Here is a 57,671-nt window from a genome sequence, read left to right as displayed (position 1 = left end):
GTTGTTGCGCGTTTATCTCACCTAAAATCATTAGGTTTTCTGATTTCAGTCGACGATTATGGTATTGGTCAATCTTCATTAGCTAAGTTAAAAAGTTTACCTGTCGATGAATTGAAAATTGACAAAACCTTCATTTTAAAGTTAGAACAATGCCAGAAAGATCAAGATATTGTTGCCTCAACTATCTCTCTTGGTCATAAGCTTGGGCTGAGTGTGGTAGCTGAAGGTGTTGAAAACAAAGAAAGCTTAATGTTATTAAATGACTTTCATTGTGACTATGCACAAGGTTACTATTTATCAAGACCTGTTAGCGCTGAAAAATTTATAGAATGGTATAAAACTTATGAATCGCCTCTTTAGCCTTATATTACTTCTTTTACCTATGACTAGCTTCGCTAATGGTAAAATATTAGCAACCCCTGGTGTTTCTCAAGTCGAGGGCTCAGGAGGCGGTGGTTTAGTGCCTTGGGCGCAATTAGCGGGTTATGCAACGGAAGACGAAATAGCCTTTTCTGCCTTTTGTTCGCAGGCTAACTTGAAAGACTTTCAATTAAATAGCTGCGGAGGCCAAATTAATTTTTATGACCGTGTCGAGTTTTCATTTGCTAAGCAAAATTTTCAGGTCGACCCATTATCATTAACCTTATCTCAAAAAATTTTAGGTCTTAAAGTACGCTTGTACGGTGATTTGGTTTATAGCACTTGGCCACAATTATCTGTAGGTATACAGCACAAATCACTATCAACTGCCGATGTTGCTTTTTCATTAGGCGCGAAAGATGACACAGGTACCGATATTTATTTAGCAGCAAGCAAGCTTCATTTAGGTTTGTTGGCCGGCTATAACGTGTTATGGAATGCCACTGCTCGTTACACAAAAGCAAATGAAATGGGGTTACTCGGTTTTAGTGGCCCAAAAGGTAATGGTGCATTACAAACCGAAATGTCAGTAGCCGTATTAATGAATAAACACTTGGCGATTGGCACTGAATATCGCCATAAACCAGACAATTTAGGTCTTGGAGAAGACGACTGGCAAGATGTTTTTGTTGCTTGGTTCCCAAACAAACATTTGAACGTTACCCTCGCCTATCTTAATTTAGGCACTATAGCTGCATTAGCCGATCAAAAGGGTTGGTATTTATCTTTGTCGGGATCTTATTAATGATTAAATATGTTAGCGGTTTTTTTATTGTCCTAGTCCTGCAACTTTGCCTTGGCTGTAGTAGTAAGAATTTAATACCAAGTGATGAACTTTATCAAGATATTGGCGGTCATCAAGGGATAGAACAACTTGTTGATGCTTTTGTAAAAAGAATTGTCAAGGATAAAGCAATACTGCCTTATTTTGCCAAATCGAGCGTCAAACATTTCAAGCACGGTTTTATCAACCATCTGTGTGGTTTGGTTAATGGTCCCTGTAAGTATAATGGCGATAGCATGATTGATATTCATACCGGTATGAATATCAATGAAGCTGATTTTAATCGTGTGGTAGAGTTGTTAATAGAGGCGATGGAAGATGTTGATATCTCTTATCAGTCCCAAAATAAAATATTGGTTAAATTAGCTGTTTTGAGACCAGAGATAATAAAAATCTAAAGTCGGCAACTGTTTCTATCTGTTGCTTAAGTTAGCCCTAACAACATTATTTGCGTTTAGTTTTAATCGATTACCCCTATACCTTAATATAAACGAAAAATAAGCAAACATAATGATGTTAATTATGTAATAGCGAAGGTAAAATTGCGCCAATTGTGTCAACAGTCATTTTTATGTTGTCTTGCTAAAGGTAGTTGAAATTTTATGGATTATTTTGAACAGTTAGGCGTGAGTAGGGTGTCAACCACCATCGAAATTAAAAAAGCTTATCGAAAACTTGCCAATAAATATCACCCAGATAGAAATGATAATGTTGAAGCCAAAGAACAGTTTCAACTTATTCAAAAAGCATATGATGTTATTTCTGATCCAAAAAAACGGTCATTATATTTAAAAAGTAACTATACGGTGATAACCGATCCGCGAGAAATTGCTGATTCTTTTTGGCAAAGTGCCTTTAATCAAGCGCAGAATTAGCCTTTTTACTAGGAGATTTGTATGCAATCCCAAACTAACTTACCCGAATATTTAACGGATGATTTCTCTATGTATTTAGAGAATATGAATTCATTATCGGATCCAGAAAATCCTGATCTATTATCAAATTATTTATCAAATTTGTTTGAACAATTAAAGCAAATGCCTTTATTATTTAATGGCATGGTTGATCAATTGGCGATGGCTATCTCAACTAAGGTAAGAATCGATAGTAAAAATTTATCGACAATCGAGCTTAACGATGAACCAGAGTGGGCTGACGTTAAGCCTTTTGTCGGCGTTCATGCTGATGCTCGAGCATGTATTACTGAAATAATGGCGCATGCTGAAGACGACTTGAAAAAAGCTATTTTGCTGATTCATTTCTATAATGGTTATGATGCAACGCCCTTAAAAGCCGAAGAAGATTATTACGCTCAAGTCGATGATGACGATGAATCTAATGATTATGATGAGAACTACTAAGCTTAATCAATAAGAGTGTAATTAAGTTTAACTCACCATTAAAAACCGAAATAATCGACAAATAAATATAAGTTTTAAGGAATCAACTTGACAAAAAATGCATTAATTCTAGCTAGCGATATTATAGAACAAGCACAACACAGCGGTAGACGTGCAGGCACTTCATTAGAGGCGATTGCCTCTGAGCACGGCGACGAAAAAATGCTGGCAGTGTTAACCGAGATGGATATTTTAACGGTAGCAAAAATTGTCAGAGAGCACGATGCCACCATTCCCTCTATTGCCACATGGTTAATGGATGCTGAGTCAATAAAACAACTCTTAAATGTTGAACCATCTTACTGGCAAAATATTGATGAAGACCACGTCTTTTGTGCACAAACAGAAGCGCATAGTTTGTTAACGCAAATATTTCTTTCTTCTGATGATGAAGAAAAACAACGAGAAGTATTAACGGCGATAGTTGAAGACGACTTTGGTCTTTTATACTTGTCTTTACCATTCATCGGCCATGATTTTTCAGAAATTGAAGAAGATGAAGAGCAAACCTCTGGTAGTATTGAAGAATTATTAATGAAAATAAAATCCTTAAGCGAAGAAGCTTATCGTGAAGTAATGACGGTTAGTACCAATGGCACACTCGATAATATAGAGAATGCATTAAAGCAAAATGCAAATAAACAAAGAGTGACTGCTGTAGAAATGGATACCGACGATATGTTTGCGCCTCTTTAACGCTAAACCGCCACCGTATTTATTTAGCTTATAATCACCGCTTTAATTGATTGGAATTCATCAATGAACATTGCAGAGTTAAGAAATTATCCGTTTTTACTTTTAGTATTAAGAGACGGGGAAAGTGAAGGTTTTTTTACGCCTGAATTTATGCATAAAACTAAACAACAGTTATCTGATATGTCTTTGAGAATAGCGTCTGATAATCTATCAATAATTTATGCTGATCAAATTAAAAAAGGCTGTGAAATTGTTCTGGGAATGAGCAATTTAGGTTTGTTAGACCTTTGTGATAACGATACATATAAGGCAAAAGAAATCTTAAAAAGCCAAGGTGTTGTTTATTGCTTTCGGGCAGGCTGGGCAAAGTATGCCCAGTTAAAAACAATATCCCCTTCATACTTCGAAGAAATATCTATTCGCCGTTATGCTTTAGCCATCAATGATGCAACTGATATCAGAGTTATGCATACAGCGTTAGTTAATGAAGGCTATAAAAGTGCCAAGTTATTACAAGTTTATAAAAGCATTGCCGCAGATTATTGTGCAACCACTTTACTTGTTGACGATGATGAAGAGGTATTGTTGTTTGAATTACAAAAATTTCTAAACACTGCCATTGCCTTATTACTTATCGATAGTGATAAAAAAGTTTTTACTACGAGTTTGTACGAGCAGTTGAATACTTATCTGACCAAAACAGATAAACAGGCCCTACTGACTAAAGTCAATACGTGTATTGCCAGTTTTACTGAACAATTATCAGTTTTAACTAAAGGTTACCTGCAAGATATAAAGTTATTAACGTTCACAGAACTTAAGGGCATTATTGATCAACAAGAAAATCTCTCTATTTATATTCAGGAGATATTAGAACTGCCTATCACTGTTGCTAATGAGCTCAATGGCGACTTTGACGGTGGCTATGACTTTCATGCTGACGATGAAGATGATTTGGCTTATTTAAGACCTGAAGGGCAATAATAAAAGTATTAAGAAATACTTAAAAGTAAGCGATAACTTGTTAAATACCGTGCACTAGTGCGGTTATTTCTCTGTGATAACTCAACCCCAGATAAAATTTTCAATGCTATTCATTATTAGCGCTTTTTTTTAGTTTTTGTTAATACAATTAAACCTTCCCTTTATTAAGTTTAGACCTGTCGGTTGAAATATTACTTTCTGTGTTGATAAAATATATCTAAGGCAATTACTTGTACAGATTGGTTGACGTAAAGTTTAGGTTTAAGCTACCTTACTCATCATATTATTATTTTTGGACAAAGGGTTATGGATGAATAGAATAAAGAGGCGTTTTTTACCTGTTGTTTGTTGGGTTGCTGGTAGTGTAATAGTGAGTGCTTGTTCTTCTTTACCTGTTTATCTGAACTTGTCTAGTGACGCGATAGTGGTTAATGCTAAAAAGAACAGCCCTGAGTTAGCCGATGAATTTACAGTAGACATAGGTGATAACTTATTAACTAAAGTGTCAGGTAGCTACTTAGAACAAAAAACGCAGTCTGTTAGTTTACTTACTCATATTAAGTTTATTTACGATGAACACCCAGGATTAAGCAAAGGAAAAACCACCTTGTTAGGCATGAGTCGCTCAGGAGGCAATGCCGCTTGTTTTAATGACGCTGAGTATGATGATGGTTTGGTTAAATTTTGTTTATTTGATGAAAACAAAGATGGGTATTTTGAATTGGGAACTTTTGCTGGCGATGAAAGTGTTACTTTAAATATCCCTTATAATATTTTTAGCGATAAAAGTAAGACACCTGAGAAAGGCTATTTCAGAAAAACACTCTCTTATAAAGGATTATCAAACGGTAAAATTAACTTTAACTATGCTGAATACTCAGCAAACATGGCTAAAGCGACTTTTAGCCAAGATTTTTCTATAGAAAATAAACAAGGCGCGCATATCCTATTTAATTTCAAAGGCGCTGAAATAAAAATCAAGCAAGCGACGTTGTTAAATGTTACCTATGAAGTCATCCAATACTTTAAGTAATTATTTTAGTTCCCATTCTCCCCAATAAAAAAGCCTGATAAGTCAATTATCAGGCTTTTTTCATAAAAATTATAATGGCATTAAAAGATTAGAAACCACATTGCTTGCCTTTGTTCTTCTCTTTTAACCAGACTTGTAAAGGAGCAAAGTAATCGAGTACTGCGGTTGCGTCCATTTGTTTACTCCCAGTCAATACTTTATAAGCTTCTTGCCAAGGCTGACTAGAGCCCATTTCTAACATGGTATTAAGTGCTTTACCGGCAGTCTTAGAGTTGTAAATTGAACAGCGATGAATGGGATCGGTATTACCTGATATTTCACAAAGCGCTTTATGAAACTCAAATTGTTGAATATGCGCTAAGAAATATCGACTGTAAGGTACGCCACCAGGCACATGGTATTTCGCACCGGGGTCAAATGCATCAACTTCACGAGCTACGGGTGCAGCAATGCCTTGATACTTTTGACGTAATTCCCACCAAGCTGTATTGTAATTCTCTGGTGTAATTTCTCCTGAATAGACTTTCCAACGCCATTGATCAACCATTAAGCCAAAGGGGATAAAGGCTATTTTCTCTAACGCCATTTTCATTAATAAACCAATATCTTTTGATTCGTCAGGGATAGTGTCGATTAAGCCAATTTCTTTCAAGTATTTAGGTGTTACTGAAAGTGCAATGGTGTCACCAATCGCTTCATGAAAACCATCGTTGGCACTATTTTGAAAATAAACGGGTTGATCTTGGTAAGCGCGCTGATAGAAATTATGACCAAGTTCGTGGTGAATAACGTTGAACTCTTCGCCGGTTTTTTGAATACACATTTTAATGCGAATATCATCTTTTGCATCAAGATCCCAAGCGGAAGCATGACAAACAACATCGCGGTCTGCTGGTTTAGTAAATAATGATCGCGTCCAGAATGTTTCAGGTAATGCTTCGAACCCTAAAGATGTAAAAAAGGTTTCAGCCCCTGCAACCATTTTAATTTCGTCATAGTTATTTGCAGCTAACTGCTCGGTAACATCATAACCTGGATCTGCATTCTCAGGAGCCACTAACTCATAGATATTCCCCCATGATTGCGCCCACATATTACCCAACAAATGAGCGGGAATGGGTTGGTCTTGTGCTACTTTGTCTTCTCCATAGGTTTTGCCTAGTTCACTGCGAACATAGCAATGAAGGTCATCGTACAAGGGTTTTACTTGTCCCCATAAACGGTCAAGTTCTTTAGCGAAATCGTCAGCAGGCATATCGTAGTTTGAACGCCACATGGCGCCTAAGTCTTTGTAGCCTAGCCCTTGTGCACCCTCATTGCCTAATTCAGATTGACGAACAAATAAAGGTTTCATCTCTGGACTAATTGTTCGCCAGCCTTGCCACATTTCTAGCAATTCGTCGTAATCACGTGATGTTGCCATCGTCGAAGTCATTTCACCTAAGCTCAATGTTTTTCCAGCTTGGGTCGTGTATGTTCCTTTACCGTACATGCCGCCAAGTTCAGAGCCAATTTTTGCCAGTTCAGCTGACTTTTCAGAATCTTGTGGCGCCGGCATAACTAAGCTTTGCTTTAAGGTATTTAATTTTCTACGTTGAGTCTCTGTAACATCGACATCGTCAAATTTAGCTGCTGCCATAGCGAAACGAACGCCAGCTTCTGTCGATTTTTGGTTTGCTGCCGCTGATAGGGCAGCGGTATCATCGGTAATAAAATTTGAATAAATCCATTCGGCGCGGCTCCCCTCAATACCCAGAGCGATTAATTCTTTTTCGGTAGCGTTAAGAAATACATTCGCATCTTTTGCCGTTAATGCTGGAGCTACTTGCGTTTGTGCTTGTTGAGTTTGTGTAGCATTTTCACCATTACATGCAGTAAGTGAGGCCAATACACACAAGGCTACGCTTGTTTGTTTGAATAGTTTTATCATAAAAGTCTTATATTTTTATTATTGATAGATAATGAGTCACCAGTATATAAAATTGTCTAGTCCGCTTAAAGCTTTGACCGCAAAAACTGATCAAACTTTCACAATACTCTGTGATTAAGTAGATTTGACTCATTATCTTACTAGATAACTAACGGGTAAATGTTCATGCGGTTAATGCTAAATAAAGTTAGGATTTAACATCTCCTATGTAGATTAAATCAGATAAGCCAATAGGGAAGTAACAAAGTATCTAAACGTTTTAGTTGTTTCGATAAAAAAGCACCAAACGCTTTTACGTTTAATGCTTTTTTATCGCCATATGATGCGCTTTACTTTCAGTGTGTAAACTTAAACTTAACCTTAGCGAATGTGACTAAAGTCAAATTAGGCTTATAAAGGGAGAATTTAATGCTAGGGTTTAACTTTTATTCATGGGCTGAACTGAAAGCCATCTCCAGTACATTGTTTGCTTCAACATTCGCTTCAATAAAACGTAAAGATCTACATTGCGGTTGTTGCGAATATAACAACGTTTGCTCTGTATTGTGAACGCTGCGATATTCATCTGGCTGTGAATAGGTTAATAGAGGAGGTAGTCATACCAAAAATCAAGCTATCTCATTGAATTAAAATGAAAATAGATTGATCTGTATATTCATTGTTGCGTTATTTCAAACGCTTGTTTAAACTAGGCTTAATTAATGATGAATATTTTCATTTAGGGCGCAGGTAAGAGGTACCGTTGGCACATGAGTACAAAAAACAAAATTTTAGATGCAGCAGAAAAATTATTTGCGACGCAAGGTTTTAATGGCACATCATTAAGAGAAATTACTAGCCAAGCAGAAGTTAATTTAGCCGCGGTTAATTACCATTTCGGCTCTAAAAAAGAGTTAATAAAATCAGTAATGTCTCGTTATATGAACGAGCTTTCACCCCGTTTAGAATTATCGCTAGTGAATATATGCGAACAAGATGATTTAACCTTACTTGAAGTGTTTTCAGCTTTTATTGAACCCTTGTTATCATTAAATGAATTTAAAGAAAATGGTACCAGTAATTTTTTACAATTATTAGGACGAGGTTATAGCGATAGCCAAGGCTTTTTGCGCTGGTTCTTAACGACACAATACCCAGGCGTTATTAATAACTTTGTTAAAGCGGTGCAAAAAGCTTATCCAGAGCTTACTGCTGAGGAAATGTTTTGGCGTTTGCACTTCACTATGGGCACAGTGGTTTTTACCATGTCTTCGAGTGATGCTTTAATTGATATCGCTAAAAGTGATTTTGATCGTAATATGGATATTGCCGGCGTGATTAAACAAGTTATCCCTTATGTCGCCGCAGGTGTTGCTGCTCCTTTACTTTAATCTGACTCTTTTATCATTTTGATATGATATATCCGTGATACTTCAATCTGTCAGCGATAATTTTCAGGTATCACCGTTATATATCAATATCAGCCTTTGTAATTACTATTGATTTAGGTAAAGTAGCAACATCAAAAACTTATCATCTTCAAAGTGTGTATATGGGTCCTATTATGCTGGATGTGCTTGGCACATCTTTAACGGCAGAAGACAAAGAGCTTCTGCAACATCCTCTTGTTGGCGGGTTAATTTTATTTACTCGTAATTATGAATCTCCTGAACAAATTGCTGAATTAACTGCTGACATCCACCGTGCCGCTAAAAAGCCATTGATTATTGCCGTTGACCATGAAGGTGGTCGAGTTCAGCGATTTCGTGATGGCTTCTCTCTTATTCCGGCAATGGGTAAAATTTGGCACTTTGCCGAAGAAAATATTAGTGTGGCGCAAGAGCTGGCTAAACAAAGTGCAATATTAATGGCATTAGAAGTTCAAGCCGTCGGTATTGATATCAGTTTTGCACCTATTCTTGATATAAACGATATTAGTGCTGTTATTGGCGATAGAGCTTTTCATAAAAATCCAGAAATTGTTTGTCAACTCGCCAGTGCTTTTGTCGATGGCTTACATTTGGTTGGCATGAAGGCTACGGGGAAGCATTTTCCTGGTCATGGCAGTGTTGAAGCAGATTCACACCTTGCGTTACCTATTGACTCTCGTTCACGTGATGAAATATTTGCTGTTGATATGTTACCTTTTAAAACGTTAATTAATAACAATAAAGTCGATGCATTAATGCCTGCCCACGTTATTTTTCCTGACGTTGACCCCGAAGCAGTCGGTTTTTCTCCTTACTGGCTCAAAGATATTTTGCGTAAGCAACTTGGCTTTAGTGGTGTTATTTTCAGTGATGATTTATCGATGGAAGGTGCTGCATGTGTTGGTGGGTATGTTGAACGTGCTGAAGCAGCCCAACAAGCAGGTTGCGACATGCTATTACTGTGTAATAACCGAGATAGCTGTATAGATGTCATTGACCATGCCAATATTATTATTGATGAAGAAAGTAATCAGCGCTTATTACGTTTATTGAAAACGTCTACGACTGGGCTCAATGAGTTAAAGGCAAATACTCATTGGCAACATGCTCGACAAGCATTAGCCGAATACTTATAAAATAACCTTATCGTCCTCTTAAAATAATAAAAATAGAGAGTTAAATGAAGTTAACTAAACAAAGTTTTATTGTCTTAGCACCCGCGCTAGCCTTTGGTTTTTACTTTTTGCTACTTTGGTTAGGCTTAGCAGAAAAACCCGCAACTGCGGCGGCAATAACATTACTCACCGTTATTTGGTGGGTCAGTGAAGCGATACCCATTCCTGCTACATCTTTAGTCCCTTTTGCTTTGCTGCCACTACTGGGGGTTGTTGATCATAAAACAGTAGCTTCATCATTAGGTAGTCACGTTATTTTATTGTTAATGGGCGCATTTATGCTCTCTAAAGCGATAGAGAAAAGTGGAGCACACCAAAGACTTGCTGTTTACATGGTTAAGTTAGTCGGCGTTTCAAGTGGGCGGCGATTAGTCTTTGGTTTTATGTTAGCGTCTGCTTTATTAAGTATGTGGATTTCAAATACCGCAACGACGTTGATTATGCTGCCGATTGCATTAGCTATACTTACTCATGTAGATAACAAAGAACTTAAAGTCGCTTTAATTTTAGGTATTGCCTATGCTGCGTCGGTTGGCGGTATTGGTACCCCGATTGGTACGCCACCCAATGTTATTTTTATGGGCATATATGAAGAAAATACGGGCCGAGAATTTGGGTTTTTATCATGGATGAAAATAGGCGTTCCGATAGTGTTAATCGCTTTACCTATTATGGCATTCTGGCTAACAAGAAAGGTAAAACTCGACCATGAAATAAAGTTACCCGCGCAAGGCGAATGGCGAAGTGAAGAAAAAAGAACGCTTTGGGTTTTTGGCCTTACAGCACTCGCATGGATCACTCGCTCAGAGCCCTTTGGTGGATGGAGTGACCTATTAAATGTTCAAATTGCGGGTGACAGTACCGTCGCTTTATTCGCCGTTGTGTTAATGTTTTTAATCCCTAATGGTAAGGGCTCGCGCCTGCTTGATTGGGACACTGCTAAATCAATACCGTGGGGAATGTTGTTGTTATTTGCTGGTGGTATTGCCATTGCTAAAGGGTTTGTTGAATCAGGTTTAAGCCAGATACTAGGCGAATGGCTGTCTTCGTTGGCTAATTTACCGGTAATTGTGATGGTACTGACAATTTGTTTAGTGGTTACTTACCTTACAGAAATTACCAGTAATACCGCGACAGCAACTTTGCTTATGCCTATTTTGGCTGTAGTTGCCACCTCTGCTGGTTACGACCCCATGGTATTAATGGTGCCCGCGGCTATGTGCGCGAGTTGCGCTTTTATGCTGCCTGTTGCTACTGCGCCTAATGCAATTGCTTATGGTACGGGTGAACTTGAAATTAAAGATATGGTGAAAGAAGGGGCAATATTAAGTTTTATCTTGTCTTGTTTAATAGCAATGGTTTGCTATTTATTTTTGTTATAACAAAAATAAGGGGCTAAACTTTAGCCCCTTTATCTTCATTACCTAGCATAAATGTAATGGTAAATTATGGTTCTATTATAATGCCATTATGATTTATGTTGCTGTTAACATTAGCCCTAACATGCCGAGAGTAAAGCCTAACACAGCGCCCATTGGTGGAGCCCAATGATTTTCTAATTTCACTTGTGGTGCCAAGTCTTGAAATATTGAATAAAGAATTCCGCCAGAAGCGAAAAGCATAACCGCGCCAATAATTTTGGGGGACTCCGATAGCCATAAATAGCCAGAAATTGCTGCGATAGGCCCAAGTATTGCCATTAAAGCAAAGACCATGATAATTTTTTGCGGTTTATAAGTTGAAGAAGCACTTAACTCACGATAAGCGCTAAATCCTTCTGGTAAGTTTTGTAAGGCAATTAAACCAGCTAGCAAATATGCACTACTACTTCCTGTTGCGAATGCTGCGCCAAGTGCGATTGATTCTGGAATAAAATCAGCAAGCATTGCTGCTAGTTGACTAGCAGGTGTATCTATTTTTTTAAGATAAATATCTAGTGCCATAAAGCTAAACCCACCAACAATAAACCAAATGCATGCGGGTAATATATCAAGGCTTTCTATACCTTCGGGTACCAAAACTAAGGCAACTGCTGACAACAGCGCTCCGCCACCAAAAGCCATAACGCTATGTCTGAGCTCTTGCTCAAGCCAGTCATTGCCAATTTTTTCTACGTAGGCTAGAACAGCACCTAGTGGCATAGCTAAACCGGCAAGGAATGTTGATACGATAACAGTGAGTAATATAGACATGTTTTTATCACTTAAGCAGCAATGGCCCCATTGTGAGACTATACTTAATATAATTAGAGTAGTTAGGTTGTTGAAGGCCAATAAAGGCCTTATAAAGTGACTACTCTGTTCTGTGACCCTTCATTAAAGCAGCGATTAATTCGACATTTTAAATGATCACAGGGATTTTTTATTAATCAGTTGAGCTAATAGAATAACCACTAGCGCAGCAGTAAAACTACCAAAAACAACAATCATCATTTGTGGCATCGTATAGCCGAAGAATTGCCAATTAATATCACCACAATCTCCCGTTGCTTCAAATAACGAAGGTAACCATTCGTGTAATGGGGCCCAACTTGGAAAGTTAGGTACAAACTCACAACTATAGAGAAATGATAATGTAGCTGATTGAATTTCAACGTGCTCAATGGCAATTAATAACCCCCATATAGCGGCACCCCCCCAGAGTGTAAATGCGACTGATCGTAAGACAATATTTTTATTGCCCATGCTACCAACTATGCCAGCAAAGAATATTCCCCATAATGCTGTTCTTTGGTAAATACACATAATGCAAGGAGCTAATCCCATTACGTATTGAAAATAAAGAGCCAATAATTCTAATCCAAAAACGGTTAGGCTAAGTAATTGCCAAGCGCGAGTGTTTACCGATAAATCACTTAAAAATTTCAAAAGTTTTCCTTAATCATGTTCAATGTTGCTATTTTAGATTGTCGTTTAGTTAACTAAAGCTGGGTCACATATTGACACATCCAATTGATGTAATCGTGACATTAGCGTGATAGTTGCTAGTACTTATTTTTGTTTGGTACAAAAATGATTTTTATCATTAGCATCAATAAAGCGCCAAAAGGGCGCTTTATTGATAAAAGTTAACAGTAAAACTACTAAATGTTAACTTTAGTGCCCTTGTGAAGAAGAAGTCCCACCTTTAGTTGTGTGATGCTTAATTAAACCCGAGTCATAAAAATCTTGTGTCGATTGCTCTAAATGACCTGAAGAAATAGCAAGTAAACCAACAATGGTCAATACGATAGTATAAGGGAAAGCCATAATAACCATACGGCCATATGACAATCTAACTAAGGGAGCAAGCGCTGAAGTTAATAGGAATAAAAACGCAGCTTGACCATTTGGTGTCGCAACACTTGGCAAGTTAGTGCCTGTGTTAATAGCAACCGCAAGTAAATCAAATTGGTCACGGTTTATTATTCCTGAAGACAGTGCTTTTTCAATTTCAGTAATGTATACCGTGCCAACAAATACGTTATCACTGACCATAGATAATAGGCCATTAGCTAAATAAAACATGACTAATTGCATGTTACCTTCAAAAGTTAATACCCAAGTGATGACTGGCGTAAATAATTGTTGGTCAACAATAACGGCAACGATGGACAAAAACACCACTAATAGCGCGGTAAAAGGTAATGCTTCTTCAAAGGCATGGCCAATTTGATGTTCTTCAGTTACACCTGTAAAAACGGTTGCAAGTATAATAACGGATAAACCAATTAAGCCAACTGGTGCTAAATGTAATGCTAAACCAACAATCAACCAAACGGCGATTAACCCTTGTACGACTAATTTTACATTATCACTTTTATTGCGTTTTTTACTTTCTTCAATGTCGAAGTCACCTAATATTTGATAAACATTTTCTGGCAGGGCAAAACCATAACCAAACCATTTGAACTTCTCTAATAAAGCACATGTGATTAAACCGGAAACAAATACAGGAATAGTAACGGGCGACATCCGAATGGTGAATTCAATGAAATCCCAACCGGCTTGCTGACCAATAATCAAGTTTTGTGGCTCGCCCACGATAGTACATACACCACCTAAAGCGGTACCAACACCCGCGTGCATTAATAGGTTACGTAAATACCCTCTAAAGCTTTGTAAATCACTTTTTATATCATCATCATCGGGATTGTCATGGGGATGGTCTTCACCTATAGAGGCAGCTTTATGATAGACAGAATAAAAACCTAGGCCAACGCTGATAATTACCGCAATGACGGTTAGTGCATCTAAAAAGGCTGATAAAAAGGCCCCTGAAAAACAGAATAATAATGACACCACTATTTTTGAACGGATCTTAGTGACTATTTTCGTGAACAAAAAGAGCAATAAACTCTTCATAAAATATATTCCAGCAACCATAAAAATCAGCAGTAGAATTACTTCGAAGTTAATCATTAATTCATGTTTTACATGAGCCGGTGAAGTCATACCTATGGCAATAGCTTCAATCGCCAATAAACCGCCGGGTTGCAGCGGGTAACATTTTAATGCCATTGCTAAAGTGAATATAAACTCTATGACTAATGCCCAACCTGCAACATAGGGGTCAACATAGAAGAAGAGGATAGGGTTAATCACTAAGAATGAAATAATTGCCAGTTTGTACCACTCTGGCGAGTTGCCAAGAAAGTTTTTATAAAATGCACTCATGAAGGATTGTTGCATAATTGGCCTGTTTGTTTTAAGAATATGACGATTTTTTGTCGTCTTGAATGGAACTATTTTTTATTATATTGGTAAAAAATGCATAGTAGTTTAAGTGCAATTGAAAAGCTTGTAAATAATCTATCTTTATATAGCGTAATCGTGTCCTTTTCTTCTGATAATATCAGGCATAAGCCCTTTATATTATTTAATAACTTAGCAGCAGTGATATTTATTGAATTGCTGTTTTGCTTAACATGCTTCGACCTTGCAGTATTAAATATTGCCTTTACAAATACACACTTTAACCCTGCGTTAAACATCATCGATTGAACTATAAATTCAGAATTAGTATGCTAATTATAGATTTCTCGTACGACTTCGCAGAATATAGCATGTTGATATTGCTAAATTATTGAGTTAGTCGATGTTTCTGCATAAAAAGTGCTTAATAAGAGAAAAATTTCACTAGGGGGTGTTTTCTTGACTTAATTCATCGCTTCTTATCAGGCATTAGCTTTGAATATTAATAGTTTGTTAGACATTAGTTCAGTATTGACTTAAAAACTAAATACTAAATTGCATTTTGACTTACTGACTTTATCTACAAATGAAACTATTTATTATTCATAAATTATAGGCTTATCTCTCTGCAGCCGATAATAAATAGGGTTTAGCTCTGTTGTTTTTCACAAAATATAGCGTGAGGTTGCCACTAAAAAGCCACATAAGTGATCGAAGTTAGCAGTAACGTCGAATTTATCCGCTTGTACCAAATAGATGTTCTGGTACAATCAGTTAAAATTTTAAGATTAAGATATTGTGTGGAGCAGTATGGTTATCAAAGCACATAGCCCAGCAGGGTTTGCAGAGCAATATATTGTTGAGTCTATTTGGAACGGTGGTTTCCCCCCCGGTTCTATACTTCCGGCTGAACGAGAGTTATCTGAACTCATTGGCGTTACACGTACCACGTTACGTGAAGTTTTACAGCGCTTAGCACGAGATGGCTGGTTGACTATTAAGCACGGTAAACCCACTAAAGTGAATAACTTTTGGGAAACCTCTAGTTTAAATATTCTTGAAACCTTGGCTCAACTTGATCAAGAAGGCATACCTGATCTAGTTGACAATTTAATGTCAGCTCGGACAAATATCAGTGCCATTTACATTCGTGGCGCGATTAAAAATAATCCTGAAAAGGCTATTGAGCTCATTAAAGCCTATGAAGACGTTGAAGATAACGGTGAAGCCTTTGCTGAATTTGATTACCGATTAAATAAAGAGTTAGTGGTTGCTTCTGGAAACTCTATATATCTACTGATTTTAAATGGTTTTAGAGGCTTGTACTCTCGTTTAGGGACTCTATATTTTGCGCATCCTAAAGGTCGTGAAATTTCACGCGACTATTATAAAAAATTAATTGAACTAGCCAGCGAAAATAAATTTGATGAATCTATATTTGCCGTACGTAAATATGGTATTGAGTCAGGGAAACTTTGGCTAGAACTTAAAGATGACGTATTAAAAGAGTTATCAGAATAAATTATCTATAGTGATTAAAGGCAAGGGTTAACTTGCCTTTAATTATCTTCATTGCTCTCTCATTCTGGATATTGTGCAATAACTTCTTCATCCCCCTCTTCATTGTTCTGCACTAACTGCACGTTAAATTGCCATAAGGTGTATAAATGTTTCATTACTTCATCTTTTGAATCATCTAGCGGAACATTTTGGTGTGGTGTATATTTTAATGTTAGCGATCGGTCACCATCAATGTCAGCATTTGTTACCTGAATATTAACCTCTAGATTACTCAAATTATACTGTTCAGATAACGCGCTTCTTACTTTTTTGTAGCCACTTTCATTGTGAATAGCCGCCACGTCAATAAAATTTTCTTTTTCATCATCGTGTAAATAAAACAGCTTGAAATCGCGCATTAGTTTTGGTGATAAATACTGACTAATGAAGCTTTCATCTTTGAAATTTTCCATGGCAAAATGTAAAGTATCTAGCCAATTACTGTTGGCTATTTCTGGAAACCATCGTTTATCTTCTTCTGTTGGGTGTTCACATATTCTTCTAATATCTATAAACATATTAAAGCCTAACGCATAAGGATTAATGCCAGAATAATGAGGACTGTTGTAATTGGGTTGTGCGACAACATTGGTATGGTTATGTAAAAATTCCATCATGAACTTATCGGTGACTAGACCTTCATCATATAAATGGTTTAACAGTGTGTAATGCCAAAAACAGGCCCAGCCCTCGTTCATGACTTGTGTTTGTTTTTGTGGATAAAAGTATTGTGAGATTTTTCGAACAATGCGTACAATTTCTCTTTGCCATGGTTTTAGTAACGGCGCATATTTTTCAATGAAATATAAAATATTTTCTTGCGGTTCATTTGGAAATGTCGGTTTCTTATTCTTAGCATCACCTTTGTTTTTCGGTAATGTTCGCCACAATGTATTCACCTGCGATTGTAAATATGCTTCACGGTCCTTTTGACGTTGTAACTCTTCCTCTAATGATATTTTTTGTGGACGTTTATAGCGGTCAACTCCGTGATTCATTAATGCATGACAAGCATCTAAGCATGATTCAACCTCACTAATGCCAAATTTTTGTTCACATTCGCTAATGTAGTTTTTAGCAAACAATAAGTAGTCAATTATTGAGCTCGCATCAGTCCAGGTTTGGAATAAATAATTACCTTTAAAAAAAGAATTATGTCCGTAACAAGCATGTGCTATGACGAGTGCTTGCATGGTCATAGAATTCTCTTCCATTAAATATGAAATACAAGGATCAGAATTGATAACAATTTCGTAGGCTAAGCCCATTTGACCACGTTTATAGTTTTGCTCTGTTTGAATAAATTTTTTACCAAATGTCCAATGGTTATATCCAATAGGCATACCGACACTAGCGTATGCATCCATCATTTGCTCTGCGGTGATCACTTCAATTTGGTTGGTGTAAGTAGTCAATCGATAATGCTTTGCAACCCGTGCAATTTCAGTTTGATATTGATCAAGTAAGTCAAAATTCCAGTCACATTGGTCACTTAAGGGTTTACGTTTGTCCATTATTTGCCTCCTTTGCCATTATTTACTTAGGCTGCGCTACTCTGTTTTTTCTTGAAAAGCTCTCTAAAAACAGGATAAATATCTTCAACGCTTTTAATATGTTGTATTGCAAAATATTCTGTATAGGCTGCAATTTCTTGGTATTGCTGCCAAAGTGTTTGATGAGGTCGTTGTGATATTTCAATGTAACTAAAGTAGCGTGCTTTAGGTAGAATATGTTCAGTGAGTAACTTTTGACAACGAGGAGAGTCATCGGCCCAGTTATCACCATCAGAGGCCTGCGCTGCGTAAATATTCCATTCGTTTTCCTTATAACGCTCATCCATTATTTTAATCATTAAATCTAATGCACTTGAAGCAATAGTGCCGCCAGTTTCTTGCGAATAAAAAAACTCTTCTTCATCAACCTCTTTTGCTTGTGTGTGGTGTCGAATATAGACCACATCAATTGTTTTATAGGTGCGGGTGAGAAACAAATACAATAAGAGATAAAAACGTTTGGCAATGTCTTTAGTGGCTTGGTCCATAGATCCTGAAACATCCATTAAACAGAACATCACCGCCTTTGATGTAGGTAGGGCTTGTTTTGCATAGTTTCTAAAACGTAAATCAAAGGTGTCAATAAAAGGGACTTTACTGATTTTACCTTTAAGCATATCGATCTGATTGTTTAGGTCTTTAATTTTTTGGACATGATCATGTTTATCAGCCATTAATGCTGCTAAGGCAAGTTCAAGGACTTTCAACTCTTTACGCTTGGTTGATGTCATGGCAATACGTCTTGCTATTGATCCCTGTAGCGATTTTACAATATCTATATTTGAAGGGACGCCTTCAGCACAATAACCAGAGCGAACAGTCTTATAATCAATTAACGTATCTAATTGGTTCATTTTTAAATTTGGCAATTCAAGATCTTCAAAAAGTAAGTTCAAATATTCATCTTTAGAAATAGAAAAAATAAAATCATCATCTCCCTGACCAGTGTTACTGGCATCACATTCACCGCTACCTTGTCCTTGCTGCGGAGGAGGGCGTTTGATTTGATCGCCAGTTGAAAATTGGTCATTACCCGGGTGAACTCTATCTTTAACACCCCCTCTGCCCTGGTGAAAAACAGGTTCAGATAAATCTTTTTTGGTGATGGTAATGTCCTGACCACGATCAACATCAGTAACACTGCGTTTATTAATCGCTTGTTCAACGGATTTCTTTATTTGGCTTTTATAGCGTTTAATAAAACGCTGGCGATTAACCGTGCTTTTGTTTTTGCTATTTAAGCGTCTATCAATAAAATTCGCCATATTTTCCTCCTACTTTATTGGCTTTTTAAAACAATAAAGTACAAGTTAAGAAGATTTTCTTACGCGTAAATACCACTCTGACAGTAACCGCACTTGTTTTTTTGTATAACCTTTACTCATCATGCGTTCTATAAAATCGTCATGTTTTTGCTGGTCGTCATTCGATGTTTTGGTGTTAAAGGAAATAACGGGTAATAAATCTTCAGTATTCGAGAACATTTTTTTCTCAATAACCGTGCGGAGTTTTTCGTAACTTGCCCAGTTGGGGTTCTTACCGTTGTTATTCGCTTTAGCACGTAATACAAAATTGACAATTTCATTACGAAAATCTTTAGGGTTACTAATGCCTGCAGGTTTTTCAACTTTTTCTAATTCATTATTTAAGGCTTCTCGGTCGAAAAGCTGTCCAGTTTCAGCATCGCGATACTCTTGGTCTTGTATCCAAAAATCAGCATAAGTGACATAGCGATCAAAGATGTTTTGTCCATATTCAGAATAAGACTCTAGATAAGCCGTTTGAATTTCCTTGCCAATAAATTCTATGTATTGGGCTGACAAGTAACCTTTAATGAATTCTAAATACCGTTCGGCTGCTTCTTGGGGTAATTGATCTCGTTCAATTTGTTGCTCGAGTACATAAAATAAATGTACTGGGTTTGCGGCAACTTCTAAATGATCAAAGTTAAAAACGCGTGATAATATTTTAAAAGCAAAACGTGTTGATAGCCCAGACATACCCTCATCCATCCCCGCATAATCACGGTATTCTTGATACGATTTAGCTTTTGGGTCGGTGTCTTTTAAACTCTCGCCGTCATAAACGCGCATTTTAGAATAAATACTAGAGTTCTCAGGATTTTTTAAACGTGATAGTACCGAAAACTTTGCTAAGGTTTCTAACGTATCTGGCGCACAATGTGCATTTTTTAATTCACTGTTTTCGAGTAATTTTTTATAAATTTTTACTTCTTCAGAAACCCGCATGCAGTAAGGGACTTTGACCATATAAACGCGGTCTAAAAAGGCTTCGTTGTTTTTGTTATTTCTAAAGGTTTGCCATTCTGACTCATTAGAGTGCGCAAGCAAAATGCCATTAAAGGGCAGGGCTGATAAGCCTTCTGTTGGATTATAATTACCTTCTTGTGTTGCTGTTAACAACGGATGCAATACTTTAATGGGGGCTTTGAACATTTCGACAAATTCCATCATGCCTTGATTCGCTCGACACAATGCGCCTGAATAACTGTAGGCATCAGGGTCATTTTGTGAAAAGTGCTCTAATTGTCGAATATCAACTTTACCAACAAGGGCTGAAATATCTTGATTGTTATCGTCACCAGGCTCTGTTTTTGCAATGGCTATTTGATCAAGAATTGAAGGATATAACTTAACCACCTCAAATTTTGCAATATCACCTTGATATTCATGTAGCCTTTTAGCCACCCATGGCGACATAATGGTCTTTAAATAACGTTCTGGTATTTTATATTCTTTCTTTAATATCTTACCATCTGCATTTGCGTCGAATAAACAAAAGGGGTGGTCATTTACTGGGCTTCTTATGCCATTAGCACTGAGCACATAGATAGGCTCTTGCTGCATTAATGCTTTTAATTTTTCAGCTAATGATGATTTCCCTCCCCCCACAGGCCCTAATAAATAAAGAATTTGTTTCTGTTCTTCCAATCCTTGCGAAGCATGTTTAAGGTAGGCAACAATCTGCTCTATAGCGTCTTCCATGCCATAAAAGTCCTTAAAGGCAGGATAGCGAGCAATTACCCTATTAGAAAATATACGGCTTAAGGTAGGTTCATTTGAGGTGTCTATCATTTCAGGATCGCCGATGGCCTTTAATAAGCGCTCAGAAGCGGTGGCGTAAGCAAGTTTGTCTTTTTGACAAATAGCTAAAAACTCTTGAATACTAAAGTTCTCTTCTTTAGCTTCATCGTAACGTGATTGATAATGCTGAAAAATACTCATAACTGCCTCCATAAGGGAAAAAATTTGCAGATGAGTAAAAACTTACCGTAGTACAAAGTCGATATTGTTTAACTCATTCAAATAAGACCAAGAAACTATCGATAATCGCTTCAACAAGACACTAAACTTTGCATTGAAACGAGTATGTCTACCATTAAGTCTAGACGGTATTTTTTAAGGGAGAGAATAATTAGAGGTTTTTTTTGTAAGCAAAGAGGAAATTATAGAAATCTTTTATATTGAATTAAAAAAAAGGACACTTTTATTGAATTTTATGCATAAAAAAACCAAAGTAGATACTCTGGTTTTTAATAAAATTATTCATTAAAGGTTAATAAATCAATCTTTAATGAATATAAATTATGCGAAGTTTGCCACAGCAAAATCCCAGTTAGCTAATGCCCAAAAACCAGCCATGTAGCTTGGACGAAGATTACGGTAATCAATGTAGTAAGCATGTTCCCATAAATCTACTGTTAATAACGGTGTAACGCTCTCATCAGTTAATGGTGTTGCAGCATTTGAAGTGTTAACGATAGCAAGGCTACCATCTGCTTTTTTCACTAACCATGTCCAGCTTGAACCAAAGTTGTTGATTGCACTTTCAGTAAATTTTGTTTTAAATTCAGCGAAAGAACCAAAGCTTGCATTGATCGCATCAGCTAAAGCGCCTGTTGGTTCACCGCCGCCGTTAGGGCTTAAGCTGTTCCAGTAGAATGTGTGATTCCAAATTTGTGCTGCATTATTGAAAATGCCTGCTGATGAAGTCTTTACGATGTCTTCTAAAGACTTGCCTTCAAAATCAGTACCTTCAATTAATCCATTAAGCTTTACAACATAAGTGTTGTGATGCTTACCGTAGTGAAACTCAAGTGTCTCAGCTGAAATATGTGGTACAAGTGCATCTTGTGCATAGGGTAATGCGGGTAATTCAATAGCCATTAGTTTCTCCAGAAATGGGTTATACAAATTTATTTTTGCGCAAAAATAAAGAAGTTGTGTGCTTTTATTTAAAAACCAGTTAAAACCTAGTAAACTAGTCAGGTATTATTAAAGCCTGACTAGTGTACCCATTTATATAGGTTTTGCCAGTGTAAATATCAAGCCTGTTATTGTTTATTCTACTAAATAAGTGCTTTTTAGTCTTTATTACCTTGATTATTTTAGTGTCAGACTCCATTAATCAAAGTAATAAACACTAAATTTTATATTGTAAAGATCGAGGTTTTTTCGGTCGTAATTAGAGGTATCCCATGGAAACTATTGAACGTATCAAAGAACAACTTTCTGAAAACACTATTTTGCTTTATATGAAAGGTTCTCCTAAATTGCCTAGCTGTGGCTTTTCTTCACAAGCATCACAAGCACTAATGCAGTGTGGTGAAAAATTTGCTTATGTTGATATTTTACAAAACCCTGATATTCGTGCCGAATTGCCAAAGTATGCTGATTGGCCAACATTCCCACAATTATGGGTTGACGGTGAATTAGTCGGTGGTTGTGACATCATTATGGAAATGTTCCAACAAGGTGAATTACAAACCTTGATCAAAGAAGCTGCAGAAAAAAATAATTCTGAAGAAAAAGCTTAATATCATTTTAGAAACTGACGTTAGCTAAATTTTTTATTAAAAAAGATGAAAAGTAAGTTGAAAATCACCTTATCGTCTCAATAATAGATGTACGTCAGTTTTATGATTTAAATCAATTTAATAAAAATATTGGAGAAAAAAATGAGTGTATTAGTTGGCCGTGCAGCACCAGATTTTACTGCAGCAGCAGTTTTAGGTAGTGGCGAAATTGTTGATAGCTTTACGTTATCGACAGCAATTAAAGGTAAAAAAGCCGTAGTGTTTTTCTACCCTCTAGATTTTACTTTTGTTTGTCCGTCTGAGTTATTAGCTTTTGATCACCGTATGGAAGAATTCAAAAGCCGTGGTGTTGAAGTTATTGGTGTTTCTATCGATTCACAATTTTCTCATAACGCATGGCGTAACACTCCAGTAAACGAAGGCGGTATTGGCCCGGTACAATATACTTTGGTTGCTGATACAAAGCATGAAATCTGTAAAGCCTACGATGTTGAACATCCTGAAGACGGTGTTGCATTTCGTGGTTCTTTCTTAATTGATGAAGAAGGTAATGTACGTCATCAAGTGATTAACGATTTACCATTAGGTCGTGACGTTGATGAAATGATCCGTATGGTTGACGCATTACAATTCCACCAAGATCACGGCGAAGTTTGTCCAGCTGGCTGGAATAAAGGTGATAAAGGTATGACTGCTTCTCCTGAAGGCGTTGCATCTTACTTAGCAAACAATGCTGACAAGCTTTAAGATAAAAGCTTAGGCTTTAGTTAGCCGATGTAATCATTAAAAGTAATAAAAAAACCGCTTAATTGCGGTTTTTTTATGTTCAGGAAGAACGGTATGTCACGGTGCCAAGGATGGCAAAGAGTGAAGATGTTCAGGAAGAACGGTATGTCACGGTGCCAAGGATGGCAAAGAGTGAAGATGTTCAGGAAGAACGGTATGTCACGGTGCCAAGGATGACAAAGAGTGACGATGTTCAATCCCGTCATACTGAATTTATTTCAGTATCTGTTTTTTGTTTTTTCAAAGACGAGAACCTCAAACAAGTTCAGGATGACGGTGCTTTTTGTGAGTTTTTTTTAAGTATATAAATTACTGGCTCCTGATCCCGTCATGCTGAATTTATTTCAGTATCTGTTTTGTTTTGTCAACGACGAGATCCTGAAACAAGTTCAGGATGACAGTGTCTTTGTGAGTTGTATTTAAGTATATAAATTACTGGCTCTTGAGGTCGTCATGCTGAATTTATTTCAGTATCTTTTTTTTGTTTTGTCAACGACGAGATCCTGAAACAAGTTCAGGATGACGGTGTCTTTGTGAGTTGTATTTAAGTATATAAATTACTGGCTCTTGAGGTCGTCATGCTGAATTTATTTCAGTATCTGGTTTTGTTTTGTCAACGGCGAGATCCTGAAACAAGTTCAGGATGACGGTGTTTGTTGCGAGTTTATTTCAGTATTAGGGTAACGGTGGCTTTATTAAAGAGGATAAATAATAGAAAGTGACAGTGTTTAAAATTAAGCTAATCAAAAGTTGAAAATCAACCTACACTTAATTTATCACCTTATTGATTTCTGGAATCGTTTTGTTTGTACCTAAGACGCTTTATGAGAACTTACCGTTCGCGTATTTTATTGTGAGTGGTTATTTACTTGCCTTTAATATGACATTGCCTATGCTTATTTCTGCGGGACTATTCTACAGTGCTGCTTGTGTTACATTAGTTACTCGTTCGGCTCGTCGAAGACTCGATAAACAAAAAAAACTCGGCATAAAAAATAAAACACCTGAACTCTTCTATGAATATTTACCCTATATTTACAACGTTATTGGGGTATTTACTCTGATGGTCACCAAAAATTCACTCTTTCAATTTTTTGCATTCACTTTGATAGTTTTAGCGGTTAGAAATCTATTGTGCCGACATAATAACCGCAGTAGCTCAGCTAAATTATTTTAATCGCATGTCGTTGTATCACTATCTTGTTGTTCTTCATCGGCTATTGCTAGGGGCCACCCCCCCATTTTTTGCCATTTATTAACAATAAAACAAAAAAGCTCAGCGGTTTTTTCGGTATCGTATAATGCCGAATGAGCCTCACTGTTATTGAAGTCTAACCCTGCGGCTAAACAGGCTTTTGCAAGAACAGTTTGTCCAAGCGCTAAACCAGATAATGTTGTGGTATCAAAGCTAACAAAAGGATGAAAGGGTGATCGCTTTATTAAACAACGTTCAACGGCTGCATTGACAAACCCCAAATCAAAAGCGGAATTATGAGCAACCATAACGGCACGCTGGCAGCCGGCAATTTTCATCTTTTTTCTAATTAACTTAAAAATTTCTGTTAACGCTTTGTTTTCATCAACAGCACCACGTAATGGGTTTGTTGGGTCTATGCCAGTGAACTCTAATGCCGCTTGCTCTAAGTTGGCGCCTTCAAAAGGTTCTACGTTAAAGTGAATTGTTTCATCAAGAGAGAATTGACCTGTACTTTCATCTAGCGATAAAGTTGTTGCTGCTATTTCCAATAAAGCATCAGTTTGTGAATTGAAACCTGCTGTTTCAACATCGATGACTACTGGGAAATAACCTCTAAAGCGCTGTGCAAAAGCACTTTTAATATTTTTATCAGCAGAACTCTTATTTTTAGTATCAGGATTTATACTCATGTTTACATCTTTTTTAAGTTAGCATTCAATTTCAAGGCGTAAATTATCGCAGAAAAAAAATATAAACTCTATGCGAACACTATGATGAAGCTTGAAAGTTATGAAAATATTGCTGATAACTGCTAAAGTTATAGAATATTGGGTCGATAACAGATAAGTGGCAAGATAAAAGATAAATATTTTATGAAAAAAACTATCATCACATTATTATTATGCGTATTTGTTAGCCAAGCTAATGCTGGTATTCGTCAGTATGGTGCTGACTTAGAACACGCTAATTGGCAGTTAACTAATAACTCTAGGCTAGAGTGCACTTTATCACACCAAATACCTAATTATGGTGAAGCAAAATTCTATAGTACGGCAAGCCGTAAAATGAATATGGAATTTGAACTCGATATGATGCGTTTACCCGATACTTATTCATTAGCAGAAGTTCGTTCTGTTGCGCCTAATTGGCGCCCTGGAAAAAATGGTCGAACTATTGCCAATATGAAACTTCATAAGCAGTTTGCGCCAAGTCTACCGAAAAAGGTTGCTTGGAATATGCTTAATGAATTAGAGCAGGGCATGAACCCAACGTTTTACTATAACGATTGGTATAGCGACAACGACCTTATATCTGTTGGTATATCAACGGCAAAATTTAATCGTGCCTATCAAGAATTTATTGGTTGTGTCAGTAACTTACTTAATTACAATTTTGATGACATTTCTTACACAGTATTAAATTATCAATTTGGTGGTGAAAGCTTAACTAAATCATCTAAAAAGCGTTTATCGATGATCGCAGAGTACCTTACTTTAGATCAAAACTTAGAGTTGGTGCTTATTGACGGTTATACTGACAGTTATGGTGGCAGAAACGATAACTTGAAAATATCGAACCGCCGAGCAAACACGATTCGTGAGCATTTTGTTAAAAATGGTATTGACCCTAGTCGAATTGAAGCAAAAGGTTATGGCGAAAAACGTCACATTGCTGCCAACAATACCGTTATTGGTCGTGCACAAAACAGACGTGTTGTTATTAGAATGGAACAACCGTAAAGACGAATGTACTGCAAAAAAATTATTTTATAAAGAATCAGTTGAATAGGCTTGTTGGTTATCTTAACCTATCAACCTATTTTTTTATTGGATCTTCCATAATGCGACCATTGTTTAAGTCTTTATTTGCACTATTGGTTTTATCGAGCTTTACAAGTTTGGCAAAAACCAATGATGCATACACCTATGCTAATTACGACCAAGTAAAAACAACCCATATCTATTTAGATCTAGCGGTTAATTTTGATGAAAAATCACTCGCTGGTTTTGCAGAATTATCGTTAGAGTGGTTAAGTAAAACTTCGCAGCCTATTATTCTCGATACCCGAGATTTAATCATTGACCGCGTTATGGCTCAAACTGAAGCAGGACAATGGCGTGGGGTAAGTTTCACCCTTGCTAATCGTGATAATGTGTTAGGTTCAAAACTCACCATAAACAATACTTTTAAAGCACAAAAAATTCGTGTTTATTACCAATCAACTGAAAAAGCGTCAGGTTTGCAATGGTTGTCAGCTGAACAAACAGCAGGTAAAAAGCATCCTTTCTTATTTAGTCAAAATCAAGCGATTCACGCACGTTCATGGATCCCGGTGCAAGACACACCTAGTGTTCGCGCAACTTATAATGCTCGTATTACTACGCCTGATAATTTATTAGCGGTAATGAGTGCTAATAACGAACCTAATACCACTCGTGACGGCGATTATTTTTTTAGTATGCCGCAAGCAATCCCTGCTTATTTAATTGCAATTAGTGTCGGCGATTTAGAATTTAAAGTGATGAGTAAGCAAACGGGGATTTATGCTGAAGCCAGCATTTTAGAGGCAGCGGTTAGTGAGTTTGACGATACACAAGCGATGATTGATGAGTCAGAAAAAATCTTTGGTCCTTATCGTTGGGGGCGCTATGACTTACTGATATTACCGCCTAGTTTTCCTTTTGGTGGTATGGAAAACCCACGTTTGTCTTTTATTACCCCAACAGTTATTGCTGGTGATAAAAGCTTAGTCAATTTAATTGCTCATGAACTCGCTCATTCTTGGTCGGGTAACTTAGTGACTAATGAAAGTTGGCGTGACTTATGGTTAAACGAAGGTTTTACCAGTTATGTTGAAAATCGTATTATGGAAGCGGTATTTGGTGAAGACCGAGCCGTTATGGAACAAGCGCTTGGTGCACAAAGTTTAAATTATGAAATTGCTGAATTAGCGCCGGGTGATACTCAGCTTTATATCGACCTTAAAGGGCGTGACCCTGATGACGCATTCTCAGGTGTTCCCTATGTCAAAGGTCAGTTGTTTTTAATGTTTTTAGAGGCTAAGTTTGGTCGAGATAAATTTGATACTTTTATTTTAGATTACTTCAACAGCCATGCCTTTGAAAGCTTAGGTACTGCCAATTTTGTTATTTATTTGAAAAAGAATCTTACTGATAAATATCCAAATATTGTCAGCGATAAAGAAGTTAATGAATGGATTTATGAACAAGGATTACCTAGTTACGCGCCGCAGCCTACATCAAGTGCATTTACCACTATCGATAGTCAAATTAATAGTCTGTTAAGTGATAAAATAACGTTAGAGCAATTACCAACTAAAGCATGGACCTTGCATGAATGGCTGCATTTTATAAATAACTTGCCGGTAACATTACCGACTGAGCGGATGAGTGCACTCGATAAAGCGTTTAACCTTACCGCTAGTACTAATGCTGAAATTGCGCATGCTTGGTACTTATTAGCCTTAAGAACCGGTTACGATACTGTTTACCCTGCGATGTCAAAATATCTCATTGCTATCGGTCGTCGTAAGTTAATAGTACCGCTTTATAAAGCGTTAGCTGAGACACCTGCAGGTAAAGCTTGGGCACTTAATGTCTATGAAAAAGCGCGCCCTGGTTATCATGGTTTAGCGCAAGGCACTATTGACGATGTCTTAAAAGCTAAATAACATTCAACTAAAATGACAAAATAAAAACGCCATGTTAACATTTATTAACGTGGCGTTTTTTATGTGATTTGTGATGTTTATATTATTTATTGCTGCTTTCTTCAACGATCACATCAACTTGTCGTAGCTGGTTTTGCTGTGAAATAACAACTCTGATGCTATGTTGTTTTTGGTTAAAGTTTACTGTTAAACGGCCACGTTTTCTTTTTTGGCTTAACGCTTGCCCATATTCTTTTAGATAAAACTGGATAACTTCCTCTTCAGTACTTTTTGTAAAATAGTTGATAACTGCAGGTGTCTCATCGGTAAATTCAGCAAAAACTCGCGCATCACTCATGGCCGCTATGGTCACCATTGCTGTTTCTTCTGCAATAGCAAAGTTGACGTTTATCAACATAAAAGCGACTAATAATGTTCTGAAGGAACAAGCTAATCGACTTGATAAATTTACGGTACTTAGGTTAAACATAATATTTGATCCTTTAACGGGCTTAGCTAAATCTAGTGTGTTGCTAGGTAATTATCAAGAATATTGTTAATAATCTAATCATTACCGCGATATAAGGTATTGTTTAAATAACAAATTATAATAGCGGTAATAAGTACCTAATCGTATAAATAACGCTAACTAACTGATTAATAATTAATTAACATGAACGGTCAACAAAATCATCTCGAAAGTTCATTAGGTATCAACAAAGTCATTTCTGTAATGATCAACCCATAGCGCGGTTGCACCACATATAGCGACAGGCATGACCACTAGATTAATAATAGGGATCATTGAAAATACTGCCGTTGTGATACCAAAGCTATAACTTAATCCTTGCTTTTGTTTGAGTGCGTAACGCATTTCATTAAAGTCAATTTTATGATTATCAAATGGATAGTCTTTATATTGAACGGCCATCATCCAAGCTAAAAATAAAAACCAAAATATTTGTCCTATAACTGGCAGTATCCAATAAAGAATAAAAAAACCAATAGCGCGCGGTAAATAATAACGTAATTTACACCATTCTCTTGATAACGTGCGAGGTACATCTTTTATAACATCTAGGATTGAAGCGGGTGGTATTGTTTTACCACAGAGTAATAATTCCATCTTTTCTGATAGCAAACCATTAAAAGGTGCGGCAATCCAGTTGGCGACTGAACTAAATATAAAAGAAAACATCACTAACAAAAATAATAAAGCGACTGGCCATAAGAAAGCACTTAACCAAGACAGCCAACCAGGAAGCCAGTTATCGAGCATGGTCATATAGGTATCAAGTTCTAAAAATAGACCATAAAAGGCGACACTAAATAAGACTAAATTAACCACTAGGGGTATAAATACAAAACGGCGAATACCTTTTTCTCTGATTAATTCAAAGCCCTTAATAAAATATCCAGCACCACTGTTAGCTAACGGTTGATTAATAATTGTATTCATTGGCTGATTTTTATCCTTACATGCTGTTTTAACTGTGATTATAAAATAAATTGATAAATTGAACAGATGTTTCATGTTACAAAATATAGATAACTCTGATAAAATTTTACTGCCGAGTATTATCAAAGTATAACAATAAAAGGTTTCTGTGTTTTATGCGTTTAAAGCATATAAAACTTGCTGGTTTTAAATCGTTTGTTGACCCGACCAAAGTGCCATTTGAACAAAGAATGACAGCTATTGTTGGGCCAAACGGTTGTGGAAAATCGAATATCATTGACGCTGTTCGTTGGGTACTTGGTGAAAGTTCAGCGAAAAATTTGCGTGGTGATGCTATGACCGATGTCATTTTTAATGGCGCAGCAACACGCAAGCCGGTCGGACAAGCATCTGTTGAATTGTTATTCGATAATATTGATGGTCGCATACAAGGCAACATGGCCGATCGTAATCAAGTTTCTATTCGACGCGTTATAAATCGTGATAGCCAAAATACATATTATTTAAACGGTAGTAAATGCCGCCGTCGAGATATCACCGATATTTTCCTGGGTACCGGTCTTGGTCCTCGCAGTTATGCGATTATTGAGCAAGGTACTATCTCAAAACTTATTGAATCTAAGCCGCAAGAGTTACGTGTTTTTATTGAAGAAGCTGCGGGTATTTCTAAATATAAAGAACGCCGCAGAGACACTGAAAATAGGATCAGACATACGCGTGAAAACCTTGAACGCTTAAACGATATACGTGTTGAGCTTGGTTTACAAATTGATAAACTGCATCAACAGGCAGAAGCCGCTAAACGTTTTAAAACGTTAAAAACTAGAGAGCGTAAATATAGAGCTGAGTTGACTGTTTTAAAATGGCAAAAATTTGATCAACAAGCTAACGAGCAAAAACAACAAGTAAGTCAATATCAAACAGAAATAGAAGCTTTGATTGTTGAACAGAAAAAAATCGATATCCAATTGTTTGATGCGAAACAAAAAGTGACCATAGGCGGAGAGTCTAGCGGTGAGCTCCATCAACAAAAATTACTATTAAGTAATGATATTGCTCGTGCAGAACAAAACATCAAACATTTAAAGCAACAAAAACAGAAAGCTCAACACGATAACAGTGTTACCCAGCAACAGCTGATTAATGCACAACAATTGGTACTAGCCGAGCAAGAACAGCTCCAAAAAAGCACTTTAAAAATAACAGAACACGTACCTGAACTTGAACTCATAGAGCAGCAACTGCTTGAGAGTCAAATTCAGTTAGAAGGCTATATTGAACAGCAGCGAAATGAGCATAAGCAATGGCAAGCTTTACAGCGCCAACACCAAGATACAAATGATCAACAGCTGAGTGTTAATCAGCGAATCTCTCAGTTAAGTGAGCAGATAAGTCAGCAGCAGCAGCGCCAACAATCATTAACACATTTATTAGTCAGTTTAACCAAAGAGAGTATCAGCGAAAATGTCGAGAGTACTGTTGAGCTTAGCAACAAGCTACTTAAGCAAGAAAAACACCAGCAATCTTTACTAAAACAATATAAAGATAATGAATCAAAGCAACTCGTACTTGTTACCCAAATCAGCCTAGCCTCGAAGCAGCAAGCACAGTACAGTGGTGAAATAGCAGCATTAAAGCTTTATTTACAGCAGTTACTGATACAACAAAATCAACAAGCAGGTTGGCGCATTAAACAAAAAGAATGGTTAAGTGTGCGCGGGCAAAAAGTGCTTGGCGCTGTTTTTCAATTATTAACCGTAGAAACAACCTGGCAGGCAAGTGTCGAATTAGTGCTACATCATTGGTTACAAGGCGAGTTGGTTGAATATTTCCCCACAGAAGTCACCATTGAACCACTATTTTTAGTGCTAGATCAACAAATAAACAAGACTAGTGCGACTCGTTCAGTGAAAGCAACAAGCGGTACCTTGGCTGAAAAAGTTAAAGGTTTACCGGCAATAACGGCCTTGCTAAATAATATTTTTATTGCCCAAGATTACCAACAAGCGCAACAGATAATGTTAACGCTTGCTGATCACCAGTCAGTCATTTGCAAAGATAGTACTTGGTTAAGTCGGTATTTTCTGCGAAAAGGAAGCGCTGAAAATTTTGATGCCTTGCTACAGTTAACGGATAATATCAGCCAGACCTCAGAAAAAGTGACTGAGTTAACATTTAGTATTCAAGCATGCCAGGATAAAGAAAGTCAGCTGATAAAAAGCAAAGAACAACTTGTGAGTGACGCTAAGATACTTAAAACGGCAATCGAACAATCTACTTATCAAGTTCAGGCTTTACAGCAAAAAATTGCTTTGGCTAAACAAGCCTCAGAGCAACGCGATAAACAAAGCAGCCTTTATCAACAAGAGCTAACAACGCTAGAAAGTTTACTGAGCCAAAACAAAAAATTATTATCAGTACAAGAAGATGCGCTTACAAAACTACCAAAGCATGATGCCGAACAGCTTATGCATATCAGCAGTGCACAAGAGAGTTTACAAAGAAAAATTCAAGACAGTCAAGAAAGTACCCAAAGGTTTCATCAACAAAAACATCAGCAAGCGTTAATGATTGAAAAATTGAATCATGAGCAAACTCAAGGCCAATTATCATTGGTTCGTGCGCAAGAAAGTATTCAACAACTCACCAAACAACAACGCATGCATCAAGAAATCGTTGAAGAGTGTGCATCGCCGTTGCAAGTTGATGAGCAAAAGTTACAAGCATGGCTAATCGACGTTGCGGAACTTAATGAAAAAATAGCAAAGATACAGCACGATACAACAGACTCTAAAACACTGATTAGTGATGCAGAATCAAAAGTTCAGCAACTCACTAGAAATATTAACAGTAAGAAAGAGCAAATTAATGCTGTTCATTTAACTGCAGAAAGTTATCGTTTACGTGCTGATGCGGCACTCGAGCAACTTAATGAAATGCAACAGAATTTATTGGCGGTGCAAACCGCTATGCCAGATCAGGCAAAAGAGCCTTTATGGCAGGCTCATATTGTTAATTTAGGTAAAGATATTAATCGTTTAGGGGCAATAAATCTTGCAGCAATTAATGAATATCAAATACAATTTGAGCGAAAGACCTATCTTGATCAACAAGATGAAGATTTAATCCAAGCGATTAATACGTTAGAATTAGCTATTGCTAAGATAGATAAAGAAAGCCGTCACAAATTTAAAAATACCTTTGAAAAAATTAATAGTGATCTTAAAGCATTATTTCCTAAGGTTTTTGGTGGTGGTAGTGCCTATTTAGCCTTAACAGATGATGATATGCTTGAAACGGGTGTTACTATTATGGCTAGACCGCCAGGTAAAAAAAATAGCACGATTCACTTATTATCTGGTGGCGAAAAAGCGCTGACCGCATTATCATTAGTGTTCGCAATTTTTAGGTTAAATCCTGCACCATTTTGTATGCTTGATGAAGTCGATGCGCCTCTTGATGATGCTAACGTTAGTCGTTTTTGTAACTTGGTGCGAGAGATGTCGCAAACTGTACAGTTTATTTATATCAGCCATAATAAAATAGCGATGGAAATGGCGAGTCAGTTAACCGGTGTTACTATGTTTGAACCGGGCGTATCAAAAATGGTAGCTGTAGATATTGATGAAGCAATCGCTATGGCTGAATTAGAATAAGTACAAAATTAAGTAAAGCTAAACCAAGCTGAAAATAGAATAATAAAAGGCTATCCGATGGAATATAATTTCAGAACTGCATTGATTGTTATCAGTGCTGTGGTGATCACGGCAATATTTGTTCATGGTTTTTGGACCATAAGAAAAAATAAAAACCCTTATAAGCTTAAAGCAAAGGCTGAAAAAGTTGAGCCTAATAACCGAGGTTTTGATGGCTCAGGCTTTGATCAAGATGGTGTTAGTAAGCCAAGAGTCGTTGAAAACTCACTTGGTGGTCAATCATATGATGAAGAGATGCCTATGCCATCGACAGCTGAATATGAAGAACAAGCTTCATCATATCGCGAATTTAGTGCCGAAGATGATGAACCAAGTTTGGGGGATATGTCTTCTTTTGATGAAACTTCTGCTAAAAAAGATAACAACAGTGCTGACTTACGTGATCACGATGTATCATTATTTGGCTCGGTTACCGCCAAAGAAGTGGCTGTTATTGAGAAAATTGAAACACCTGTTTATCAAACACCGATAACATCAGCTAAACAACCCTTAAAAACGTCGGCGCGTTTTACTGAAAAAGCGCCTGTTAAGCGAGACCAAATAGAGATAAATTTTGGCAGAGAAAGCAAGGAAAGTAAAAGCGCGGCCAAAAAAGAATCGATAATCCCTCAGCATAAAAAAGTGGAAGTTGAACCTGATGTACTGATTATTTCAGTGGTTATGTCTGAAAAACAGCAAATGTCAGGTGCCGCACTTTTACCGACATTATTAACATTAGGTATGAAATACGGAGAGATGAACATCTTTCACCGCCATCAAGATAATGCTGGAAATGGTAAAGTTACTTTTAGTTTAGCAAACATCATGAAACCAGGCACATTTGATCTCGACAATATGGAAAGCTTTACTACACAAGGTATTAGCCTTTTTATGATGTTACCTAATGCGGGCGATGCTTCCGTCGTCTTTGAGCAAATGCTTAACGCAGCAAAGCAACTCGCTTTAGAATTTAATGGTCAATTATTAGATGACAAACGTAATGTTATGACCAAACAAACAGAACAACATTACGTGGGTAAAATTCGCGAATTTACGCGAAGAAATCTAATTGCCTCATCTTAAAATCAAACAAACTCTGACAGGTTAATTTATTGATTAACCTGTAATTTAAACTCTTTCAAAAGTAATTCATTCTTATGTCATCACCTGCTAATACGACTCGAGTACAAGAGCTTCATCAACTTATCAATCAATTAAATCATCAATATTACGACCTAGATGAACCCAGTGTTCCTGATGCAGAATATGATCGCTTAATGCGAGAACTTATTTCAATTGAAACAGCAGACCCAGAATTAAAATTACTTGATTCACCGAGTCAAAAAGTCGGTGGGCAAGCGTTAAAATCTTTTAGTCAAGTGACACACCAAGTACCGATGCTATCCCTTGATAATGTATTTTCTGGTAATGAATGGCAAGCTTTTGCTAAGCGTGTAAAAGACCGTTTGCTTTCAAAAGAAACTATTAAATACTGTGCCGAGCCAAAACTTGATGGTTTAGCGGTGAGTTTACGCTACGAAAATGGTGTTTTAGTGCAAGCAGCTACGCGCGGGGATGGCGCTGTGGGTGAAAATATCACGGTAAATGTTCGCACGATCAAATCGATACCTTTAAAATTAACCGGTGATAAATACCCTGATATATTAGAGGTTCGCGGCGAAGTTTTTATGCCCAAAGCCAGCTTTAATGCCTTAAATGCTAGTGCGCTTAAAAAAGGGGAAAAGATTTTCGCAAACCCAAGAAACGCAGCTGCAGGTAGTTTACGCCAATTAGACTCAAAAATAGCCGCTAAACGCAACTTAGCTTTTTATGTCTATGGTATTGGTTATGTTGAACAAGCATCAAGCCAAACATTAGGCGAACAGTGGTTAGAAAATTCACACTATCAACGTCTTTGCCAGTTAAAAACATTGGGTTTACCTATGTGCCCAGAAGTTAAGTTACTGAGTGACTCGTCAGAAGTCGCCAGCTTTTATCAATATATCATGCAAGAACGTGACAATTTAAGCTATGAAATAGATGGCACCGTTTTTAAAGTTGATGATATAGCCCTGCAAAAAAAATTAGGCTTTGTTGCACGAGCACCGCGCTGGGCAACTGCTTATAAATTTCCGGCACAGGAAGAGACAACACAATTACTGGATGTTGACTTTCAAGTAGGCCGAACCGGGGCTATTACTCCGGTTGCGCGTTTAAATCCTATTTTTGTTGGTGGTGTAACCGTCAGCAATGCGACCTTACATAATCAGGATGAGATTGAGCGCTTAGGTATCAAAATTAATGATTTTGTCACGATCAGAAGAGCGGGTGACGTCATTCCACAAATTGTCAGTGTTCAATTGCAAAAGCGTCCTGAAAACTCTCGTGACATCTTTTTTCCTATAACCTGTCCAGTATGTGATTCTGCTGTGGTTAAGGCTGAAGGTGAAGCCGTATTACGTTGTACGGGGGGCTTATATTGTGGCGCACAACGTAAAGAAGCGATTAAACATTTTTCGTCACGAAAAGCCCTCGATATAGATGGTTTAGGGGATAAATTAGTTGAGCAATTAGTCGACGAAAACTTGATTAAAACCCCTGCTGACTTATTTAAGCTAACGGAATTAGACGTGAGTACCATGGCTCGTATGGGTAAAAAATCGGCAGATAATTTAATTTCAGGTCTAGTAAAAGCAAGAACTACTACATTGCCTAAATTTATTTATGCACTCGGTATTCGCGAAGTAGGTGAAACCACTGCGACCAATTTAGCCAATTATTTTCTTAACTTCGCTGCAATTAAAGTGGCTAATGAAGAACTTTTGCAAAAAGTGCCTGATGTTGGGGCAGTAGTTGCTAAAAATATTACGCAATTTTTTCAGCAAGACCATAACATTGAAGTAGTCAGTGAGCTTGAAAGTATTATGTCATGGTCAGATATTGAAGTAAAATCTGCAGAACAACAGCCCTTGAAAGATAAAATATTTGTCTTAACCGGCACCTTGACACAAATGGGGCGCAACGAAGCTAAAGCAGAATTACAAGCACTGGGCGCTAAAGTATCAGGTAGTATCTCAGTAAAAACTGACTTTTTAGTCGCTGGCGAAAAGGCTGGGTCAAAGCTAACGAAAGCGCAAGACCTAGGGGTAGACATATTGACCGAAGACGAGCTGGTAACCTTGCTTGCAAAACATAAATAAGGTTATTACTGATTTCTAGGCGTTAAATAATAAATAGCCGGTTAAATAACAATCAATGCGTAAACAAATAACAGCATAGGTAAAGGTAAAATAACGGTAAAAATAATGGCCTCACACCATTCGATTGTTGAATAAAACTTTCGCCACGGTTTATTCTCTTGTTTATTTGATTGTAAAGTCACAAAGAAGAAAATAAAACTGGCTACCACTAAGGTTTGTAAAGCCGCAAATAAAATAAATATAGCGAACCACACCAAGACAATAGGGGTGCTTTGCTCAATTTGCTTACTTAACATAAAAAATAGTGCAAACGAGAAACCGCTCCACGCTAGTAATTTCCAGCGATATGAAGAACAAGTAATGGCAATATTATTGAATAGTGCTGGTGTTAACCGATATTTCATATAAATTCTAAAAAATGATAATTATTAATAATTTTGTCACGCTTGTTGCGGGACTTGCAAGTTCTAATAAATATTATCAATAAATTTTATTTTAACAGTCGAATTGTTTGCCAACATTCCTTAGAGTACCTGTTAGATTTCATTTGAAAATTTCACGTAAGGAAATATCGTGAATAATAAAGCTACCCTCTTATTAACACTTGCTGCGTTTATTGTTTTAGCAAACTGTGCAAAATCTTCAACTGGACGTAATCAAATAACGCTTTTCTCAAGTTCAGATCTCAATAAAATGGGTGCTAGTTCGTTTGAACAAATGAAGAAAAAATCAGCAGTGATATTGCGGTAAATAATTACGTACAATGTGTCGCGAAAGCAATCACTAAAAACGTGCCTAAATCTGCTCATAAAGGAGAGTGGGAAGTCGTTGTTTTTGACTCTGAACAAGTCAATGCATTTGCTTTACCCGGCGGTAAGATTGGTGTTTATACGGGGATTTTAAAAGTTGCCGAAAATCAAAATCAACTTGGGGCAATTATTGGTCATGAAGTTGGGCATGTTATTGAACATCATTCTAATGAAAGGATGTCATCTAGTAAAATTTCTCAAACAGGTATGGCTGTTGTCGATACGGCCCTATCCGTTGGAAATGTTGAAAACCGCAACTTGTGGATGTCTGGTTTAGGCTTAGGGTTACAATACGGTATATTAATGCCCTATGGACGTACCCATGAAAGTGAAGCTGATATAGTTGGACAAGACTTAATGGCAAAATCAGGATTTGAACCATCGGCAGCTATAAGTTTGTGGCAAAACATGGCTAAACTTTCAAACGGTTCACCACTAGAATTTATGTCAACACACCCATCAAATGAAACCCGTATTAATCAGTTAACAGAACATTTGCCTAAGTCCCAAGCTTATTATAAGGCTAGTAACGCACCCAGCTGTAAAAAACCACAGAATATTTAAAGACTTGTATAGAGTCTTTAGGCTCAAATACAGTAGTAATTGATTCTTCTGCCCTCTAATTGTAGAGACATTATTTTAATTATATTGATGGCTGGATTTAGTGACACAGCGACAAATGTGATTGGTTTTTGTTTAAACTGTTACATATCAGAACTTAAAATTGTAAAATACGCTATAGTCATTGGAATATAGTTGAATGTAATTTTCTGTTTTTCCTATTAACGTAGTTAACGCACCCTAAGGATTTGCGTATTATGATAAGTGCTGATCTGCACCCCGAAGAATTACAACGTATTGATGAATTACTCAGATATGAAGTATTAGACACTGAAGATGAAAAGGTGCTCGATGAACTTACACAGTTGGCTAGCGCCATTTGTGGTACTTCTATTTCTCTCATCTCTCTTGTCGACAAAGACCGCCAGTGGTTTAAATCTCGAGTAGGTCTTAATACTCAGGAAACGCCAAGGGATATCGCTTTTTGTTCACATGCTATTTTACAAGATGACATCTTTGAAGTACCTGATACCTTAGCGGATGAACGCTTTGTCGATAACCCGTTGGTAACAGGTGCTCCAGATATTCGTTTTTATGCGGGAACACCTCTGGTCAGTACAAACGGCATGCCTATCGGTACCTTATGTGTTATTGATACAGTTCCCCATAAACTGGATGAAAAACAACAATTAGCATTAAATACACTAGCAAAACAAGTGGTTAGCCAATTAGAACTAAGGCTGCGTAACCGTCAGTTAGAGCGAATGCAAGCAGATCAAGAAAAAACATTTGCCATTTTGTCTCATGATTTACGCTCTCCTTTTAATGGTATTTTAGGGTTATCAAAAATTTTGCATGAAAATGCAGACACCCTTGAGCCTGAGCTTATTGCTGAAATGGCTGATGGCATTTTAGAGTCATCACTGACTTTTTATCAGCTACTAGACGAAATTCTTCAATGGTCGCGTAATCAGTTAGGCGCGGTTCATGCTGAATTAAAAACGACCGCGTTAAAGCCTCTGATAACAGAAACGCTCGACTTGATGGCAGAAAGTTTCAATTTAAAAAAAATCAGTATTAAACTCGACATCAATGAAAATACTACTGTGATGGCGGACGTTAATTTAACAAAAACTATTATTCGTAATTTATTAGCAAACGCCATTAAATATACGCCAGAACATGGCAGTATCGACATTGAAGCTAAATCTAGTGATGGCCAGGTTAAACTGGTTATAACAGACACCGGTGAAGGTGTTCCTCAAGATATACAAGACCAACTCTTTATTGATTGTGTTGCTAGTCAGCGCGGTACTCAAGGTGAATCAGGTCATGGCTTAGGTTTAAGCTTATGTGGTGATTTTGCCCGCAAGCAGCGAGGTTATCTATCTCTAGATAAAACCTATACTGGTGGTGCTAAATTAATTCTTAATTTTCCAAAAACTGCTGAATAATAATTAACTAAACTAATGAGGATTTTAGCATAGTATACATCTTGAAAAAATAAAGACGGTTACCAAGCCCCATCTGGGGGCTTTATTTTGTTAACTGTTTAATAAACCTAAGCCATTGGTTGTTTAAATAGCTTTTTGCCTTCGGTTAATAAATGTTGAACGGCTGGATGTTTGACTTTACGTTCGGGAGAGATCAAGTAGTAATGTTCAGTTATATCATTGGTTTTGCCGATAATGCTCACGTTAAACTGTTCTATAACGTGAACTTCAATAATTGTTGGAGCACAAAAAACACCATAACCCTCCTGACCAAAATACTTAGTTAATATCGAATCATCAAACTCTCCAATAACTAATGGCGAGATACTCAATTGATTAAACCAAGAAAGTACACTTAAACGTTGATTTGTACCTTCACCAGCAATGAAAAATGATTGTCCATCGAGTGAGTGAGGAAAGTTAGCCTGTAATTTATCAGCCAAATTTTGGTGAGCAAAAAAGCTAAAACCGCTTTTTCCGATAGCATGGCTATATGCCTTTAATGGGGAAGTCTAGGCAGGGGAGTATCAGTTAATATCGCGTCTAATTTATTCATCGCCAACTCTCCAAGTAATACCTCTAAACTCGTTTCCTTACAGATTAATTTTATTGAACTATCCATGGTATAAATTTGCTTAAGGAAATGAAAAGAAAATACTTTTGCTATCACATCTGTAACACCTATTGAAAAGCGGGAAGCAAAATCTGCTGAGTGATTTTTAAGTGAATAAAGTAATTCGTCTCCTAAACTAAAGATTTCTTAGCTATAACTATAAGTCAAGCGTCCCATTTCGTTCAGCACTAAACGTTTCCCTTTCCGTTCAAATAACAGGTAGCCTAATTGATCTTCAAAAGTACTGAGTTGTGCACTCAACGTTTGCGGAGTTATATGAATAATTTTTGATGCCTGGGCAATACTGCCATGTTTTACTATCGCATTAAAATACTGTAGGTGGTGATATTTAGCTTTGCCATAATGTTCTCTTAATGATTTACCTATAGCTATTAAAAATAATAATCCTTAGATTTTTTGTCAACTTTTTTCTAATAAAGAGGTAACAACAATCAGCTTTTATTGTTTTATTTTTGGGTTGTAAAATATCTAGAAAGATAAAACTGCTTAGGTTAGGATGGTTAAGCACTCAAGTTGGCTATTATTGTAGTTTTTGTCATGACTTGCAGAATATTAATACGAGTGGTTATCGGGAAAATTAATTGAATTAAGGAATTTTAAAAATGAAGTTCACTAAAAATTTTATAGCTAAATTTATTTTCGTTTGTTTTTTATTGGCAAGTGGCTCAGTATTTGCGGACATTAAGTCTGAAATTATTAAATCGTGTAAAGCATACCAACAAGGTATCGACCGTAGTGAAATTAATCCATGCAAACTTTATATCGATGGGTTTATTGACTCATCTTTACTTTCAGAAAGTGCGGTAGTAAAACCAGAGGCGCTAATTGATAATCTTCGAGCGCCAGTCAGTGACTTTGTCAAAAGAGCCTACAACACTCGTGTTACAGCGAGGTCATCATTGACAGAGAAAGACGGTGATCATGCGTTTTGCATTTCTCTTGAAGAGGACCGAAAAAAAGTGGTCTCTAAAATAGCCAAGTCGATGAAAATTGATGACTTAGAGACGAAATCTTTGAAAGAGGTATTATTTGAAACATTAGTTTCAGACTTTCCATGTTGATCATCAAGGCAGATAAATAGCTGTCTAGCGGTATGTTGAGCACTTCGCTACTTTGGTGTTTTACTTATCGATAATCAGGTTATAACGTCTTATTTATTGCTGTTTAGTGCCGAGAAAACTATGTAATTAACTCGGCATTTTTATTGTTGCCAACAAACTTGAATTATTGCTCAATAACCAGTGATGCTTACTTAAATGGCTGTTATATCAGCAGACAGCTAATATTTAGTGCGTTGCGTAATTAAAAGTATGACAACTTTGCTTACCTTTGCTCTTCGCTTGGTACATAGCCGAATCAGCTTGTTGCATCAGTGATTCCGGTGAGCTAGTTTTATCTTTATTCCATGCCACTCCAACACTTGCGTGGCAATATAAAGATAACTTATCAATAATATAGGATTCGTTCATTTTAGTTAAAATACGCTCGGTTACCTCATTAATTTCACTAATACAAACAACGTCTTTTAATATAATGGCAAATTCATCACCCCCTAATCGAGTTACTCACTTAAGAATCTAGAAGAGAGTAACGCAAGCCGACTATTAGCAAGCTACTTAGTGATACGCCAAAAAGCAATACTGGCGACAACTAGCAAGATCATCGGATAAAAAGCACTTGATACCACTTCAATAGGTGATATTTTCAAGGTTGCCCCTAGCAGAAGAGCTTGCGCGCCATAAGGCAGTAATCCTTGGTTAATACAAGCGTAAATATCTAATAAGCTTGCCGAGTGTGCTGGGCTGACTTGTCCATCTTCTGCTAATTCTTTCGCTGTTTCACCAGTAACAATAATTGATACTGTATTATTTGCGGTAAAAAAGTTACAAGTAAATGCTAACGAAGCGATACCTAAACCGGCGGCACGTTTTTTATTGTTGGGGTTGAGCTTTCGCGCAAAGTGCTCAATTGCATGGGTTAGCGCGGCTAAGCCTCCTTGGCGTTTGATCAGTTCGCTTAAACCACCAATAAACAGCGAAAGAATAAAAATGTCTTGCATACTAGCAAAGCCAGCATTGATATCACTGACCCATGCCGATAATTGATAGCCATTGTCGTACATGCCTATTGCAGCCGCGAGGATAATACCAACAACTAATACTACAAACACATTAAGACCCATCAACGCTAACGTTAGTATCACCAAATAGGGTAATAAGCCAAGTACGTTAATATCTTGGGTTTGTTCATGTGGAATCGTTATTCCCATTGAAGCATAAATAATGAGACATAAAATTGCCGCAGGTACGGCAAATTTAAAATTGACTTTAAATTTATCTTTCATGTGCGCACCCTGACTGCGCGTCGATGCTATGGTGGTGTCAGATATTATTGATAAATTATCGCCAAAAATAGCGCCTGAAATAATACAGCCAGCAACAATTGAAGCGTCTAAATCGGCAGACTCTATAAAGCCTAATGCAACTGGCGCAATCGCAGCGATGGTGCCCATTGAAGTACCCATGGCAGTAGCAATAAAAGCCGCAACTAAAAATAAGCCCGGCAGTAGTAAGTAATCAGGGAAAAAAGATAAACCTAGCTGAACGCTAGCATCAACACTCCCGGTTGTCTTGGCAACTGTTGCAAAAGCACCAGCGAGTAGATAAATAACACACATAGTAATAATGTTTGCATGACCAGCTCCAGAAATAAATTGGCTCACTTGATCATTAATACTGTCTTTACCTAAATATATAGCCACTAAAATGGCTGGAATAATAGCGATGCTGGCGGGGAGTTGATAAAAAGCAAACTCAACGCCTTGTAAGGTAAGGACAATACCGGTGCCAAGAAATAAACCGAGAAAAACCCCAAAAGGTAACAGGCTAAGTAAACGTTTCTCTGGAGAAGAAATAACGATATCTTTATTCATAAAATTTATCTTTAACATTAAGTTAACGCTAGTCTATCGTAAACTAAATCGATAGCAAAATAATAACGAAAGCATAGCCATAACCGGAAATTATATAAAATAACCAAATGTCTTAAGTTCAAGCTACAGACCAGTAGCTGTTTATGTTATCCTATCGCGAATTTTTATCTAATTGCCATTTTACACAATAACTGTGTCGGCGAAAACATAAGGAATATCATGTCAGAGAATACATTTGAAACTATTGAGCAACGTGTAAGTTACGGCGTAGGTCGTCAATTAGGTGATCAATTACGCAATAACCCTTTTAAAGAATTTGACGTATCTGCTGTACAAGCAGGTTTGGCTGATGCTATTGCTAATTCAGCAAGCCAAGTATCAGACGAAGATTTAAATGCCGCGTTTTCTGTTGTTTCTAAAAAAATGCAAGAGTTAGAACAAGCCGCAGCTAAAGAAATGTCAGCTGAAGGTGAAAAATTCTTAGCTGAAAATGCTAAGCGTGATGAAGTAACTGTTACTGAATCTGGCCTTCAATATGAAGTTTTAGCAACAGGTGATGGCGAGAAGCCAACAGCAGCAAGCACAGTTCGTACTCATTATCATGGTACTTTCATCAATGGCGACATTTTTGATAGTTCTGTAGATCGCGGTCAACCTGCTGAATTCCCAATTGGTGGTGTTATCCCAGGTTGGACTGAAGCATTACAGTTAATGACCGAAGGTTCTAAGTGGCGTTTATACGTTCCTTACCACTTGGCATACGGTGAGCAAGGCTCACAAGGTGCTATACCACCTTATTCAACGTTAGTATTTGAAGTTGAATTATTAGCAATTGTTAGCTAATTAGTTTTTAAAGCCCTCCGTTGAGGGCTTTTTTATGCCCGTATGTTGTGACGCCATAGATGGCAAAGAACGACGAATACGCTAAAATGATAAAATATAAACCCGTAGTGATTAACCATGACAAAGCAATCAAGTAGGGATGTATGTTAGAGCAAGCACTGATCAAATTATTTAAAGATTATATTACTGCCTTTGAACATTGTGATTTAAAGGCAGCCCGCGCTTGTTATCATTTACCTTGTACATTACATACCCCTGATAAAATTGCTTATTTAGTGAATAGTGAAAGTTTTAATCAAGAGTTTAAAGATATCTTTACGGTTTTAACGCATGCAAAAACCCAAAAGATAATACCAACTTCAGCAAGTTATAATTATGCAGATAATTCGTCTATCGATATATGTGTTGATTGGGCTTTTTTTGATGACAAAGATCAAGTTTTTGCTGATTTTACCGCATTTTTTCATGTCGTTAAGATAGATGAGCAGTTTAAAATAATGAGTGTGGTTTCACACGATTTATCCAATAGTATTGAATTAGCATTGCCATTAGCGTTAGTACGCTAAAGTGATCTAGTAGATAAAATAAATTTATAGAGATTAAAATGAAAGTAAAAGTAGCCATTTTAGGATGCAGCGGCCGTATGGGCCGTAACTTAATTCAAGCAGCCGTTGAGCATAAGTCTATTGAACTTGTCGGTGGCACGGTTCGAGCGTCTTCATCGTTTGTTAATTTTGACTTAGGCGAACTCGCTGGTATTGGCGCTATTGGCCAAAAAACAGCAACTAACTTAAACGACTTACTCGATGCTGATGTTTTTATTGATTTTACGGCTATTGAAACCACTTTAGATAATCTTAAATGGTGTCAACAACATCATAAAGCACTCGTTATTGGTACTACGGGCTTCAGTGACGAGCAAGTGAGTATTATTGAAAAAGCAGGCGAACTTATGCCGGTGATTTTAGCGCCAAATACCAGTGTCGGTGTTAATTTAATGTTTAAACTACTAGAAGTTACCGCAAAAGCAATTGGTGACTATACTGATATAGAAATATTTGAAGCACACCATAGATTTAAGAAAGATGCTCCATCGGGTACCGCAGTAAAAATGGGGCAGGTTATAGCAGACACTTTAGGTAGAGACTTAAATAAAGTGGCTGTTTATGGTCGTGAAGGTATCACAGGTGAACGTGATAAAGAGACCATAGGTTTTGCGACAGTTAGAGCTGGAGATATCGTTGGAGAACACACCGCTTTTTTTGCTGATATTGGTGAGCGGTTAGAAATCACCCATCGCGCAAGTTCAAGAATGACTTTCGCATTAGGTGCTATGAGAGCCGCATTCTGGTTAAGTGAAGCAGATAATGGCTTTTATGATATGCAAGATGTTTTAGGCTTGAAGTAATTTATTTTTAAAGAAAACAGTTACTTTTGGCTGTTTTAACCGAATATTCAATTAAACGCTTAGTTTTTACAATTATCGCTAGACGAATATGTGATACAAGCGTAAAATAAGTGGATTTTGTCAAAAATTTAGTAGTTCTGTTAGTAATAACGAAATTTTTGGCATTTTTTATGGGTGTTTCATTAGGAAACAGCCGACACGTAATTTGTACTTAATGATGTTTTTTAGTTGCATCGTTAAGCTTCTTTCTTCTTTACGGAGGTTAAATTGACTAAATCTGCCATTTTAGTGCTTGAAGACGGCACTGTATTTAAAGGCACCGCTATTGGTGCAGACGGAGCGGCTGTTGGTGAAGTAGTATTCAATACTTCAATGACCGGTTACCAAGAAATTCTTACCGACCCATCATATGCAGAGCAAATTATTACCCTAACTTACCCGCATATAGGTAATACAGGTACCAACAGTGAAGATGAAGAATCAAACACTATTTGGGCAAAAGGTTTAGTTATTCGTGACTTACCGCTATTAGCGAGTAATTTTCGAAATGAACAGAATTTAAGCGACTACCTAAAGGCACGTAATGTTTTAGGTATTGCTGATATTGATACGCGCAAACTAACACGTATTCTTCGCGAAAAAGGCGCTCAAAACGGTTGTATCATGACACTAGATACAATGTCTGAGGCTGCAGAAACAGACGCTTTAGCCCAAGCAAAAGCATTTCCAGGTCTTAAAGGCATGGATTTAGCCAAAGTTGTTTCAACCAAAGAACAATATCAATGGACAGAAGGCAGCTGGGAATTAGGAAAAGGTCATATTACCCCTGAAAACTCGAAGTTTCATGTGGTTGCTTACGATTTTGGTGCCAAACGCAATATTTTGCGCATGTTAGTAGACCGTGGTTGTAAGGTAACAGTAGTGCCAGCACAAACACCAGCCGCTGATGTTTTAGCAATGAGTCCAGATGGCATATTCTTATCAAATGGCCCAGGCGATCCAGAGCCTTGTGATTATGCGATTTCTGCTATTCAATCATTTTTAGAAACACAAACGCCAATCTTTGGTATTTGTTTAGGTCATCAACTTCTTGGCTTAGCCAGTGGCGCGGGTACCATTAAAATGAAATTTGGTCATCACGGTGGCAACCACCCCGTGAAAGACTTTGAACGTAATGTCGTGATGATAACTGCGCAGAACCATGGTTTTGCGATTGATGAAAATAAAATGCCCGCGAATTTGAAAGTAACGCATGTGTCGTTATTTGACCAATCAATTCAAGGTGTACATCGCACCGATAAGCCTGCATTTAGTTTTCAAGGTCATCCTGAAGCAAGTCCTGGTCCTGCAGATGCTGCACCATTATTTGATCATTTTATCGATTTAATGAACGAAGCCAAAGCTTAGCCCTTAAACAAGATATAGAGAGAACTGAAAAATGCCAAAACGTACCGATTTAAAAAGTATCTTGATCTTAGGCGCTGGCCCAATTGTTATTGGTCAAGCATGTGAATTCGATTATTCAGGCGCACAAGCCTGTAAAGCACTTCGTGAAGAAGGCTACCGAGTTATTTTAGTTAACTCAAACCCTGCAACTATCATGACAGACCCTGAAATGGCCGATGCAACTTACATTGAGCCTATTCACTGGGAGGTTGTACGTAAGATCATTGAAAAAGAACGTCCTTGTGCGGTTTTACCGACTATGGGTGGTCAAACAGCTTTAAACTGTGCTTTAGAACTTGAAGCAAAAGGCGTATTAAAAGAATTTAATGTTGAAATGATCGGTGCAACAGCTGATGCGATTGATAAAGCTGAAGATCGTTCTCGTTTCGATAAAGCCATGAAAGCAATCGGCTTAGATACGCCAAATGCTGAAATTGTTCATACGATTGAAGAAGCACACGCCGCTAGTAAAATTTTAGGCTTTCCTTGTATCATTCGACCTTCATTTACCATGGGAGGCACGGGTGGTGGTATCGCTTATAACCGCGAAGAGTTCCATGAGATTTGTACTCGAGGATTAGATCTCTCGCCAACTTCTGAATTATTGATTGATGAATCATTAATTGGTTGGAAAGAGTATGAGATGGAAGTGGTTCGCGACAAAAATGATAACTGTATTATTATTTGTTCGATTGAAAACTTTGACCCTATGGGTATTCATACCGGTGATTCTATTACGGTTGCTCCAGCACAGACGTTAACTGATAAAGAATACCAAATCATGCGTAATGCATCGATTGCGGTTTTACGTGAAATTGGCGTAGAAACAGGCGGGTCCAACGTACAGTTTGGTATTTGTCCTGAAACTGGCCGCATGGTTATCATCGAGATGAATCCACGTGTTTCACGTTCATCAGCACTTGCTTCAAAAGCAACAGGTTTCCCAATTGCTAAGATTGCTGCAAAATTAGCGGTTGGTTATACGCTTGACGAATTAACTAACGATATTACCGGCGGCGCAACTCCAGCGTCATTTGAACCGACTATCGATTATGTTGTTACTAAAATTCCACGTTTTAATTTTGAAAAATTTGCTGGCTGTGAAGACCGTTTAACCACGCAAATGAAATCAGTTGGCGAAGTGATGGCCATTGGCCGTAACCAACAAGAATCATTACAAAAAGCGTTACGTGGCTTAGAAGTTGGCGTAAATGGTTTTGATTCTATGGTTGATGTTACTCAGCCGGGTGCTAAAACTAAAATTATGCACGAACTTCAAGAAGCTGGCGCTGACCGTATTTGGTATATCGCTGATGCGTTTCGCTTAGGTTTATCAGTTGATGATATTTATCGTTTAACTATGGTCGACCGTTGGTTCCTTATTCAAATCGAAGATATCGTTTTAGAAGAGGCTAAAGTTGCTGCCGGCGGCTTAAAAATATTAACAGCCGATTATTTACGTAAACTTAAACGTAAAGGCTTTGCTGATTCTCGCCTTGCTGATTTAATTGGTATAGCCGAAGCTGAAGTGCGTAAAAAACGCCATAAAGCTAATATTTTTCCGGTATACAAACGTGTTGATACCTGTGCGGCTGAATTTAGTTCAGATACAGCTTACATGTATTCAACCTACGATGAAGAGTGTGAAGCAAACCCAACCGATAAAGAATCAATTATGATCTTAGGTGGCGGTCCAAACCGTATCGGTCAAGGTATTGAATTTGATTATTGTTGTGTACATGCGGCATTAGCGTTACGCGAAGACGGTTATGAAACTATCATGGTCAATTGTAACCCTGAAACTGTTTCAACCGATTACGACACATCAGACCGTTTATATTTTGAATCAATCACTTTTGAAGATGTGCTTGAAATTGTTCGTATTGAAAAACCTAAAGGCGTTATTGTGCAATACGGTGGTCAAACACCGCTAAAACTAGCGCGTGCTTTAGAAGCAGCCGGAGTGCCTATTATTGGTACCTCTCCTGATGCAATCGATAGAGCAGAAGATAGAGAGCGTTTTCAACAAGCCGTTGAACGCTTAGGTTTATTACAACCAGAAAATGCTACGGTGACGTCATTAGAAGAAGCAATGGCGAAAGCTGAAGGTATTGGCTTTCCATTAGTTGTTCGTCCATCTTATGTTTTAGGTGGCCGTGCGATGGAAATTGTTTATGACCTAGATGATTTACGTCGATACATGACTGAAGCTGTTAGTGTTTCAAATGATTCACCGGTCTTGCTTGACCATTTTCTTGATGATGCGATTGAAGTCGATATCGACGTTGTTTGTGATGGTACTGACGTTGTTGTTGGCGGTATTATGCAACACATTGAACAAGCGGGTGTTCATTCAGGTGACTCAGCATGTTCATTGCCAGCTTATAGCTTGAGCCAAGAAGTCCAAGATGTTATGCGCAAGCAGGTTACCGACTTAGCATTTGAGTTAGGCGTTATTGGCTTAATGAACACACAAATGGCGGTTAAAGATAACGAAGTTTACATTATTGAAGTAAACCCTCGTGCTGCACGTACCATACCGTTTGTTTCTAAAGCGACATCTGTGCCACTAGCTAAAATTGGCGCACGTGTCATGGCTGGCAAATCATTAAGAGAACAAGGGATAACGAAAGAAATTATACCTCCATACTTTTCAGTGAAAGAAGTGGTTATTCCGTTTAACAAGTTTCATGGTAGTGATCCTTTGGTTGGTCCTGAAATGCGCTCTACGGGTGAAGTGATGGGCGTTGGTAAGACATTTGAAGAAGCATACGCAAAAGCTTGTTTAGGTGCTGGTGTATCTGTGCCTAAATCAGGTCGTGCGTTAATCTCTGTTCGTAACAGTGATAAAGTACGTGTGGTTGATTTAGCGAAACAGTTGGTCGCTTTAGGTTATGACGTCGATGCTACTCATGGCACAGCGATTATCCTAGGTGAAGCTAATATTCCATGTCGCTTAGTTAATAAGGTACAAGAAGGCCGTCCTCATATTCTTGATAGAATCAAAAATGGTGAATATAGCTATATTATTAACACCACAGAAGGTCGTAAAGCGATTGAAGATTCTAAAGTCTTGCGCGGAGGAGCATTGCGCTATAAAGTGGCATACACGACTACTTTGAACGCAGCATTTGCAACATGCCAATCTCATGCAGCTGATGATAGAAATACGGTAACATCAATACAAGAATTGCATAAGCAATGTAATTAATATTGAAGTATGTAAGGCATTTATTTATTATGAGATAAATACTTTATAAAAAATTGTTATATAAGGGTGGTTATACTTTTTAAGTAAGCCACCTTTATCATTTAAAAAGAAGAGAGAAATGACAAAATATCCAATGACACTTCTTGGTGCTGAACAGCTGAAAGAAGAGCTTAGAGTTTTAAAAACAGAAAAACGCCCACGTATTGTTAAAGATATCGCTGTTGCACGTGAACATGGTGATTTAAAAGAAAATGCAGAATACCATGCGGCTAAAGAAGAGCAGGGCTTTTGTGAAGGCCGAATTCAAGATATTGAAGGTCGACTGTGTAATGCTCAAGTTATCGATATCACTAAGATACCCAATCATGGCAAAGTGCTTTTTGGTACAACAGTTACCTTATTAAACATTGAAACTGAAGTTGAAGTTACTTATAAAATTGTAGGCGATGATGAAGCCGACTTTAAAACCGGCCGTATTTCATTAAACTCACCAATTGCCCGTGGTTTAATTGGTAAAGAAGTTGATTCTGAAGTTGAAATCACCATACCTGGTGGCGTTGTTGAATATGAGATTGTTTCAGTCGAATATATTTAATACGTAACTAGATTAAACCCAGTGACAAGAGACCAAGCCCATTATGAAAATAATGGGCTTTTTTATGTTAAGCCCTGTTATTTCAGTACCTAAATCAAAAGATCTTAATGTCGTCATGCTGAATTTATTTCAGTATCTAAGCATCTAAGTGACCAGTTCCCAAGGTCGTCATGCTGAACTTGTTTCAGTATCTAAGTACCTCAGTAACCAGATCCTGAAACGAGTTTAGGATGACGGAGTTTTTGTTATCTACAAAAAAGCAGTACCACACTATTAAGGTTGTCATACTGAATTTATTTCAGCATCTAAGTGACCAGATCTTTAGGACGTCATACTGAATTTATTTCAGCATCTAAGTGACCAGATCTTAAGGTCGTCATGCTGAATTTATTTCAGTATCTAAGTGACCAGACCCTAAGGTCGTCATGCTGAATTTATTTCAGTATCTCAGTATCTTAGTAACTCGTGACCAGATCCTGAAACGAGTTCAGGATGAAGGAGTTTTTGTTATCTAGAAAAAAGCACTACTAGACTATTAAGGTCGTCATGCTGAATTTATTTCAGTATCTAGGTATCTAAGTGACCAGATCCCAAGGTCGTCATGCTGAATTTATTTCAGTATCTAAGTACCTCAGTGACTAGATCCTAAATCGAGTTCAGGATGACGGAGTTTTAGTTATCTACAAAAAAGTATGAATAATTACAATCGTATTAATGACAAAGAAAGATGATGTTTATAAAACGATTACTATTAATTGTTATCAACTTTTCGTAGTATTTAATCAATGAAGAATATAGATTTTATGAGCTGATTTATCGTGGAGATAATATGAAAAAAATAGCATTTGTTGGTTTAGGCGTTATGGGCTATCCAATGGCCGGACATTTACAAAAGGCAGGCTTTGACGTTTGCGTTTATAACCGTACGACTGCGAAAGCAGAACAATGGGTGAAAGAGTTTGGTGGCTGTTTAGCTCAAAGTCCAAGAGAAGCCGCCCAAGGTTGCGAAATTGTCTTTTCCTGTGTTGGTAATGACAATGATGTTAGGCAAGTTGTTTTGGGGGATGACGGTATATTCGCTGGCTTAGCTGTTGGCGCTATTTTGGTCGATCACACTACCGCTTCAGCAGAGCTGGCAAGAGATCTTGATGCTCTGGCAAAATTGGAAAACAAGCACTTTATCGATGCACCCGTATCCGGTGGTCAAGCAGGCGCAGAGAATGGTGTACTAACGGTTATGGCCGGTGGTGACTTGACTATTTTTGAACAAGTAAAACCTGTTATGGATGCTTATGCCCGTTTTAGTCAATTAATGGGGCAGGTAGGCTCGGGTCAGTTAGCTAAGATGGTTAATCAAATATGTTTTGTAAACACCGTACAAGGCTTAGCAGAGGGCCTTAACTTTGCTCAGAAGGCAGGTCTGGATACTGATAAGCTAATAGAGACTATTTCTAAAGGTGCAGCAGGTTCATGGCAAATGGATAATCGTGGTAAAACGATGTGTGCTAGAGAATTTGATTTTGGCTTTGCCGTCGATTGGGTGAGAAAAGACTTAGCTATGGCGTTCAGTGAAGCAGAAAAGATCGGCGCTGACTTAACCATTACTAAACAATTAGACGGTTATTATGAAGAGGTACAGAAAAAAGGCGGCAGCCGTTGGGATACATCTAGCTTGATCGCCCGTCTAGATGATTAACAAGTTAACTTGCTAGCTGTCTGACAATGAAGATAGCCAAAAACACTATTAGTCTATTTAACGTATTAAATTTAGTGTAAAAAAAAGCCTGCACGCATACAATTGCAGGCTTATCTTATGTGGCTCCTTAGCTCTTTCTTTAGCTATGGACTTGAACCAGGGACAAACGCTGACTTTATATAAGCACAGTCTGTTACTTTACCAACTGAGCTATTGAGCTTACTCAGATCATTAAATTTAGTGTAAAAAAAAGCCTGCAAATAATTGCAGGCTTATCTTATGTGGCTCCTCAACCTGGACTTGAACCAGGGACAAACGGATTAACAGTCCGTTGCTCTACCAACTGAGCTATTGAGGAATTGTTCTTTTCTAAAGCCACTTTAACATGCAAAGCCACTTATCTTAATTTGGCTCCTCAACCTGGACTTGAACCAGGGACAAACGGATTAACAGTCCGTTGCTCTACCAACTGAGCTATTGAGGAATTGTTTTGTTTGCCAAGGGTCTTGGCTAACGGGGCGAGATATTAAATGTCCGTGACGGAACTGTCAACACAAAATGTAGAAATAAATCATTATTTTGTTTGTTTGCTTGTTTTGTCGACACTCAGTCTGCTTTATCTTCAAGTTCAGTGCTTTTTTTACACTTGGGCTATATAAGTTACTATTACACAAAGTTATCCACTGAATCTGTGGATAACTTTGTGAGTTAAAGTGTAAAAAAGTATAACTTGGGTGAAGAATGCACGTTACAGCTAAATGGCTATATAAAAGTGATTTGTCTTTTCGTTTTAATAACAATGATTTAGCTTGTTTTGTTAACTACTTTACTATCTTAGTGTGATTTTTGTTCAATGTCAGTTTTTATACCCAATTGCAGTGAGTTATACAAAAGTAAAGATATTTCAACGTTATTATTTATTTCTTTTTAACATTAAATTTATATAAACAATTAAAATGAAGTTGAAATAAAATATATACATAGCGAGTCTTATCAGTATCTTTTACAATACTTTGCTATTTTCCTGCAAAGACAAGCAAAAGCTACCTTTAAATGACCGAAATAAATAAAAAGAAAAAAATCAATTTACTCGAAGACCCTGTTGCAGAAACCATTAAACGTATGACGATACCTATGATATACGGTATGGTTTTGTTAATGACTTTTAACTTGGTTGATACTTTTTTCGTTGGTTTACTCGGTACACAACCTCTCGCAGCAATCAGTTTTACCTTTCCTATTACCTTTACCGTGATTAGTTTAACCATAGGTTTGGGTATTGGCACGTCAGCCGTTATTGCCAAAGCCTTAGGTAAAGGTAATGATGACTCTGCAAAAAATTCGGGTACAGCAGCGATATATTTAGCGGCAATAATTGTCGGTATTATATCTTGTGTTGGTTATTATTTTATTGATGAAACCTTTTTATTACTGGGAGCGAGTGAAAGTTTATTACCGCTTATTCATCAATACATGGATATCTGGTTTATTGGCAGTATTTGTTTGATTGGACCTATGATAGGTAACGCTATTTTAAGAGCATCCGGTGATACCAAAACGCCAAGTATAATTATGGGTAGTGCCGGTTTAATTAATGCGATATTAGATCCTATTTTTATTTTTGGATTAGGTCCTATAACGGCCATGGGAATACAAGGTGCGGCTATTGCGACGCTAATCTCTTGGGTTTTTGGACTTTTACTGGTTTTATATATTGTTGGTATCAAGCGACAATTAATTCACACTACGCTGTTACCTTTGAAAACATTTATTGCGTCGAGTCGAGGTATTTTACATATCGGTTTACCCGCAGCGGGGGCTAATATGCTTACGCCAATAGCCGCTGCTATTTTAACCGCTATTGTAGCCAATTATGGTGAGTCGGCTGTTGCAGCCTTTGGTGTTGGCTCTCGTATTGAATCTATAGCTTGTTTAGTTGTGCTGGCTATGTCGATGACTTTACCTCCTTTTATTAGCCAAAATTTTGGTGCTGGTAATATGCACAGGGTTGAGAAAAGCTATAAAGCATCAATAAATTTTATCATGGTATTACAATTACTTATTTATTTACTATTGGTGTTAATTGCGCCATTTATCGCTGATGTTTTTTCTAAAGAACAAGCGGTAGCAGATATTATTGTACTTTTTATTTGGATACTTCCCATAGGTTATGGTTTTCAAGGCGTCATTATTTTAACTAATTCTTCTTTTAATGCACTTCATAAGCCTTTAGTCGCATTAGTGCTTAGCGCTATCCGACTTTTTGTTTGTTATGTGCCTTTAGCCTATTTAGGTAGTGTTTATTATGGTCTTGAAGGATTTTTTATTGGTGGAGTCTTTGGCAATTTTATTATGGCGATAATCTCATACCGTTTATTTGATAAACAATTTCCGCATGAACTTACCCAAGCAAAGGATGTTTCTTAATGAAATCAATGGATTTAAAGTCAGATTACACCCCTAATGGTGACCAACCAGCAGCGATTAAACAGTTAGTTGATGGTATTGGAGATGGCTTAGCGCATCAAACGCTATTAGGTGTTACTGGCTCAGGAAAAACCTTTACTATTGCGAATGTTGTTGCAACCTTAAATCGTCCAACAATGATGATTGCCCCCAATAAAACCCTTGCTGCACAACTTTATAGTGAGATGAAAGAGTTCTTTCCAAATAATGCGGTCGAATACTTTGTTTCTTATTATGATTATTATCAACCAGAAGCTTACGTGCCAACAACAGACACTTTTATAGAGAAGGACGCCTCTGTAAACGAACATATCGAACAAATGCGCTTGTCGGCTACCAAAGCTTTGTTAGAGCGTAGAGATGTTATCATTATCGCTTCAGTGTCTGCTATTTATGGTTTGGGTGATCCCGACTCGTATTTAAAGATGATGCTACACATTAGTGTTGGCGATATTATTAACCAGCGCGATATTTTACGACGCTTAGCTGAATTACAGTACAAGCGTAACGATGTCGCTTTTCAACGGGCAACTTATCGGGTGCGCGGTGATGTTATTGACATATTTCCTGCTGAATCAGATCGTTTGGCGTTACGTGTTGAATTGTTCGATGAAGAAATAGAACGCTTGTCGATGTTCGATCCGCTGACCGGACAAGTTGACCGCACGCTAGATCGAGTAACCGTATACCCTAAAACACATTACGCTACCCCAAGAGATAAAATTTTATCAGCGATAGATAAAATAAAAATCGAGTTAAAAGAACGAGCAACTTTCTTAAAGGATAATAATCGTTTAATTGAAGAGCAACGTATCGTGCAACGTACACAATTCGATATTGAAATGATGACAGAGCTGGGGTACTGCTCGGGTATTGAAAATTATTCTCGTTACTTATCAGGGCGTGGAGAAGGGGAAGCACCTCCGACTTTATTTGATTATTTACCTGACGATGGTTTATTAATTATTGATGAATCGCATGTCACCGTGCCGCAAATAGGTGCTATGTATAAAGGCGATCGATCTCGTAAAGAAAACTTAGTGAACTATGGCTTTCGTTTGCCATCTGCATTGGATAACCGTCCGATGAAGTTTGATGAATTTGAAGCGTTAGCGCCACAAACTATTTATGTTTCAGCGACACCGAGTAATTACGAGATTGAAAAGTCAGGCAATGAAATTGCTCAGCAATTAGTGCGTCCAACGGGCTTGCTTGATCCTATCATCGAAGTTCGTCCCGTCGAAACACAAGTTGATGACTTATTATCAGAAATTCGAAAACGTGTTGTGATACAAGAGCGTGTTTTAGCGACCACGCTAACCAAGCGAATGGCAGAAGATCTTACTGATTACTTAGATGAACATAATGTCAAAGCCCGTTATTTACATTCTGACATTGATACCGTAGAGCGTGTTGAAATTATTCGTGACTTTCGTCTAGGTAAGTTTGATGTGCTCGTTGGTATTAACTTGTTACGTGAAGGTTTAGATATGCCAGAAGTCTCCTTAGTGGCGATATTAGATGCAGATAAAGAGGGGTTTTTACGCTCAGAGCGTTCACTTATTCAAACGATTGGACGTGCTGCCCGTAATATTAATGGTCGGGCTATTTTATATGCAGCGAAGATCACCGGCTCTATGAAAAAAGCGATTGATGAAACTGAACGAAGACGTGAGATGCAACATCAATACAACCTTGATAATAATATTACGCCTCGGGGGGTTATTAGCAAAATTAGTGATGCACTTCATAATGGTACGGTATCTTCAAGTAACACCTTATTAAATGTAGCCGAGCAAGCTTCAGATTATAAAATACTCTCTATTAAAGATATTGATAAAAAAATTAAGCAGCTTGAAAGTGAAATGCTTAACCATGCTCAAAATCTAGAGTTTGAACAAGCTGCTAATTTACGTGATGAAGTGGCAAAATTAAGAGAACAGCAGTTATCTCGTTAAATAGATTTCTCATCACTTAAGCTCAAACATCATATATTGGCTGATGATGTTTGATACGGACTCACAATTACAATATGGCAAGCGGCTAATGTCATTGATTATTTTATCTTGAATATCTAAAGGAAACAGCATTAGCTGTTCAAGATAAAGATGTGCTTGAACTTCGTTATTATTATTAACGAATTCCACCAGTCGACTTGCATGATTCTTCCAAATAACACTCATATACATTACCTCAAAAACTAAATAACTTTATGCTCCTTTATTCATAAGCCATCTAGCGTTGATTAAGGGGAAGCTTGACTATCACACGATGATCTTACTCCATTAAGCTCAATTTAAGTTTAGAGTATCTCAGCGGAAGGGTTATATGTTTTAGGAATTAAAACCCTTTGTTTGCAACCTTTTTTTATAAGTAAGAGGTACTTTAGCGCTAACTATGTGATGTTTGATGATATTTAAAATTTTATAATCGCTGTAAACATCTCCATTAACGTCTATTTAAATCTCCCTCAGGTGTTTTCTCTCTCGATAAACGACCCTTTATCGCTTTATAAAGCGTGTTTTACTCTATCGTAGACAATAAAAAACCAGTCTAATGACTGGTTTTTTTAGTTTTACCTAGTGGTAAATATATACGCTATATAGGTCTATGGTTTAGTTGGACCTGCACCACTATGACTTACTGCGTTAGATACACTTGCCATTTTACCCGATGAAGCATGTTTCACACGATCTTCACTAGCAACGAAGTCCGTAGGAACTTCATTCATGGTGGTAATTGATTCTGTTTTGGTCATTGGCGCAGATGATTTACCTGGCTTACTACCTTTACTAGAAACTTTCCCTGCTTTTGAGCTAACTTTAGGGCTTGGTTTTCTTGAAATAACGCGCTTTGGCTTTTCAACTTCTTGCTCTGCAACTTGAGGTTCATCAAAAGGTAAATCTTGTTGAACTTCTGCTTTGCTTGTTTCAACAGTCGTTGTCTCAACCACTGTTGTCTCAACCGTCGTTGTTTCTACAACCGTTGTTTCAACTGCTGGCTTTTCATCTGCCGGTGTATCAACCGTAGTCGTTTCAACGATCGTTGTTTCAACTACTGGTGTTGTAACAACCGTGGTTTCAACAACAGGCGCTTCAACAACAGGTGCTTCAAC

49 protein-coding genes, 2 tRNA genes and 3 pseudogenes (1 of these 54 running past the window's edge) are annotated in these 57,671 nt (G+C 37.4%); 33 read left to right on the top strand and 21 right to left on the bottom strand.

Features of this window, described 5'->3' with window-relative positions:
* From H4J67_RS08650 to H4J67_RS08615, 8 genes are all read left to right on the top strand, one after another.
* On the top strand, positions 1-360 hold the end of the coding sequence (locus H4J67_RS08650) for an EAL domain-containing protein (RefSeq protein ID WP_182203487.1). The gene continues 1,968 nt to the left of window position 1, outside the view; only the last 360 of its 2,328 coding nucleotides appear in the window; the start codon falls outside the window, past its left edge; it ends in the stop codon at positions 358-360.
* Positions 344-1,165 (top strand): DUF3034 family protein, encoded by an 822-nt coding sequence (locus tag H4J67_RS08645; RefSeq protein ID WP_182203486.1) that lies wholly within the window; start codon positions 344-346, stop codon positions 1,163-1,165. The genes H4J67_RS08650 and H4J67_RS08645 overlap by 17 nt, the downstream gene beginning before the upstream one ends.
* On the top strand, positions 1,165-1,602 hold the full coding sequence (locus H4J67_RS08640) for a group 1 truncated hemoglobin (protein WP_182203484.1): 438 nt from the start codon (positions 1,165-1,167) through the stop codon (positions 1,600-1,602). The genes H4J67_RS08645 and H4J67_RS08640 overlap by 1 nt, the downstream gene beginning before the upstream one ends.
* Positions 1,603-1,806: 204 nt before the next feature.
* Entirely contained in the window at positions 1,807-2,079 is a 273-nt protein-coding gene (locus H4J67_RS08635; protein WP_182203482.1) for a DnaJ domain-containing protein, read from the top strand.
* Between the two features lie 21 nt (positions 2,080-2,100).
* Positions 2,101-2,565, top strand: a complete 465-nt coding sequence (locus H4J67_RS08630; RefSeq protein WP_182203481.1) for a hypothetical protein — start codon at positions 2,101-2,103, stop codon at positions 2,563-2,565.
* Positions 2,566-2,652: 87 nt separating this feature from the next.
* Positions 2,653-3,300 (top strand): hypothetical protein, encoded by a 648-nt coding sequence (locus H4J67_RS08625; protein WP_070376444.1) that lies wholly within the window; start codon positions 2,653-2,655, stop codon positions 3,298-3,300.
* A 63-nt stretch (positions 3,301-3,363) separates the two neighbouring features.
* Entirely contained in the window at positions 3,364-4,284 is a 921-nt protein-coding gene (locus H4J67_RS08620; RefSeq protein ID WP_182175726.1) for a hypothetical protein, read from the top strand.
* A gap of 310 nt (positions 4,285-4,594) precedes the next feature.
* Entirely contained in the window at positions 4,595-5,317 is a 723-nt protein-coding gene (locus H4J67_RS08615; RefSeq protein ID WP_182175727.1) for a hypothetical protein, read from the top strand.
* Positions 5,318-5,405: 88 nt separating this feature from the next.
* Here the strand turns inward: H4J67_RS08615 and H4J67_RS08610 are convergent, their stop codons facing one another.
* Complete coding sequence (locus tag H4J67_RS08610) at positions 5,406-7,247, bottom strand: M2 family metallopeptidase (protein WP_182203479.1); 1,842 nt, start codon at positions 7,245-7,247, stop codon at positions 5,406-5,408.
* A gap of 749 nt (positions 7,248-7,996) precedes the next feature.
* Here H4J67_RS08610 and H4J67_RS08605 point away from each other — a divergent pair.
* The 3 genes from H4J67_RS08605 (at position 7,997) to H4J67_RS08595 (ending at position 11,213) form a co-directional block, all read left to right on the top strand.
* On the top strand, positions 7,997-8,617 hold the full coding sequence (locus tag H4J67_RS08605; RefSeq protein ID WP_070376448.1) for a TetR/AcrR family transcriptional regulator: 621 nt from the start codon (positions 7,997-7,999) through the stop codon (positions 8,615-8,617).
* A 161-nt stretch (positions 8,618-8,778) separates the two neighbouring features.
* A complete protein-coding gene (nagZ, locus tag H4J67_RS08600; RefSeq protein WP_182203477.1) occupies positions 8,779-9,792 on the top strand; it encodes a beta-N-acetylhexosaminidase in 1,014 nt (337 codons plus the stop codon).
* Between the two features lie 44 nt (positions 9,793-9,836).
* Positions 9,837-11,213 (top strand): DASS family sodium-coupled anion symporter, encoded by a 1,377-nt coding sequence (locus H4J67_RS08595; protein ID WP_182175730.1) that lies wholly within the window; start codon positions 9,837-9,839, stop codon positions 11,211-11,213.
* Between the two features lie 93 nt (positions 11,214-11,306).
* On the opposite strand, the gene H4J67_RS08590 is transcribed toward H4J67_RS08595, so the two are convergent.
* The 3 genes from H4J67_RS08590 to nhaB form a co-directional block, all read right to left on the bottom strand.
* The gene (locus H4J67_RS08590; RefSeq protein WP_182203475.1) at positions 11,307-12,023 is read right to left on the bottom strand and encodes a ZIP family metal transporter; all 717 of its coding nucleotides are present in this window, start codon (positions 12,021-12,023) and stop codon (positions 11,307-11,309) included.
* 156 nt (positions 12,024-12,179) lie between these two features.
* On the bottom strand, positions 12,180-12,698 hold the full coding sequence (dsbB, locus tag H4J67_RS08585) for a disulfide bond formation protein DsbB (RefSeq protein ID WP_182175732.1): 519 nt from the start codon (positions 12,696-12,698) through the stop codon (positions 12,180-12,182).
* Positions 12,699-12,926: 228 nt separating this feature from the next.
* Positions 12,927-14,501, bottom strand: a complete 1,575-nt coding sequence (gene nhaB / locus H4J67_RS08580; RefSeq protein ID WP_182203473.1) for a sodium/proton antiporter NhaB — start codon at positions 14,499-14,501, stop codon at positions 12,927-12,929.
* A gap of 813 nt (positions 14,502-15,314) precedes the next feature.
* On the opposite strand from nhaB, the gene fadR reads away from it, so the two are divergent.
* Positions 15,315-16,025 carry a fatty acid metabolism transcriptional regulator FadR gene (gene fadR / locus H4J67_RS08575; protein WP_070376454.1) on the top strand — a complete coding sequence of 237 codons (711 nt, stop codon included), beginning with the start codon at positions 15,315-15,317 and terminating at the stop codon, positions 16,023-16,025.
* 59 nt (positions 16,026-16,084) lie between these two features.
* Here fadR and H4J67_RS08570 read toward each other — a convergent pair whose 3' ends face one another.
* The 4 genes from H4J67_RS08570 to sodB all read right to left on the bottom strand — a co-directional run bounded on the left by H4J67_RS08570 (position 16,085) and on the right by sodB (position 21,804).
* The gene (locus tag H4J67_RS08570) at positions 16,085-17,578 is read right to left on the bottom strand and encodes a SpoVR family protein (protein WP_182175734.1); all 1,494 of its coding nucleotides are present in this window, start codon (positions 17,576-17,578) and stop codon (positions 16,085-16,087) included.
* Between the two features lie 26 nt (positions 17,579-17,604).
* Positions 17,605-18,882: a YeaH/YhbH family protein gene (locus H4J67_RS08565; protein ID WP_182203472.1), complete on the bottom strand. Its 1,278-nt coding sequence runs from the start codon at positions 18,880-18,882 to the stop codon at positions 17,605-17,607.
* 45 nt (positions 18,883-18,927) lie between these two features.
* Positions 18,928-20,862: a PrkA family serine protein kinase gene (locus H4J67_RS08560; protein WP_182175736.1), complete on the bottom strand. Its 1,935-nt coding sequence runs from the start codon at positions 20,860-20,862 to the stop codon at positions 18,928-18,930.
* A gap of 360 nt (positions 20,863-21,222) precedes the next feature.
* Positions 21,223-21,804: a superoxide dismutase [Fe] gene (gene sodB / locus H4J67_RS08555; RefSeq protein ID WP_182175737.1), complete on the bottom strand. Its 582-nt coding sequence runs from the start codon at positions 21,802-21,804 to the stop codon at positions 21,223-21,225.
* A 311-nt stretch (positions 21,805-22,115) separates the two neighbouring features.
* Between sodB and H4J67_RS08550 the strand changes: the two genes are divergently transcribed.
* From H4J67_RS08550 to H4J67_RS08535, 4 genes are all read left to right on the top strand, one after another.
* Positions 22,116-22,454 (top strand): Grx4 family monothiol glutaredoxin, encoded by a 339-nt coding sequence (locus tag H4J67_RS08550; RefSeq protein WP_070376459.1) that lies wholly within the window; start codon positions 22,116-22,118, stop codon positions 22,452-22,454.
* Positions 22,455-22,595: 141 nt separating this feature from the next.
* Positions 22,596-23,201, top strand: coding sequence for a peroxiredoxin (locus tag H4J67_RS08545; RefSeq protein WP_182175738.1), 606 nt, complete (start codon positions 22,596-22,598; stop codon positions 23,199-23,201).
* A gap of 110 nt (positions 23,202-23,311) precedes the next feature.
* Positions 23,312-23,548 carry a hypothetical protein gene (locus H4J67_RS08540; protein WP_182203470.1) on the top strand — a complete coding sequence of 79 codons (237 nt, stop codon included), beginning with the start codon at positions 23,312-23,314 and terminating at the stop codon, positions 23,546-23,548.
* A 494-nt stretch (positions 23,549-24,042) separates the two neighbouring features.
* A complete protein-coding gene (locus H4J67_RS08535; RefSeq protein WP_182175740.1) occupies positions 24,043-24,417 on the top strand; it encodes a hypothetical protein in 375 nt (124 codons plus the stop codon).
* Here the strand turns inward: H4J67_RS08535 and rnt are convergent.
* On the bottom strand, positions 24,414-25,127 hold the full coding sequence (rnt, locus tag H4J67_RS08530; protein WP_182203469.1) for a ribonuclease T: 714 nt from the start codon (positions 25,125-25,127) through the stop codon (positions 24,414-24,416). The two genes, H4J67_RS08535 and rnt, sit on opposite strands and share 4 nt — an antisense overlap.
* A gap of 183 nt (positions 25,128-25,310) precedes the next feature.
* Here rnt and H4J67_RS08525 point away from each other — a divergent pair, with 183 nt between their 5' ends.
* The gene (locus H4J67_RS08525; protein WP_182175742.1) at positions 25,311-26,177 is read left to right on the top strand and encodes an OmpA family protein; all 867 of its coding nucleotides are present in this window, start codon (positions 25,311-25,313) and stop codon (positions 26,175-26,177) included.
* 101 nt (positions 26,178-26,278) lie between these two features.
* Complete coding sequence (locus H4J67_RS08520) at positions 26,279-28,129, top strand: M1 family metallopeptidase (RefSeq protein WP_182175743.1); 1,851 nt, start codon at positions 26,279-26,281, stop codon at positions 28,127-28,129.
* An 82-nt stretch (positions 28,130-28,211) separates the two neighbouring features.
* Here H4J67_RS08520 and H4J67_RS08515 read toward each other — a convergent pair whose 3' ends face one another.
* Together H4J67_RS08515 and cysZ are read right to left on the bottom strand one after the other, a co-directional pair.
* Positions 28,212-28,598, bottom strand: a complete 387-nt coding sequence (locus H4J67_RS08515; RefSeq protein WP_182175744.1) for a hypothetical protein — start codon at positions 28,596-28,598, stop codon at positions 28,212-28,214.
* A gap of 216 nt (positions 28,599-28,814) precedes the next feature.
* Positions 28,815-29,567 carry a sulfate transporter CysZ gene (gene cysZ, locus H4J67_RS08510; protein ID WP_182175745.1) on the bottom strand — a complete coding sequence of 251 codons (753 nt, stop codon included), beginning with the start codon at positions 29,565-29,567 and terminating at the stop codon, positions 28,815-28,817.
* 155 nt (positions 29,568-29,722) lie between these two features.
* Between cysZ and smc the strand changes: the two genes are divergently transcribed.
* The 3 genes from smc to ligA all read left to right on the top strand — a co-directional run bounded on the left by smc (position 29,723) and on the right by ligA (position 36,462).
* Positions 29,723-33,223 (top strand): chromosome segregation protein SMC, encoded by a 3,501-nt coding sequence (gene smc, locus H4J67_RS08505; protein WP_182175746.1) that lies wholly within the window; start codon positions 29,723-29,725, stop codon positions 33,221-33,223.
* A gap of 57 nt (positions 33,224-33,280) precedes the next feature.
* Positions 33,281-34,345, top strand: a complete 1,065-nt coding sequence (gene zipA, locus H4J67_RS08500; RefSeq protein ID WP_182175747.1) for a cell division protein ZipA — start codon at positions 33,281-33,283, stop codon at positions 34,343-34,345.
* 74 nt (positions 34,346-34,419) lie between these two features.
* Positions 34,420-36,462 carry an NAD-dependent DNA ligase LigA gene (gene ligA / locus H4J67_RS08495; protein WP_182175748.1) on the top strand — a complete coding sequence of 681 codons (2,043 nt, stop codon included), beginning with the start codon at positions 34,420-34,422 and terminating at the stop codon, positions 36,460-36,462.
* A gap of 41 nt (positions 36,463-36,503) precedes the next feature.
* Here the strand turns inward: ligA and H4J67_RS08490 are convergent, their stop codons facing one another.
* Positions 36,504-36,866: a hypothetical protein gene (locus H4J67_RS08490; RefSeq protein WP_182175749.1), complete on the bottom strand. Its 363-nt coding sequence runs from the start codon at positions 36,864-36,866 to the stop codon at positions 36,504-36,506.
* Positions 36,867-37,035: 169 nt separating this feature from the next.
* On the opposite strand from H4J67_RS08490, the pseudogene H4J67_RS08485 reads away from it, so the two are divergent.
* Both H4J67_RS08485 and H4J67_RS08480 read left to right on the top strand, forming a co-directional pair.
* Positions 37,036-37,835: pseudogene (locus H4J67_RS08485) on the top strand (M48 family metallopeptidase).
* 254 nt (positions 37,836-38,089) lie between these two features.
* Complete coding sequence (locus H4J67_RS08480; RefSeq protein WP_182175750.1) at positions 38,090-39,286, top strand: GAF domain-containing sensor histidine kinase; 1,197 nt, start codon at positions 38,090-38,092, stop codon at positions 39,284-39,286.
* 107 nt (positions 39,287-39,393) lie between these two features.
* Here H4J67_RS08480 and H4J67_RS08475 read toward each other — a convergent pair whose 3' ends face one another.
* The 3 genes from H4J67_RS08475 to H4J67_RS21215 form a co-directional block, all read right to left on the bottom strand.
* A complete protein-coding gene (locus H4J67_RS08475; RefSeq protein ID WP_182175751.1) occupies positions 39,394-39,768 on the bottom strand; it encodes a hypothetical protein in 375 nt (124 codons plus the stop codon).
* Between the two features lie 56 nt (positions 39,769-39,824).
* The gene (locus H4J67_RS20555) at positions 39,825-39,947 is read right to left on the bottom strand and encodes a hypothetical protein (RefSeq protein ID WP_259368531.1); all 123 of its coding nucleotides are present in this window, start codon (positions 39,945-39,947) and stop codon (positions 39,825-39,827) included.
* 138 nt (positions 39,948-40,085) lie between these two features.
* Positions 40,086-40,325, bottom strand: coding sequence for a LysR family transcriptional regulator (locus H4J67_RS21215; RefSeq protein ID WP_404842786.1), 240 nt, complete (start codon positions 40,323-40,325; stop codon positions 40,086-40,088).
* Between the two features lie 236 nt (positions 40,326-40,561).
* Between H4J67_RS21215 and H4J67_RS08465 the strand changes: the two genes are divergently transcribed.
* Complete coding sequence (locus H4J67_RS08465; protein ID WP_182175752.1) at positions 40,562-41,020, top strand: hypothetical protein; 459 nt, start codon at positions 40,562-40,564, stop codon at positions 41,018-41,020.
* A gap of 225 nt (positions 41,021-41,245) precedes the next feature.
* Here H4J67_RS08465 and H4J67_RS08460 read toward each other — a convergent pair.
* Positions 41,246-41,512: pseudogene (locus H4J67_RS08460) on the bottom strand (diguanylate cyclase domain-containing protein); the annotation flags it as partial.
* A 59-nt stretch (positions 41,513-41,571) separates the two neighbouring features.
* Positions 41,572-42,891 carry a Na+/H+ antiporter NhaC family protein gene (locus tag H4J67_RS08455; RefSeq protein ID WP_182175753.1) on the bottom strand — a complete coding sequence of 440 codons (1,320 nt, stop codon included), beginning with the start codon at positions 42,889-42,891 and terminating at the stop codon, positions 41,572-41,574.
* A 219-nt stretch (positions 42,892-43,110) separates the two neighbouring features.
* Between H4J67_RS08455 and H4J67_RS08450 the strand changes: the two genes are divergently transcribed.
* The 7 genes from H4J67_RS08450 to H4J67_RS08420 all read left to right on the top strand — a co-directional run bounded on the left by H4J67_RS08450 (position 43,111) and on the right by H4J67_RS08420 (position 52,090).
* Positions 43,111-43,734 carry an FKBP-type peptidyl-prolyl cis-trans isomerase gene (locus tag H4J67_RS08450; RefSeq protein WP_070376483.1) on the top strand — a complete coding sequence of 208 codons (624 nt, stop codon included), beginning with the start codon at positions 43,111-43,113 and terminating at the stop codon, positions 43,732-43,734.
* A gap of 143 nt (positions 43,735-43,877) precedes the next feature.
* Positions 43,878-44,300 (top strand): hypothetical protein, encoded by a 423-nt coding sequence (locus H4J67_RS08445; RefSeq protein ID WP_182175754.1) that lies wholly within the window; start codon positions 43,878-43,880, stop codon positions 44,298-44,300.
* Positions 44,301-44,338: 38 nt separating this feature from the next.
* On the top strand, positions 44,339-45,142 hold the full coding sequence (gene dapB, locus H4J67_RS08440; RefSeq protein ID WP_182175755.1) for a 4-hydroxy-tetrahydrodipicolinate reductase: 804 nt from the start codon (positions 44,339-44,341) through the stop codon (positions 45,140-45,142).
* Positions 45,143-45,409: 267 nt separating this feature from the next.
* The gene (gene carA, locus H4J67_RS08435; protein WP_182175756.1) at positions 45,410-46,549 is read left to right on the top strand and encodes a glutamine-hydrolyzing carbamoyl-phosphate synthase small subunit; all 1,140 of its coding nucleotides are present in this window, start codon (positions 45,410-45,412) and stop codon (positions 46,547-46,549) included.
* A 31-nt stretch (positions 46,550-46,580) separates the two neighbouring features.
* On the top strand, positions 46,581-49,799 hold the full coding sequence (gene carB / locus H4J67_RS08430; RefSeq protein ID WP_146799304.1) for a carbamoyl-phosphate synthase large subunit: 3,219 nt from the start codon (positions 46,581-46,583) through the stop codon (positions 49,797-49,799).
* A 118-nt stretch (positions 49,800-49,917) separates the two neighbouring features.
* Positions 49,918-50,394 carry a transcription elongation factor GreA gene (gene greA, locus H4J67_RS08425; protein ID WP_070376488.1) on the top strand — a complete coding sequence of 159 codons (477 nt, stop codon included), beginning with the start codon at positions 49,918-49,920 and terminating at the stop codon, positions 50,392-50,394.
* Positions 50,395-51,223: 829 nt separating this feature from the next.
* Complete coding sequence (locus tag H4J67_RS08420; RefSeq protein WP_182175757.1) at positions 51,224-52,090, top strand: NAD(P)-dependent oxidoreductase; 867 nt, start codon at positions 51,224-51,226, stop codon at positions 52,088-52,090.
* Positions 52,091-52,372: 282 nt separating this feature from the next.
* On the opposite strand, the gene H4J67_RS08415 is transcribed toward H4J67_RS08420, so the two are convergent.
* Both H4J67_RS08415 and H4J67_RS08410 read right to left on the bottom strand, forming a co-directional pair.
* Positions 52,373-52,448 (bottom strand) — tRNA-Asn (locus tag H4J67_RS08415).
* A 50-nt stretch (positions 52,449-52,498) separates the two neighbouring features.
* Positions 52,499-52,574: transfer RNA gene (locus H4J67_RS08410), tRNA-Asn, on the bottom strand.
* Between the two features lie 569 nt (positions 52,575-53,143).
* On the opposite strand from H4J67_RS08410, the gene H4J67_RS08405 reads away from it, so the two are divergent.
* Together H4J67_RS08405 and uvrB are read left to right on the top strand one after the other, a co-directional pair.
* Positions 53,144-54,517, top strand: a complete 1,374-nt coding sequence (locus H4J67_RS08405; RefSeq protein WP_182175758.1) for an MATE family efflux transporter — start codon at positions 53,144-53,146, stop codon at positions 54,515-54,517.
* Positions 54,517-56,514 (top strand): excinuclease ABC subunit UvrB, encoded by a 1,998-nt coding sequence (gene uvrB / locus H4J67_RS08400; protein WP_182175759.1) that lies wholly within the window; start codon positions 54,517-54,519, stop codon positions 56,512-56,514. Before H4J67_RS08405 ends, uvrB begins: the two co-directional genes overlap by 1 nt.
* A gap of 12 nt (positions 56,515-56,526) precedes the next feature.
* Here the strand turns inward: uvrB and H4J67_RS08395 are convergent, their stop codons facing one another.
* Complete coding sequence (locus tag H4J67_RS08395) at positions 56,527-56,739, bottom strand: hypothetical protein (protein WP_182175760.1); 213 nt, start codon at positions 56,737-56,739, stop codon at positions 56,527-56,529.
* A 425-nt stretch (positions 56,740-57,164) separates the two neighbouring features.
* Positions 57,165-57,671: pseudogene (locus tag H4J67_RS08390) on the bottom strand (hypothetical protein); the annotation flags it as partial.

It is taken from the genome of Colwellia sp. BRX10-4 (assembly GCF_014077465.1).
Lineage (GTDB): Bacteria > Pseudomonadota > Gammaproteobacteria > Enterobacterales > Alteromonadaceae > Colwellia_A.
The sequence above is the reverse complement of the archived record's forward strand: the minus strand, read 5'-3'. Positions and strand labels throughout refer to the sequence as shown.

Excerpts from the sequence above, each read along its gene's own strand:
- greA (WP_070376488.1), top strand. The coding sequence starts at position 49,918 with ATGACAAAATATCCAATGACACTTCTTGGTGCTGAACAGCTGAAAGAA.
- H4J67_RS08550 (WP_070376459.1), top strand. The coding sequence starts at position 22,116 with ATGGAAACTATTGAACGTATCAAAGAACAACTTTCTGAAAACACTATT.
- H4J67_RS08395 (WP_182175760.1), bottom strand. The coding sequence starts at position 56,739 with ATGAGTGTTATTTGGAAGAATCATGCAAGTCGACTGGTGGAATTCGTT.
- fadR (WP_070376454.1), top strand. The coding sequence starts at position 15,315 with ATGGTTATCAAAGCACATAGCCCAGCAGGGTTTGCAGAGCAATATATT.
- H4J67_RS08520 (WP_182175743.1), top strand. The coding sequence starts at position 26,279 with ATGCGACCATTGTTTAAGTCTTTATTTGCACTATTGGTTTTATCGAGC.
- nagZ (WP_182203477.1), top strand. The coding sequence starts at position 8,779 with ATGGGTCCTATTATGCTGGATGTGCTTGGCACATCTTTAACGGCAGAA.
- H4J67_RS08515 (WP_182175744.1), bottom strand. The coding sequence starts at position 28,598 with ATGTTTAACCTAAGTACCGTAAATTTATCAAGTCGATTAGCTTGTTCC.
- H4J67_RS08570 (WP_182175734.1), bottom strand. The coding sequence starts at position 17,578 with ATGGACAAACGTAAACCCTTAAGTGACCAATGTGACTGGAATTTTGAC.
- H4J67_RS08525 (WP_182175742.1), top strand. The coding sequence starts at position 25,311 with ATGAAAAAAACTATCATCACATTATTATTATGCGTATTTGTTAGCCAA.
- zipA (WP_182175747.1), top strand. The coding sequence starts at position 33,281 with ATGGAATATAATTTCAGAACTGCATTGATTGTTATCAGTGCTGTGGTG.
- H4J67_RS08595 (WP_182175730.1), top strand. The coding sequence starts at position 9,837 with ATGAAGTTAACTAAACAAAGTTTTATTGTCTTAGCACCCGCGCTAGCC.
- H4J67_RS08565 (WP_182203472.1), bottom strand. The coding sequence starts at position 18,882 with ATGGCGAATTTTATTGATAGACGCTTAAATAGCAAAAACAAAAGCACG.
- uvrB (WP_182175759.1), top strand. The coding sequence starts at position 54,517 with ATGAAATCAATGGATTTAAAGTCAGATTACACCCCTAATGGTGACCAA.
- H4J67_RS08590 (WP_182203475.1), bottom strand. The coding sequence starts at position 12,023 with ATGTCTATATTACTCACTGTTATCGTATCAACATTCCTTGCCGGTTTA.
- rnt (WP_182203469.1), bottom strand. The coding sequence starts at position 25,127 with ATGAGTATAAATCCTGATACTAAAAATAAGAGTTCTGCTGATAAAAAT.
- H4J67_RS20555 (WP_259368531.1), bottom strand. The coding sequence starts at position 39,947 with ATGGATAGTTCAATAAAATTAATCTGTAAGGAAACGAGTTTAGAGGTA.
- H4J67_RS08420 (WP_182175757.1), top strand. The coding sequence starts at position 51,224 with ATGAAAAAAATAGCATTTGTTGGTTTAGGCGTTATGGGCTATCCAATG.
- sodB (WP_182175737.1), bottom strand. The coding sequence starts at position 21,804 with ATGGCTATTGAATTACCCGCATTACCCTATGCACAAGATGCACTTGTA.
- H4J67_RS08545 (WP_182175738.1), top strand. The coding sequence starts at position 22,596 with ATGAGTGTATTAGTTGGCCGTGCAGCACCAGATTTTACTGCAGCAGCA.
- nhaB (WP_182203473.1), bottom strand. The coding sequence starts at position 14,501 with ATGCAACAATCCTTCATGAGTGCATTTTATAAAAACTTTCTTGGCAAC.
- H4J67_RS08620 (WP_182175726.1), top strand. The coding sequence starts at position 3,364 with ATGAACATTGCAGAGTTAAGAAATTATCCGTTTTTACTTTTAGTATTA.
- carB (WP_146799304.1), top strand. The coding sequence starts at position 46,581 with ATGCCAAAACGTACCGATTTAAAAAGTATCTTGATCTTAGGCGCTGGC.
- ligA (WP_182175748.1), top strand. The coding sequence starts at position 34,420 with ATGTCATCACCTGCTAATACGACTCGAGTACAAGAGCTTCATCAACTT.
- H4J67_RS08540 (WP_182203470.1), top strand. The coding sequence starts at position 23,312 with ATGGCAAAGAGTGAAGATGTTCAGGAAGAACGGTATGTCACGGTGCCA.
- H4J67_RS08560 (WP_182175736.1), bottom strand. The coding sequence starts at position 20,862 with ATGAGTATTTTTCAGCATTATCAATCACGTTACGATGAAGCTAAAGAA.
- H4J67_RS08490 (WP_182175749.1), bottom strand. The coding sequence starts at position 36,866 with ATGAAATATCGGTTAACACCAGCACTATTCAATAATATTGCCATTACT.
- H4J67_RS08605 (WP_070376448.1), top strand. The coding sequence starts at position 7,997 with ATGAGTACAAAAAACAAAATTTTAGATGCAGCAGAAAAATTATTTGCG.
- H4J67_RS08445 (WP_182175754.1), top strand. The coding sequence starts at position 43,878 with ATGTTAGAGCAAGCACTGATCAAATTATTTAAAGATTATATTACTGCC.
- H4J67_RS08450 (WP_070376483.1), top strand. The coding sequence starts at position 43,111 with ATGTCAGAGAATACATTTGAAACTATTGAGCAACGTGTAAGTTACGGC.
- H4J67_RS08610 (WP_182203479.1), bottom strand. The coding sequence starts at position 7,247 with ATGATAAAACTATTCAAACAAACAAGCGTAGCCTTGTGTGTATTGGCC.
- H4J67_RS08465 (WP_182175752.1), top strand. The coding sequence starts at position 40,562 with ATGAAGTTCACTAAAAATTTTATAGCTAAATTTATTTTCGTTTGTTTT.
- H4J67_RS08635 (WP_182203482.1), top strand. The coding sequence starts at position 1,807 with ATGGATTATTTTGAACAGTTAGGCGTGAGTAGGGTGTCAACCACCATC.
- H4J67_RS08405 (WP_182175758.1), top strand. The coding sequence starts at position 53,144 with ATGACCGAAATAAATAAAAAGAAAAAAATCAATTTACTCGAAGACCCT.
- H4J67_RS08455 (WP_182175753.1), bottom strand. The coding sequence starts at position 42,891 with ATGAATAAAGATATCGTTATTTCTTCTCCAGAGAAACGTTTACTTAGC.
- H4J67_RS08480 (WP_182175750.1), top strand. The coding sequence starts at position 38,090 with ATGATAAGTGCTGATCTGCACCCCGAAGAATTACAACGTATTGATGAA.
- H4J67_RS08630 (WP_182203481.1), top strand. The coding sequence starts at position 2,101 with ATGCAATCCCAAACTAACTTACCCGAATATTTAACGGATGATTTCTCT.
- H4J67_RS08640 (WP_182203484.1), top strand. The coding sequence starts at position 1,165 with ATGATTAAATATGTTAGCGGTTTTTTTATTGTCCTAGTCCTGCAACTT.
- cysZ (WP_182175745.1), bottom strand. The coding sequence starts at position 29,567 with ATGAATACAATTATTAATCAACCGTTAGCTAACAGTGGTGCTGGATAT.
- H4J67_RS08645 (WP_182203486.1), top strand. The coding sequence starts at position 344 with ATGAATCGCCTCTTTAGCCTTATATTACTTCTTTTACCTATGACTAGC.
- H4J67_RS08615 (WP_182175727.1), top strand. The coding sequence starts at position 4,595 with ATGAATAGAATAAAGAGGCGTTTTTTACCTGTTGTTTGTTGGGTTGCT.
- dapB (WP_182175755.1), top strand. The coding sequence starts at position 44,339 with ATGAAAGTAAAAGTAGCCATTTTAGGATGCAGCGGCCGTATGGGCCGT.
- smc (WP_182175746.1), top strand. The coding sequence starts at position 29,723 with ATGCGTTTAAAGCATATAAAACTTGCTGGTTTTAAATCGTTTGTTGAC.